This window comes from Halomonas sp. DP1Y21-3, assembly GCF_019801245.1.
Lineage (GTDB): Bacteria > Pseudomonadota > Gammaproteobacteria > Pseudomonadales > Halomonadaceae > Halomonas > Halomonas litopenaei.
Map to the genome: position 1 here is coordinate 115,343 of NZ_JAHVJM010000003.1, position 57,208 is coordinate 172,550.

General features: G+C 65.5%; 48 protein-coding genes (2 of these 48 cut by a window edge). 23 read left to right on the forward strand and 25 right to left on the reverse strand.

From position 1 onward, the window contains the following. On the forward strand, window positions 1-991 hold the 3' portion of the coding sequence (locus KUV74_RS09210; protein WP_213227384.1) for a metal ABC transporter permease. The gene continues 155 nt to the left of window position 1, outside the view; the window shows 991 of its 1,146 coding nt (coding positions 156-1,146); its start codon lies off the left edge, out of view; it ends in the stop codon at window positions 989-991. Window positions 992-1,150: 159 nt separating this feature from the next. On the opposite strand, the gene KUV74_RS09215 is transcribed toward KUV74_RS09210, so the two are convergent. Continuing rightward, complete coding sequence (locus KUV74_RS09215; protein WP_045993169.1) at window positions 1,151-1,939, reverse strand: transporter substrate-binding domain-containing protein; 789 nt, start codon at window positions 1,937-1,939, stop codon at window positions 1,151-1,153. 137 nt (window positions 1,940-2,076) lie between these two features. Here KUV74_RS09215 and KUV74_RS09220 point away from each other — a divergent pair, with 137 nt between their 5' ends. The 5 genes from KUV74_RS09220 to KUV74_RS09240 all read left to right on the forward strand — a co-directional run bounded on the left by KUV74_RS09220 (window position 2,077) and on the right by KUV74_RS09240 (window position 6,952). Then, window positions 2,077-3,015, forward strand: a complete 939-nt coding sequence (locus KUV74_RS09220; RefSeq protein WP_045993168.1) for a LysR family transcriptional regulator — start codon at window positions 2,077-2,079, stop codon at window positions 3,013-3,015. Window positions 3,016-3,132: 117 nt separating this feature from the next. Then, complete coding sequence (gene dctP / locus KUV74_RS09225; RefSeq protein WP_222516183.1) at window positions 3,133-4,155, forward strand: TRAP transporter substrate-binding protein DctP; 1,023 nt, start codon at window positions 3,133-3,135, stop codon at window positions 4,153-4,155. Between the two features lie 235 nt (window positions 4,156-4,390). Further along, window positions 4,391-4,894 carry a TRAP transporter small permease gene (locus KUV74_RS09230; protein WP_045993166.1) on the forward strand — a complete coding sequence of 168 codons (504 nt, stop codon included), beginning with the start codon at window positions 4,391-4,393 and terminating at the stop codon, window positions 4,892-4,894. Then, window positions 4,891-6,168, forward strand: a complete 1,278-nt coding sequence (locus KUV74_RS09235; RefSeq protein ID WP_222516184.1) for a TRAP transporter large permease — start codon at window positions 4,891-4,893, stop codon at window positions 6,166-6,168. Before KUV74_RS09230 ends, KUV74_RS09235 begins: the two co-directional genes overlap by 4 nt. A 7-nt stretch (window positions 6,169-6,175) precedes the next feature. Then, window positions 6,176-6,952: a M15 family metallopeptidase gene (locus tag KUV74_RS09240; protein ID WP_222516185.1), complete on the forward strand. Its 777-nt coding sequence runs from the start codon at window positions 6,176-6,178 to the stop codon at window positions 6,950-6,952. Window positions 6,953-6,961: 9 nt separating this feature from the next. Here the strand turns inward: KUV74_RS09240 and KUV74_RS09245 are convergent, their stop codons facing one another. Genes KUV74_RS09245 through KUV74_RS09260 form a run of 4 tightly spaced genes read right to left on the reverse strand, consistent with a single transcriptional unit; the run spans window position 6,962 to window position 13,425 of the window. Further along, window positions 6,962-7,849, reverse strand: coding sequence for a hypothetical protein (locus tag KUV74_RS09245; RefSeq protein WP_315900751.1), 888 nt, complete (start codon window positions 7,847-7,849; stop codon window positions 6,962-6,964). A gap of 13 nt (window positions 7,850-7,862) precedes the next feature. After that, window positions 7,863-9,116, reverse strand: coding sequence for a hypothetical protein (locus KUV74_RS09250; protein WP_222516186.1), 1,254 nt, complete (start codon window positions 9,114-9,116; stop codon window positions 7,863-7,865). Next, window positions 9,113-9,739 carry a condensin complex protein MksE gene (locus tag KUV74_RS09255; RefSeq protein ID WP_045993163.1) on the reverse strand — a complete coding sequence of 209 codons (627 nt, stop codon included), beginning with the start codon at window positions 9,737-9,739 and terminating at the stop codon, window positions 9,113-9,115. The genes KUV74_RS09250 and KUV74_RS09255 overlap by 4 nt, the downstream gene beginning before the upstream one ends. Beyond that, complete coding sequence (locus tag KUV74_RS09260) at window positions 9,736-13,425, reverse strand: ATP-binding protein (RefSeq protein WP_222516187.1); 3,690 nt, start codon at window positions 13,423-13,425, stop codon at window positions 9,736-9,738. The genes KUV74_RS09255 and KUV74_RS09260 overlap by 4 nt, the downstream gene beginning before the upstream one ends. A 209-nt stretch (window positions 13,426-13,634) precedes the next feature. Here KUV74_RS09260 and KUV74_RS09265 point away from each other — a divergent pair, with 209 nt between their 5' ends. After that, complete coding sequence (locus KUV74_RS09265) at window positions 13,635-14,264, forward strand: hypothetical protein (protein ID WP_222516188.1); 630 nt, start codon at window positions 13,635-13,637, stop codon at window positions 14,262-14,264. 36 nt (window positions 14,265-14,300) lie between these two features. Here the strand turns inward: KUV74_RS09265 and KUV74_RS09270 are convergent, their stop codons facing one another. The 10 genes from KUV74_RS09270 to KUV74_RS09315 all read right to left on the reverse strand — a co-directional run bounded on the left by KUV74_RS09270 (window position 14,301) and on the right by KUV74_RS09315 (window position 29,402). Then, a complete protein-coding gene (locus tag KUV74_RS09270) occupies window positions 14,301-16,130 on the reverse strand; it encodes a TRAP transporter permease (RefSeq protein WP_222516189.1) in 1,830 nt (609 codons plus the stop codon). Window positions 16,131-16,204: 74 nt separating this feature from the next. Continuing rightward, window positions 16,205-17,179, reverse strand: coding sequence for a TAXI family TRAP transporter solute-binding subunit (locus tag KUV74_RS09275; protein WP_222516190.1), 975 nt, complete (start codon window positions 17,177-17,179; stop codon window positions 16,205-16,207). A 239-nt stretch (window positions 17,180-17,418) separates the two neighbouring features. Continuing rightward, window positions 17,419-18,423 carry a Gfo/Idh/MocA family oxidoreductase gene (locus KUV74_RS09280; protein ID WP_045993160.1) on the reverse strand — a complete coding sequence of 335 codons (1,005 nt, stop codon included), beginning with the start codon at window positions 18,421-18,423 and terminating at the stop codon, window positions 17,419-17,421. A gap of 187 nt (window positions 18,424-18,610) precedes the next feature. Then, entirely contained in the window at window positions 18,611-20,341 is a 1,731-nt protein-coding gene (locus KUV74_RS09285) for a purine-cytosine permease family protein (protein WP_222516191.1), read from the reverse strand. A 495-nt stretch (window positions 20,342-20,836) separates the two neighbouring features. After that, window positions 20,837-22,339 carry a CoA-acylating methylmalonate-semialdehyde dehydrogenase gene (locus KUV74_RS09290; RefSeq protein WP_045993158.1) on the reverse strand — a complete coding sequence of 501 codons (1,503 nt, stop codon included), beginning with the start codon at window positions 22,337-22,339 and terminating at the stop codon, window positions 20,837-20,839. 64 nt (window positions 22,340-22,403) lie between these two features. Next, window positions 22,404-23,303: a myo-inosose-2 dehydratase gene (gene iolE / locus KUV74_RS09295; protein ID WP_222516192.1), complete on the reverse strand. Its 900-nt coding sequence runs from the start codon at window positions 23,301-23,303 to the stop codon at window positions 22,404-22,406. A gap of 77 nt (window positions 23,304-23,380) precedes the next feature. Then, on the reverse strand, window positions 23,381-25,243 hold the full coding sequence (gene iolD / locus KUV74_RS09300) for a 3D-(3,5/4)-trihydroxycyclohexane-1,2-dione acylhydrolase (decyclizing) (protein WP_222516193.1): 1,863 nt from the start codon (window positions 25,241-25,243) through the stop codon (window positions 23,381-23,383). Window positions 25,244-25,351: 108 nt separating this feature from the next. Next, complete coding sequence (iolC, locus tag KUV74_RS09305; protein WP_222516194.1) at window positions 25,352-27,268, reverse strand: bifunctional 5-dehydro-2-deoxygluconokinase/5-dehydro-2-deoxyphosphogluconate aldolase; 1,917 nt, start codon at window positions 27,266-27,268, stop codon at window positions 25,352-25,354. Between the two features lie 260 nt (window positions 27,269-27,528). Continuing rightward, entirely contained in the window at window positions 27,529-28,437 is a 909-nt protein-coding gene (locus tag KUV74_RS09310; RefSeq protein WP_045993154.1) for a sugar phosphate isomerase/epimerase family protein, read from the reverse strand. 131 nt (window positions 28,438-28,568) lie between these two features. Beyond that, window positions 28,569-29,402, reverse strand: coding sequence for a TIM barrel protein (locus KUV74_RS09315; RefSeq protein WP_222516195.1), 834 nt, complete (start codon window positions 29,400-29,402; stop codon window positions 28,569-28,571). Between the two features lie 403 nt (window positions 29,403-29,805). On the opposite strand from KUV74_RS09315, the gene KUV74_RS09320 reads away from it, so the two are divergent. Both KUV74_RS09320 and iolB read left to right on the forward strand, forming a co-directional pair. Further along, window positions 29,806-30,669, forward strand: a complete 864-nt coding sequence (locus tag KUV74_RS09320) for a MurR/RpiR family transcriptional regulator (RefSeq protein ID WP_045993152.1) — start codon at window positions 29,806-29,808, stop codon at window positions 30,667-30,669. A gap of 85 nt (window positions 30,670-30,754) precedes the next feature. Beyond that, a complete protein-coding gene (gene iolB, locus KUV74_RS09325) occupies window positions 30,755-31,561 on the forward strand; it encodes a 5-deoxy-glucuronate isomerase (protein WP_222516196.1) in 807 nt (268 codons plus the stop codon). A gap of 194 nt (window positions 31,562-31,755) precedes the next feature. On the opposite strand, the gene KUV74_RS09330 is transcribed toward iolB, so the two are convergent. After that, window positions 31,756-32,697 (reverse strand): sugar phosphate isomerase/epimerase family protein, encoded by a 942-nt coding sequence (locus KUV74_RS09330; protein ID WP_222516197.1) that lies wholly within the window; start codon window positions 32,695-32,697, stop codon window positions 31,756-31,758. Between the two features lie 205 nt (window positions 32,698-32,902). On the opposite strand from KUV74_RS09330, the gene KUV74_RS09335 reads away from it, so the two are divergent. Then, window positions 32,903-33,931 (forward strand): LacI family DNA-binding transcriptional regulator, encoded by a 1,029-nt coding sequence (locus KUV74_RS09335; protein WP_045993149.1) that lies wholly within the window; start codon window positions 32,903-32,905, stop codon window positions 33,929-33,931. 24 nt (window positions 33,932-33,955) lie between these two features. Here KUV74_RS09335 and iolG read toward each other — a convergent pair whose 3' ends face one another. Beyond that, entirely contained in the window at window positions 33,956-34,942 is a 987-nt protein-coding gene (gene iolG, locus KUV74_RS09340; protein ID WP_222516198.1) for an inositol 2-dehydrogenase, read from the reverse strand. A 309-nt stretch (window positions 34,943-35,251) separates the two neighbouring features. Between iolG and KUV74_RS09345 the strand changes: the two genes are divergently transcribed. From KUV74_RS09345 to KUV74_RS09380, 8 genes are all read left to right on the forward strand, one after another. Then, the gene (locus KUV74_RS09345; protein WP_045993147.1) at window positions 35,252-36,367 is read left to right on the forward strand and encodes an ABC transporter permease; all 1,116 of its coding nucleotides are present in this window, start codon (window positions 35,252-35,254) and stop codon (window positions 36,365-36,367) included. Next, window positions 36,367-37,179: an ATP-binding cassette domain-containing protein gene (locus tag KUV74_RS09350; protein ID WP_045993146.1), complete on the forward strand. Its 813-nt coding sequence runs from the start codon at window positions 36,367-36,369 to the stop codon at window positions 37,177-37,179. The genes KUV74_RS09345 and KUV74_RS09350 overlap by 1 nt, the downstream gene beginning before the upstream one ends. A gap of 15 nt (window positions 37,180-37,194) precedes the next feature. After that, window positions 37,195-38,025, forward strand: coding sequence for an SDR family oxidoreductase (locus KUV74_RS09355; RefSeq protein ID WP_045993145.1), 831 nt, complete (start codon window positions 37,195-37,197; stop codon window positions 38,023-38,025). Between the two features lie 12 nt (window positions 38,026-38,037). Next, a complete protein-coding gene (locus KUV74_RS09360) occupies window positions 38,038-39,189 on the forward strand; it encodes a phytanoyl-CoA dioxygenase family protein (protein ID WP_222516199.1) in 1,152 nt (383 codons plus the stop codon). Window positions 39,190-39,257: 68 nt separating this feature from the next. Continuing rightward, on the forward strand, window positions 39,258-40,262 hold the full coding sequence (locus tag KUV74_RS09365) for a sugar ABC transporter substrate-binding protein (protein ID WP_124805062.1): 1,005 nt from the start codon (window positions 39,258-39,260) through the stop codon (window positions 40,260-40,262). 130 nt (window positions 40,263-40,392) lie between these two features. After that, complete coding sequence (locus tag KUV74_RS09370) at window positions 40,393-41,361, forward strand: sugar phosphate isomerase/epimerase family protein (protein ID WP_124805061.1); 969 nt, start codon at window positions 40,393-40,395, stop codon at window positions 41,359-41,361. An 84-nt stretch (window positions 41,362-41,445) separates the two neighbouring features. Further along, window positions 41,446-42,657, forward strand: a complete 1,212-nt coding sequence (locus KUV74_RS09375; RefSeq protein ID WP_222516200.1) for a Gfo/Idh/MocA family protein — start codon at window positions 41,446-41,448, stop codon at window positions 42,655-42,657. 17 nt (window positions 42,658-42,674) lie between these two features. Beyond that, complete coding sequence (locus KUV74_RS09380; protein ID WP_222516201.1) at window positions 42,675-43,682, forward strand: Gfo/Idh/MocA family protein; 1,008 nt, start codon at window positions 42,675-42,677, stop codon at window positions 43,680-43,682. Window positions 43,683-43,811: 129 nt separating this feature from the next. On the opposite strand, the gene KUV74_RS09385 is transcribed toward KUV74_RS09380, so the two are convergent. The 6 genes from KUV74_RS09385 to KUV74_RS09410 all read right to left on the reverse strand — a co-directional run bounded on the left by KUV74_RS09385 (window position 43,812) and on the right by KUV74_RS09410 (window position 50,135). Continuing rightward, window positions 43,812-44,600 carry a hypothetical protein gene (locus KUV74_RS09385; protein WP_222516202.1) on the reverse strand — a complete coding sequence of 263 codons (789 nt, stop codon included), beginning with the start codon at window positions 44,598-44,600 and terminating at the stop codon, window positions 43,812-43,814. A gap of 21 nt (window positions 44,601-44,621) precedes the next feature. Continuing rightward, on the reverse strand, window positions 44,622-45,362 hold the full coding sequence (locus KUV74_RS09390; protein WP_222516203.1) for an SDR family NAD(P)-dependent oxidoreductase: 741 nt from the start codon (window positions 45,360-45,362) through the stop codon (window positions 44,622-44,624). Between the two features lie 100 nt (window positions 45,363-45,462). Next, on the reverse strand, window positions 45,463-46,251 hold the full coding sequence (locus tag KUV74_RS09395) for an SDR family NAD(P)-dependent oxidoreductase (RefSeq protein WP_222516204.1): 789 nt from the start codon (window positions 46,249-46,251) through the stop codon (window positions 45,463-45,465). Continuing rightward, window positions 46,248-47,606, reverse strand: a complete 1,359-nt coding sequence (locus KUV74_RS09400) for an MFS transporter (RefSeq protein ID WP_222516205.1) — start codon at window positions 47,604-47,606, stop codon at window positions 46,248-46,250. The genes KUV74_RS09395 and KUV74_RS09400 overlap by 4 nt, the downstream gene beginning before the upstream one ends. A 61-nt stretch (window positions 47,607-47,667) precedes the next feature. Beyond that, complete coding sequence (locus KUV74_RS09405) at window positions 47,668-48,549, reverse strand: polysaccharide deacetylase family protein (protein ID WP_045993136.1); 882 nt, start codon at window positions 48,547-48,549, stop codon at window positions 47,668-47,670. Between the two features lie 569 nt (window positions 48,550-49,118). Continuing rightward, window positions 49,119-50,135 (reverse strand): GntR family transcriptional regulator, encoded by a 1,017-nt coding sequence (locus tag KUV74_RS09410; RefSeq protein WP_213227434.1) that lies wholly within the window; start codon window positions 50,133-50,135, stop codon window positions 49,119-49,121. 381 nt (window positions 50,136-50,516) lie between these two features. Here KUV74_RS09410 and KUV74_RS09415 point away from each other — a divergent pair, with 381 nt between their 5' ends. The 5 genes from KUV74_RS09415 to KUV74_RS09435 are packed head-to-tail and all read left to right on the forward strand — an operon-like array spanning window position 50,517 to window position 56,099. Then, window positions 50,517-52,037, forward strand: a complete 1,521-nt coding sequence (locus KUV74_RS09415) for an NCS1 family transporter (protein WP_231498543.1) — start codon at window positions 50,517-50,519, stop codon at window positions 52,035-52,037. A gap of 55 nt (window positions 52,038-52,092) precedes the next feature. Next, on the forward strand, window positions 52,093-53,478 hold the full coding sequence (locus KUV74_RS09420) for an amidase family protein (RefSeq protein ID WP_222516206.1): 1,386 nt from the start codon (window positions 52,093-52,095) through the stop codon (window positions 53,476-53,478). A gap of 41 nt (window positions 53,479-53,519) precedes the next feature. Continuing rightward, window positions 53,520-53,822, forward strand: coding sequence for a hypothetical protein (locus KUV74_RS09425; protein WP_222516207.1), 303 nt, complete (start codon window positions 53,520-53,522; stop codon window positions 53,820-53,822). A 29-nt stretch (window positions 53,823-53,851) separates the two neighbouring features. Continuing rightward, entirely contained in the window at window positions 53,852-54,892 is a 1,041-nt protein-coding gene (locus KUV74_RS09430; protein ID WP_222516208.1) for a CobW family GTP-binding protein, read from the forward strand. Further along, window positions 54,885-56,099, forward strand: a complete 1,215-nt coding sequence (locus tag KUV74_RS09435; protein WP_045993131.1) for a PotD/PotF family extracellular solute-binding protein — start codon at window positions 54,885-54,887, stop codon at window positions 56,097-56,099. The genes KUV74_RS09430 and KUV74_RS09435 overlap by 8 nt, the downstream gene beginning before the upstream one ends. 161 nt (window positions 56,100-56,260) lie before the next feature. On the opposite strand, the gene KUV74_RS09440 is transcribed toward KUV74_RS09435, so the two are convergent. Together KUV74_RS09440 and gap are read right to left on the reverse strand one after the other, a co-directional pair. Beyond that, window positions 56,261-57,004, reverse strand: a complete 744-nt coding sequence (locus KUV74_RS09440; RefSeq protein WP_045993130.1) for a sulfite exporter TauE/SafE family protein — start codon at window positions 57,002-57,004, stop codon at window positions 56,261-56,263. A 134-nt stretch (window positions 57,005-57,138) separates the two neighbouring features. Next, window positions 57,139-57,208, reverse strand: the 3' end of a protein-coding gene (gene gap, locus KUV74_RS09445; protein WP_045993129.1) for a type I glyceraldehyde-3-phosphate dehydrogenase. Its footprint extends 932 nt past the window's final position; only the last 70 of its 1,002 coding nucleotides appear in the window; the start codon falls outside the window, past its right edge — the gene reads right to left on this strand; the stop codon is at window positions 57,139-57,141.

The following is a 57,208-nucleotide window of genomic DNA, read 5'->3' on the forward strand; positions in this document are numbered from 1 at the left end:
GGTGGTGTGGTTGCTGACCCACCAGGCCAGCGGCCCGCTGCAGATCATCGGTGCGGCGCTCACCGGCATCTTCACGGTGTTTCTTACCGAGCTGCTGGTGTCGACCCAGAAGGTCAAGAAGGACGCCGCCATCGGTCTGGTGTTCCCGGTGCTGTTTTCCCTCGGGGTCCTGCTGATCAACCTCTACGCCAGCGACGTGCACATCGATGCCCACACCGTGCTGCTCGGCGAGATCGGCTTCGTGTGGCTCGACACCCTGCCTATCGGCGGTGTCGAGGTGCCCCGGGCGCTGGTCTCCATGGGCGCCATGACGGCGCTGAACCTGGCTTTCGTAGCGGCCTTCTACAAGGAGCTGAAGCTCGCCACCTTCGACAGCGCCCTGGCCAAGGCGCTGGGCTTCGCGCCGACCGCGCTGTTCTATGTGCTGCTGCTGTTGACCAGCGGCACCGCGGTGGCCGCCTTCGACGCTGTGGGGGCGGTGCTGTTCGTGGCCTTTGTCATCGTGCCGCCCTCGGCGGCCTACTTGCTCACCGACCGGCTGTGGAAGATCTTCGTCTACGCCTCGCTGATCGCCGCCGCCTCCAGCGTCTCGGGCTACTATCTGGCGGTGGCCTGGGACGTCTCCATCGGCGGCATGATGGCGGTGATGACCGGCGTCTTCCTCGCCCTGGCCTTCCTCCTCGGCCCGCGCTACGGCGTCTTCGCTCAATGGCTCGAACGTCGCCGCCAGCGCGAGCTGAACGAGAGCCGTACCCTGATGGTGCACCTCTATCACCACGAGGACGGCCCGGAGAAGGCGGTAGAAAACGTCACCATGGCGCTGCGTGATCACTTGATGTGGGACCCCGCCCGTGCCGAGCGGGTGGTGGAGCGCTCGCGCCAGCGCCATCTGGTCGTCCAGGAGGGCGAGCGTCTGCACCTGACCCAGGCCGGACGCAACCTGGCCCGGGAGATACTCGAGCCCGGCGCCAAGGCCGAGACCGGGGCCTGAGCCTGAGCACCGCGCGGACCCGGATACGCCTCTGGCAGCGACATAAGCCCAGCTAGCGCAACAAAAAGGGCGGCCAATGGCCGCCCTTTTGGTGTTCCAACTACCGGTAGCAAAATCGCTTGCTGGGCCTGGCGAGGGACCGGCCAGGCCAGACCATCTTCAGATCTTGATGTCGTAGTCCACGTACTTGTGCATCAGCTCGTCGTAGGTGCCGTCTTCCTTGATCTCGGCCAGGGCCTGGTTGAACTGCTCGGCGAGCTCCTTGTCGCGGGGACGGAAGGCCACCGCCACACCATGGCCGAAGTACGACTTGGGCTCACGGATCAACTCGGAGCTGACCACCACCTCGCTGTCGGCCTCGTCCACCTGCAGATTGGCCAGCGCCAGCGGGTAGTACATGAAGGCGCTGTCCAGGCGTCCGGTCTTGACGTCCAGCGCCAGGTCCTCGGCGGTGGCGTAGCGACGAACCTCCATGATGTCGCCATAGGTGTCGGTGATGAAGCGGTCGCGGATGGTGCCGCGCTGCACGCCCACCGTCAGGCCTTCGAGGCTGTCGCGATCATCGGGGTCGATCTGCTGATCACGCAGGGTCACCCACACGCTGGGGTTGGAGTAGTAGGGTTCGGAGAACAGCACCTGCTGTCTGCGCTCCTCGGTGATCGCCATCGATGACATGATGGCGTCGTACTTGCGCGCCATCAGCCCCGGGATGATGCCGTCCCAGCTCTGTTCGACCCACTCGCACTGACGCTGGATACGCCGGCACACCTCTTCCCCGAGTTCCACCTCGAAACCGGCAAGGGTGCCATCGGGAAGACGATACTCGAAGGGTTCAAACGGGATATCCACCCCCAGCTTGAGTGGCTCATCCGCCTGAACGGTGGTGGAAGCAAGGGCGGAGAGCCCGATCAGGGCGCCAAGCAGCAGGGGACGGGAAAACGATCGCATCCGTGAGATTCCTTTTTTGCGTTATGGTTATTGATCTATGCCTTTTGGGCCTGATGAGTCTGCCACTCTCCGCCTGCGCCGCCAAGCCACTTGCAGGACAATGACAGACACCGCCCCACCACGACCAAGGAATTCCGATGCTCAACGGCCGTGCCCTGGCCTATCTGTGTGAAGTGCAGCGCCGTGGCTCGCTGCGCGCCGCCGCCGTCCACCTCAATGTGGACGTTTCGGCCATCAGCCGACTGATCCGGCGCCAGGAAGAAGAGCTGGCGACGCCCCTGCTGACCCGCCACCCCGACGGCGTCTCGCTGACCGAAGCCGGGCGCCTGCTGGTCGACCACCATCGCGCCCAGTGCGACGCCGAAAGCGCCACCCTGTCACGGCTCAACGCCCTGCAGAGCCTGAACAGCGGGGAGGTTCGTCTGGCGGTGGGCGAAGGCTTCATCGCCGATCTGATCAACGCCCCGCTGCAGACCTTCATGACCGCCCACCCGGGCATCGACATCGTGGTGGTGATGGCCGGCGTCAACGAGGCCATGGCCCTGATCCGCGATCGCGAGGTGGACCTGGCGCTGCTGTATGCCCCACCGGTGGACCCGACGCTGCACTGCCATGTCGAGCGCCGCCACCCGCTGGACCTGATCGTACCCGCCGACCACCCGCTGACGCGGCGCCAGACGCCGCTGACCCTCTACGAGATCAGCGACTGGCCGCTGGCGCTGATGGACAACCCCTTCGGGATGCGCCAGATGGTCGACCAGGTGGCCCACCAGGAGCGCCTGCATCTGACCTCACGGCTGCACACCAATTCGGTGGCGGTGCTGAAGAACTTCGTGCGCTCCGGGATCGGTGTCACCTTCATGCCGGAACTGACCGTTGCCGACGATATCGAGCAGGGGCTGATCCGGGTGTTGCCGTTGGCCCATCCGGTGCTCAATGGTGCCCGCGCCCAGATCGTCAGCCGCCAGGATCGACCGCTCTCGGTGGCCGCCGAGGCGTGCCTGTCCCATCTCAGACGAGGCATGCGCTTCTTTCAGGATGACGCCCCTCGCGTCAAGGCAGCTTGCCGCTACTGAGGCGTTGCCTGAAGATCAACGCCACAGGGTTTGATTAGTCAACGCGACAACGCCTAGTCTCGATATCGACTTGCAACGATGCCGTTTTACAACAACACGACAACACCGGAGAGTCCCATGAGCCTGTTTCGCCCCCTTCCCCTGGTCGCCGCCCTGTCCACCGCCGCGGCGCTGAGCCTGTCGGCCGCTTCGGCGCTGGCCGCCACCACCGTCAACCTGAGCTACAACGGCGCCCCCGATCCGGACAAGAACGCCGTCCACGTCTTCGCCACCAACCTCAAGGAACTGGTGGAAGAAAAGACCGACGGTGAGCTCGAGCTCAAACTCTACCCCAACAGCATGCTGGGTGAAGAGCAGGAGCGCATGGAGCAGACCATGGCCTCGCCGAGCCTGAACATCGCCTCCTTCGCCGGCATGTCGCCCATCGTTCCCGAGGTATTCGTCAGCGCCATCCCCTTCCTGTTCAAGGATTTCGATGACGCCCGCACCTTCTTCGACGAAGGCGCCTACTGGCAGGCGGTGAAGGACGATCTCGAGGGCCGCGCCGGGCTTGAGCTGCTGGCGGTGGTCGAGGAAGGCGGCTTCCTGGCCTTCACCAACGACAAGACACCGATAGCCGAGCCGGCCGACTTCGAGGGCCTGCGCTTCCGCGCCATGGACCCGAGTCAGGTGGCCCTGTACGAAGCCTTTGGCGCCTCCGGCACCCCGATCCCCTGGACCGAGGTCTACATGGCGCTGAAGACCGGCGTCGCCGACGGCCAGATGAACCCGCCGATGTACATCATCCTGGGCAGCCTGTACGAGGTGCAGGACTACCTGACGCTGGCCAACATCCAGTACTCCGACCAGTTCCTGGTGGGCAACGCCAGCATGATCAACGGCTGGGATGAAGAGACCCAGGCTGCCTTCCGCGAGGCGGTGGCCGAGGCCAACCAGCTGGCCCGTGAGCACAACCAGGCCAAGGTCGACGAGCGCATCGCCTACCTCGAGGAGCAGGGCATGGAGGTCATCCGTCCCAGCGCCGAGCAGCTCGAGGCCTTCCGCCAGCAGGGCCAGCCGGCCTATCTGGAGTGGCTCAAGGACCAGAACATCGAGCAGCGCTACATCGACATGGCCCTGGATGACGCCGGCGGCGAATAACCGCTAGACCGTGCTCAGGCCCTTGCGGGCCTGAGCCAGACAGCCCAAGCAAGCGCCTGGTGGCCATGCTTTCAACCAGGCGCTGCCCAGAGAGCGGCTGCCTTGAGCCCCTCTACACTGGGACTTTTCACTAAAGCCCAGTCGCTGGAAAGCCTCAATCTCCGGATAATCCTCGATTGGATGCTGCCCGAGGGCGCTCCGCCGATCTTCACCCCTGCCGTGGAAGCCTTTTCCCATGTCCTGGTCACTTGCCCACTCTCCGCCGCTGATGGCCCTGCGGCGACTATCGCTATGGGTCGCCAGCGCTCTGCTGGTGATCGACCTGCTCGCCATGCTCTACGGCGTGCTCGCGCGCTACCTGGCCGGCGGCGCGCCGATCTGGACCGATGAGCTGGCCCGCTACCTGATCATCGGCGCGGTGATGCTGGCGCTTGGCAGCGTCTGGATCGAGGGCGGCCATATGCGTGTCGCCCTGATCGAGCGGCTGATTCCGCGCCTGGCCAGCAGGCTGCTGTCCTGGTACCAGTGGCTGTTGACCCTGGTGCTGGCCATCGGCGGTGCCTGGTTCAGCTTCCAGTACGCCCAGTCGGTGGCCATCTTCCAGAGCCAGGGGCTTGGCATCAGCCGCGCGGTACCGGTGATGTCCGTGCCTATCGGGTTCGCCCTGCTGGCGCTGATGGCGCTGTGCCACGGGCCCCACCCGCTGCCCACCCTGGACACTGAGGAGCCGCACTCATGACCCTCGCCATGCTGGCGGTGTTTATCGTCCACGTGCTGCTCGGCCTGCCGCTGTTCATCTCGCTGCTGGCCACCGCGGTGGTCGGCTTCGCCTTCGTCGACCTGTCGATGATCCCGCGCATGATGCCCCAGCAGTTCTTCGGCGGCATCGACGCCTTCTCGCTGATGGCCATCCCGCTGTTCATCCTCGCCGGCAACCTGATGAACGCCTCGAAACTGACCGACCGACTGATGGCCCTGGCGCGTCTGCTGGTGGGCCACCTGCGTGGCGGCATGGGCCACGTCAATGTGGTCTCCAGCGTGTTCTTCGCCGGCGTCAACGGCTCGGCGGTCGCCGACACCTCGGCGCTGGGCTCGCTGCTGGTACCGGCCATGCGCAAGGAAGGCTACTCCACCGCCTTTGCCGCCGGCCTCACCGCCGGCAGCTCGCTGATCGGGCCGATCATCCCGCCCAGCATCTTCATGATTCTGTACGCCTCGCTGACCAATACCTCGGTGGGTGACCTGTTTCTGGCAGGCGTCATCCCCGGGCTGCTGCTGGGCGCCGCCTTCATGGGCATGAACGCCGTCTACGCCAGGCGCAAGGGCCTGCCCAAGGGCGACGGCTGGCCCGGGGCACGCCAGCTGGGTATCGCCGCCCTGGGGGCGCTGCCTGCGCTGATGGCGCCCTTCCTGATCGTCGCCGGCATCGTCATGGGCCTGGTCACGCCGACCGAGTCGGGCGCGCTGACCGTCGCCTATGTGGCGCTCTACGGCGTGCTTGCCGGCAACCTGAGCCTGGCCGGGCTGTGGCGGGCCTGCGTGGACACCACCCGCCTGACGGCGGCGATCTTCGTGATCATGGCCGCTTCCAGCACGGTGAGCTGGCTGTTGTCCTACGCCCAGGTGCCGAATCAGTTCGTCGAACTGCTGACCCCCTACGTCGACAACCCGGTGGTCATCCTGTTGCTGCTGAGCCTGATCACCTTCATCACCGGGATGTTCATGGAGGAGGTCTCGGCACTGATGCTGCTGACGCCGATCTTTGCCCCGGTGGCGATGATGGCGGGTATCGATCCAGTCCATCTGGGCATCATCATCACCCTCAATATCACCATCGCGCTGATCACGCCGCCCATGGGTGCCTGCGTCTTTGTCGCTGCCGCCGTCAGCCGGCTCGAGATCACCGCGCTGTTTCGCACCATCTGGCCCTTCGTGGTCATCGCCCTGCTGGTCCTGGTGGCACTGATCCTGGTGCCGTCACTGACCCTGTGGCTCCCGACCACCCTGGGATGAGGCAACCATGACCCAAGATCGCTCTTCTCGTGATGCCTGCCGCGATCCGCGCCACACACCGATCCCCCTCGCGTCGGAACCGGCCTGGTCGCAGCTACGCCAGATTGCCATCCAGGGGCTCGACGAGCCGCTGGTGCCGATGAGCCTGGCACCGGCGCCGGTAAAGGTATTTCCGGCCTACGCCCGCCTCGGCATTCCCGGGGCGATCAACGAGTGCTATGTGCGCGAAGGCGTCTACCGCCGGGTGCTCGCCGCGGCCCGCTCGCTGCCCCAGGGCGTCGGTTTGATCGTGCTCGACGGCTGGCGCCCCTGGCGGGTCCAGCAGTACCTGTTCGAGACCTTGATGGAGGCGATTCGCGGCAATCACCCCGGCATCGCCGAAGATGAACTGCTCGAGCGCACCCGGGAGTTCGTCGCCGAGCCGAGCACCAGCCCGACCGGCCCCAGTCCGCACTTGAGCGGTGGCGCGGTCGACGTGACCCTGTGCGATGAAGACGGCCTACCGCTGCCTATGGGTACGCTGTTCGACGAGGCGATACCTGCCTCCCACACGGTCTTCTACGAAGCCAAGGAGGCCCCCAGCGCGACCGAACGCGAGGTCCGCGACAATCGCCGCCTGCTCTACCACACCATGGCCGCCCAGGGCTTCACCAACCTGCCCAGCGAATGGTGGCACTTCGACTTCGGCGACCAGCTATGGGCGCACTACGGCGGCCATCCCCAGGCGCTGTACGGCCCGGCGGAACTGGACACCATCGAGAATCGCTGGCGGCGCCAGCTTTAGGGAACTGACTCAGCGCAGCGCCACGGCCTCGAGGGGGCCAGCGAACCACTGCTGGCGCAGGCCACGCTGCTGATCGAGGATCAGCGCGAGGTAGTCGCGCAAGGGGTGGGCGGCGGGCAGACGCGCGCAGTGGCGTTCGAGTGCTTTCTTGTACGGTAGCTGCTCCGCGCGTTGGTGCTGTGAGTCGGCCTCGTGCGCTAGCCAGGAAAGGCGTGGCAGCAACATCCCGTCAGCGGCGCTGGAAAGCGCTTCGCGAACACCGGCAGCGTCGAAGTCGCCCAGATACAGGTGCGGTCGCTGGTCGCGAAAGCGCCGCCCCCAGGCCACCACCAAGTCATCGAAGCCCTTGCGATAGATTTTATCACCGCGATAGACCACCAGCGGATTGGCGAAACCACCCAGCTCCGCCTGCGTCACTTTCAACTCATGGACGCTATCCAGATTCTCCACCTGTACCAGGGCGTCGAAGGCGGCAAGCTCAAGCGTTCGCCCATCTACCTCAAGGGTCTCTCTCACAACTGCCGGAAACCCGGGGCGATGCTGGGTGCTTGGTGCGCTCACCAGCACCCGATAGCGTCGGGGTGGCTCGCGCACGTTCTTGTCTTCCCGGATCCCGAGCTTCGCCTGTTCGACCGTGGACAAGCCACTCAGCGACTGCCCCAACCCCGGCTGCTTGAGGCTGTCGAGCATGGCATCAATGTCGGCCAACAGACGCCGGTCAAAGCGCAGCGTCTTCCCCCAGCGATAGCCATCCAGCCAAATATCGTGGGCGTCGCACCAGGCCTCGATATTGGCAATAGCTGCAGTCTCGCGCTTGCGCTCGGTGCGGGGGGAGATATCCAGTTCTCCCTGAATGTTCTTCAGGACATTGCGCGCACGGTTACTCAGTTCGATCACGTATCACCTCTGCCTAGACCACCAGCGCCAGGCTGACGTCGTGGATCAACTGGACGTCGTTGAAGGGCCCGGCCGGGCTCTCGTCGGGGATCAGCCGAAAGGCGCGCTGCTCCTCACGGGGCAGACCCTGGTACTCGGCGATGACCTGAAACAGCCAGATCTCCGGGTCCCACTCGAGTTCGCTCTCGCTCAGGTACGCCAGGGCGCTGGTGCCCGACGAGGCGCCAGCGGCGGGTGCCTGCTCGTCGACCACGTCCAGGTAGAAGCGCTCGACGTCCTGCTTGAGCGCCTGCTGGCGGGCCTCGACCATGCTCTGCGCCTCGACCATGGCAGGGCCTGCCACCTCAGCCTGCTCCGGCCGGTGGACCGCCACCGGCAACTGGTGCAGCAGCCCCGTGAGCACCTCGGCGTCGCGATGGTGATCCAGCGCCGGGGCGGCGGCGGCGTGCAGCGGGCTTGCGTGGTTGAACAGCTCCGGCACCTCGCTGCGGCGGGTGTAGTTGCCCGGCACAAAGCCCGGATGCTCACGCAGGAAGGCGGCCATGCCAGCCACCAGCCGGCTCTGCTTCTGCTGCTGACGAAAGCGCGCCATCAGCTCGATCAGTCTTCCCTGGACCTCGCGCAGGTTGGTGTAGTGCTGGCTCAACTGCTGCTGCAGCTGGCTGATCAGCAGCTTGCGCAGGGAGCCGTCGCTGCCGACCAGATCGATCAGCTCGTCGAAGTCGATCAGCGCCATGCCGTCGAGCAGGCGCACGATCTGCTTCTGGGCGCGGTCGTTCTCGCGGATCTTATCGTTGAGTCGGCTGACGAAGCCGAAGTCACTGTTGAGCCGCTGCCACAGGCTGTCGATGGCGTCGGCGAAGCGGCCGTTGAGGTCGTCCACCTCCTGGCGCAGACGCAGCATCAGCGGCCCCTGCTGCCAGTGCTCGCCCAGGCTGACCGCCTCGCGGTAGCTCTGCACCAGGTTGCGGATCTGCTCCAGGGTCTCGCCGACGTCGGCGTTGACGTGGCGGCGGGTCTCGTCGGCCAGCATCTCGGCGATCAGCTCGCGCACCTTGGGGGTCAGCTTGACCGCGCCGTGCTCGTCGGGCCGCCACACAATCCGCGCCGCCAACAGCTTGCGCAGAGCGCCTTCGGTGAGGGTCTCCAGCGGCACCTCGTCGCGGGTATAGCCCTGCATCAGCACGTCGGCGTAGCGCCCCAGCAGCGACAGCCGCTCGGTGCCGGTGGCAACCAGCCGGCTCTCGAGCGAGTGTTCCTCGCTCATAGCAGCGTCTCTTGGCGGGCCGGCGCCTCGTCATCCACCGGCAGGTTCTCTTCATCGCGGATAAAGCGCACCAGCTCCACCAGATAGTCGATCTTGGCGGTCACCAGAAAGACCTGGCGGTCGGCGTGGGGCTGCAGCAGGTAGCCGTGCTCCTTCAGACGCTTGAACACCTGCTTCATCTGGGCGTCGAGCTGCTCGCTCTGGGAGCCGAAGAAGGGATCGGTGGCCAGCCGCTCCAGGCGCTCGCGCAGGCTCTGGTTGTCCTCGCACTTGGCGCTGAACTCGGCGGGCTTGAGCACGTCGCCGGGGGCCGCCAGGGAGTCCTGGCCCAGCGCCTCCTGCACCAGCTGCAGCCATTCGAGCAGCGGCAGCAGGCTGTTGACGGTCTCGCCGAGCTGGCGCGACAGCTGCTCGCGGGCGTCTTCGTTGAGCTGACGCCAGGCCAGAAAGTGGACGCTGCGATCCTCGTTGGTGGCCAGGCGGCGGTTGAGCGGGCGCAGGTAGATGTCGATCTGCTCGCGCACCTCCTCGTCCTGGAGCTTGCGAAAGGCGCTCTCGTCGCTGACGGCGCAGATGAACTCGCCGGCCAGCAGCCGTTCGAGCAGGGGACCATGTTCGATCATTGGGTGACCTCCTCGGCGCTGCGCTGCTTGAGACGCTGAGCCAGCTTGCTCAACCGCGGTTCGATGCGCTTGAGCCGGCGCCGGCCCGGCTGGGCGGCGTCACGGTCGATCAGGTAGCGGTTGTGGAACAGCAGCAGCACGTCGGACTCCGGGTTGGGGAAGGCGCCGACGATGTGGATATGGTTGCTGTCGCAGGCCTCGAACAGCTTCTCGACGTTGTGATAGGCCAGGGTGCCGATCTCGTCGATGGGCCAGTGCACGCTGATCTCGGCCTGGCCGCGCAGCAATCGGGTAAAGGCCAGCAGGAACTTGCACAGGATCAGGTAGGCCATGCCATGGCTCGAGGATTCGAGCAGTTGGCGATCGTTCTTGATCACCAGGTCGGTGCCGCCCTCGTTAAGGTGCAATTCCAGGCGCAGCAGGCTCTCGAAGCTGTACTGCTGGTCGCTGCGCAGCAGGTCGACCACGTCGGCCAGGGCATTGAGGTAGTCGTCCCCCGGCAGTCCGCCGGTCTCCTGCCAGTCGCGATAGTCCTGGGCGAAGCGCTTGAGCGGCTCCCAGAAGCCCAGCTCGTCGATGGTCGACTGAATGCGCACTTCGGCCTTGGTGATGCCCTCCAGGCGCAGGTCGTCGGCGACCTCTTCGGACAGCCGCCGACTCTGGGCACTGATGCGCCGGTTGAGGTCACGAAAGACGGTAAAGAACTTGTCCAGATCGGCGCCGAGATTGCGCCCCTGCTGGACCAGCTGCTGCTGCTGGTCCTCGAGCAGCTTGAGCATCCCGCGCAGCAGCGGCAGCAGCCGGCGCGGGCTGGGCTCGGCACCGTCGGCGGCGTCATCCTCGCGCAGCTTGGCGCGCTCGGCGCTCATGGTATCGACAAAGCCGGTGCTGGCGCCCTTGATCAGCTCGCTTTCGACCTGCTCGCAGCCCTTGCGCAGGGCGTCCATCTCGCGCCCACGCTCCGACAGCGCCTGGCGGGTGCGCTCGATGCGCTCGTGGACGTCGCCGGGGGCATCGTGCCGGGGCGCTGGAGAGGGGTCCAGCGGCAGTTGCTCGACCTGCACCAGCAGTGGCTTCAAGGCGTCGATCACCTCGGCCTCGGCGCTGCGTTGGGCCTTCAGTTCGCCCAGCGCCTGCTGGTGGGCGGCGCGGTCGGACTGGAATTCGGCCTTGCGCTGCTCTCGTTCGCGCTCGGCACCCTCCTTGTCGCGTACCAGCCGGGTTTCCTTGTCGACCAGCTCGGGCTTGCGCTGGCCCCAGTCCAGGCGCATGAAGCGGCGATAGTCTTCCAGCTGCTCCTGGCGCGAAGCGGTCAGCCGGATACGCTCGTCCAGCGAGGCCAGTCGCGCCTTGGTGTCCTTCAGCGAGGCCAGGTCCACGCCCTGCTCCTGCAGTTCACGGTCGAAGGCCGCCTCTAGCTCCTGGCGCTGGCGCTGATGCTCGCTCTTCTGGTCGCTCTGGTACTGCTTCAACTGGCGGATCTGGTCATCGACGCCGTCGAGGCGGCTCTGGCCGTCGGCCTTCACCTCCAGCATCTGCGCCTGGTGGGTCTTGGCCAGGGTATCCAGGGCGGCGCGCTTCTCCTCCTTCAGCCCATCGTGGCTGGCGCGCTGGGCGGCCAGCGCCTCCTCCAGGCCCTGACGCCGCGCCTTCTGCTGGCGGGCGTGACGCTCCTGCAGCTGGCTGCGCGCGTCGCGGGCGTAGTCGACCTCGGACTCGGCGCGCTTGAGCTCCATGCGCGCACGGCGCACCGCTTCCTCGGCGGACTGCACCCGCTCGTTGGCCGCCTTCATCTGGCGCTCGGCGGCCTGCACCGCGCTCTCGGCACGCACCTGGGCGGCCTCGGCCTGCTCGATGGCGGCCAGCAGGCTGGCCTCCTCCTGGGCGTACTCGGGCACCTCGACCGCGGCCAGATCCAGGCCCACCCCGAACAGCTCATCGTGGTCCTGCTCGCCGACACGGGGCGACAGGTCGCGGCGCTCCAGCAGCTCCGGCGCGATCACCTTGCCCAGACGCTGCTCCCAGCCGGGACGATGGAAGCGCAGGAAATGACGCAGTGTGCCCTGGGCCGGATCACGTTGCTGGTGCAGGCCATAGGTGTGAGCTTCGGCCCTGGCGAGCTGATGACGGGCCTCGTCGAGTTCCTTTTCGGCCTGATCACGGGCGCGCTTGAGGGTGTCGAGCTCCTCGCGCAGCGCCCCCAGCGTCTCGCTCGCCGCCTCGCGGTCGGTCTGGGCCTGGTCGAGGCGAGCCTGGGCCAGCTCCGCCTCCTGGATTTCCTCGGCGCTGGCAGCGCTGGCGGCCAACTGGGCCTTAAGCTCGGCCAGCCGCTCGACGCCGCTTTCCAGGCGCTCACGGTAGCTCTCGTCGAGCTCCTGGCGCTGCTGCTGGTAGCGCTGTTCGAGCTCGCTTTCCTGACGCCACTGCTGGTCACGCAGCTCTTCGCGGGTCTCGCCCAGCTCGTCGATGCGCGCCTGGGTCTCCTCGGTCTGGCGGGCCAGCTCATCGCCCAGCTCACGCAGGCGTCCTTCAAGGCGTGACTGGCTTTCCTGGAAGGCGTTCTGCATCACCGCCAGGTGCTCGCGCAGCTGCTGGCTCTGGTCGCGCCACTGGGGCAGCGCCTGGACGTCACGCTCCAGCGCCGGCATGTCGGCCTCCTCGTAGGCCTCGAAGGTCGCCTGCAGGTCAGAAAGCTCGCGCTGGGTCTGCTCCAGCTCGCTGGTCATCTCGCTCAAGCGGTCGTTGAGGGCGTCGCGGGCCTGTTCGTAGGCGGCTTCACGCTCCTGGAACTCACGCTGGCGGTTGCCGATCTCGGCCTCGGCGTCGGCCAGGGTGCGCTCGGCGCGGTGGCGGTCGGCCTCGAGCTGGGGCTTCAACTGCCACAGGGTCGTCTCGCGCTCGGCGATCTCCTGATCGAGCTCATCGAGCTTGCCAAGCGATCGCTCCAGCGGCTCCAGTCGCTTGGACTGGCGCATCTGGGCGATCCACTCCCGTGCCTTGGTATTGCGGATGCGGGTCACCGGCAGTTCGACACCGTCCTCCTCGAAGATCGCCGCCAGCATGGTCTTGAGGGTATCCATCTTGCCCTCCTTGGCGTGCACCGCGCTGATCAGCTTCTCCATATGGCGGATGCGATGCTCCGGCTTGACCAGGCTGAACTGGGCAGCCATCTGGCGAAGACGCAGGCTTTCCTTGCGGTTGCCCTGCTGGTGGGTGAAGTCGTTCTGGATCACCGAACGAAACTCCGAGGTGGCACCCAGCTTGGGCGACACCGGAATTCCCTCACGACGCAGCTGGCTGGCCCAGTCGCTGTAGTCCAGCGCCGCCACCCCGGCCTCGCTCTCCACCAGATAGTGCCCGGGCTGGTAGGGCGCACCGACAAAGCGATACTCGACGCCACCGTCGCTCTTGCGGGTCAGCACCGCCTGGCAGACGTTGCCCGCCTCGCGGCGGTACTCATAGATCAGGTAGCTGTTGCGGTTGGGCAGGTAGAAGGCGTCGAACTTCTTGCGGGTCTTGGGCACCACCTTGTTGGGCAGCTCACCGTAGAACACCGGGACCAGACGCTGCAGCGTGGTCTTGCCCGAGGCGTTGGTGCCGCAGATGTTGGTATGGCCGTCGACGTCCAGCTCGACCACCCCCTCGAGGTGGCCGTGGATCATCACGATGCGCAACAGGTGAGCCATTGGGATTCCTTGATCGCTTGCCCGGTAGGAGGGCTATTCTGCCAGAGACGAAGCGCCCTGACAGTGCGACCAGAGTTGCCCGACAGCAAGCTTTCGCCTACAAGGTTCCTGCGACAGGGAGAGCCCGACGCGCCCCGTCACCCCGAACGACTCCTTGCTCCGCACCCATCCATCGCTATCCACGCACCACACCACAGGGGAAGACCGCCATGCACTTCGCCACCCTCGGCCCCGAGGACAGCAACCACGCCCTGGTGCTCGCCCGCTATCTCGACGATCGCAGGCTCAAGGAACCTGACCTCACCGACATCGAGCCCCGGATCAGCCTGGTGGATGACTTCATCGGCGCCTTCGAAAAGCTGGTCGCCGGAGGCTACGACTATGTGCTGCAGGTCAGCGCCCACCCCAGCCACGCCGACTGCGTCGGGCGCTTCATGCATCGCGCCTTTCCGGTGGACGCCTTCATCGCCCCCAGCCGCCCGCTGGCGCTGGTAGCCCGCGCTGACGTGGCCCAGCCGAAAAGCGTGCTGCGACAGCCCGCCACCCGCCACTACACCGACCTTTCGGCCTTCGCGGAACACGACGCCCCCACCATCGTCGCCGCCCTCGAGCAACTGCTGGACGGCCAAGCCGACGCCGCCATCGTCGCCGAGGACGCCATCGAGCGTCATCCCGGCCGGCTGCGGCTAATCCAGCCTCTGGGCCCCGCCCTGGATACCTGGATCCTTTACGCCAATCGGCCCCTGTTCCCGGACAGGGAGCAGGGGCCGATGCTGGGCGCCAACGACGCCATGGCAGAGCACTTCAGGGAAACGAGTCGTCGCGCGGATCGAGGCTAAACCTGACGGAGCGACGCGATACTTGCCACCACGCTTTTACACCGGCCAGGGTACGAAGATGACACCGAGCCCGAGTGCCACCAGGGCAGCCCTGAGCCACCAGGCGAAACGCCCGATCAGCCCGTAGGACACCAGGCCGAGGCCGATCAGCACGCCCAGGGTGGTGGCCAGGGCAGCGAAGACGCCGGAGCCAAGGTCGAGCAGCGCCGGGTGCGCGACCATCGCCAGCGGAATGACGTAGAGCCCGACCCCCAGCGCCATGGCCTTGCCCGCCACCTTCAGCCAGTTCTCGTCGGCCATGCCGGCGGCGATGAACACCGCACCACATACCGGTGGGGTGATGGTGGACAGCAGCGCGAACCAGAACACGAACAGGTGGGCGGTCAGCAGCGGCAGGCCCAGTTCGGTCAGCGCCGGCCCCGCCACCGAGACGCAGATGACGTAGGCGGCGGTAGTCGGCACCTCCATGCCCAGCACCAGGCAGGCCAGGGCGGTAAGCAGCAGCGCCGGCCACAGCTGCCCACCGGACAGCGACAGGATCGCCGAGGTGACCTTGACCCCGAGCCCGGTCAGCGACAGCACCCCGATGACCAGGGAGGCGCACAGGATGATCGCGCCGATGACCGCGATCTGGCGCCCGGCGGTCAGCGCTGCCTGGGCCAGGCGGGCGCGGAACTCCGTCCCCGACACCTTCAGCTCGGCGTTCATGGCCAACAGCGCAAGGCCTGCGAAGATCGCCACGCTGGCGGCGTACTGGGGGGTGTTGCCGGCGTGGAAGATGCGCTCGAGCAGGATCGCAAAGGGCACCGCGAAGAACAGTGCGGTGGTGATCACCTCACGCGCTGCCGGGCGGTCCTCGGCTGCCACCGGCTTGAGATCGAAACGGGTGGCGAAGGCGTTGATGCCGAGCCACACCGTGGCGAAGTAGAGGAAAGCCGGCAGCAGCGCCGCGGCCATGATCTCGGTGTAGGGGGTGCCGGTCAGCTCGACCATGACGAAGGCCCCGGCGCCCATCAGCGGCGGCATGATCTGGCCCCCGGACGAGGCCACCGCCTCCACCGCCGCCGCCAGCGAGCGCGGATAGCCAAGCCGCGCCATGGACGGGATGGTGATGGCTCCGGTGGAAGCTACGTTGGCCGACGCCGAGCCCGAGATCGAGCCCATCAGCGCACTGGAGATCACCGATACCTTGGCGCCACCACCGGTCAGGCGGCCCGCCGCGGCGCCGGCCAGGTTCATGAAGCCACGCCCCGCCTCGCCCGCGTTGAGCACCGCACCGAAGATCACGAAGATCGCCACCACCGAGACACTGACCCCGGTCAGCTTGCCCCACAGCCCGCCCTCGGCGATGGTCAGCGAACCGACCAGGCTGGCCATGGGCAGGCCAGGATGACCAAACTCGCCGGGCACGTACTGGCCCAGGGCCGCATAGCCCAGCGCGATCGCGGTCACCAGCGGCAGCGGCCAGCCGATGGCACGCCGGGCGGCCTCCAGCGCCACCATAATCAGCAGTAGACCCACCGCCATCTGCAGGGGGGTGTCGATAAAGCCGTACTGGCCGCTCAGGGCGTCCTCGTTCAAGGCGATATAACCGCAGGCGGCGATGCCGAGGGCGGTCAGCCCCAGGCCGCTGATGCGCTGCCAGTGCGTACGGGCGGAAAACACCAGCACCCAGGGCAACACCAGCGCCATGTGCAGTGGCCGACTGATCAGCGCCGGCGTCAGGCCGTGGAAGATCAACCCCAGGTGAAACACCACCGACAGGGCACCGAGCGCGATCCAAAACGGGCCACCCGGCCACGGCGAACGAACAGGGTCACGCGCGTCGGCCGCTGCGGCCGACGAAGAAGCGTCGCTTGAGTTCATGAAATCAGCACATCATCGATGAAACGGAGCGGGCCCACAGGGGCCCGCCGGGTCGAGTCCTGGGCAGGATCGTCTCAGCGCAGGGCCTCGGGCACCTGCACGTCGACCTCGTCGTAGTAGCGCAGGGCGCCGGGGTGCAGCGGACCCTCGAGGTTGGTCAGCATCTGCGGCGAGATCGCCTGCCACCAGGGCGAGGTCTCGGCCATGGCCTCGCGGCGCTCCCAGAAGGTCTTGGTCAGGGTGTAGGCGGTGTCCTCGTCCATCGCGCTGGTGGTGTAGGCCACCACCGGCAGCGAGGTGGTCAGCACGTCCTCGTCGATGCCCGCGTAGGTGCCGGCGGGGATGGTCTGGGGCGCGGCGCCGGTGGCCTCGACCTGCGCTTCGGTGAACGACACCAGGCCGACATCATGGCTCGCGGCGGTCTCGATCACGTTGGGTGCGGGAAAGGAGCTGGCGGTGGCGAAGGCGTCGATCTGGCCGTTCTTGAGCGCGTCGGGAGCGCTGCCCACGTCGGCGTCGTCGACCTCGACCTGATCGGCGAGTTCGAACAGCTCGAGATAGCGTGCGGCCTCGCGGGCGCCAAAGGAACCCTGGCCGATCAGCAGGTGCTTGCCGGCCAGTTCATCGATGCCGAGGGTGTCCTGCTCGCCCGCCACCACGAAGTGCATGGTCAGCGAGGGAATCGGGAAGAGTGCACGAATGTCCTTAAGGCGCGGATGGTTGCGACTCTCGAAGGGGCCGGTACCCTCGCGGGCGCGGGTCACCAGGCCGGGCGGCGAGGTGAAGACGTAGTTGCCGGGACGCGCCATCACCTCCATGACGTTCTGCACCGAGCCCTGGCTCTCTTCCAGGGTCAGGGTCATGTCACCCTCGGTGCCGGCCTTGATCGCCTCGGACAGCTCCACTCCCATCTGGTAGTAGGCGGTACCGGCGGAGGCGGACTTGTAGGTCAGGCGGGTCTGGGCGTGGGCGCTTGCGGCGGTCAGCACCATGCTACCGGCGAGCACAGCCGTCAGGGCCTTGAGGCCACGGCTTCGAAGATGACGCATTGAGGGGGTCTCCAGTCGACAGCGGGCGTGGCCAGTGCCTCGTTTTGCTTATGCTCCCGCCAGGCTTCAGGACCTGGCGGAAATGGCCGGCCAACAGCATATTCGACTGGCGTGATTCGTGCCACGGCGCCAAGACACTCGTGGCCCCGTGAAAAAGTCGCGGGCGCCGAGCATAGCGACGCCCGTGGCCAACGATGCCAGCCGCCTGCGCCATCAGGGCAAGCAGCGTGACACCAGTTTCAGCGGTAGAAGGCGGGACGCTCGGCCAGCGCGATCGGCTCGACCTGCTGCGAATGCCGCGCCTTGACGCAGGCGTCACTGGTCACCGCCGCCACATAGCCATCCCAGGCGGTAGGGCCATGACGCTCGCCCTTGGCGGTGGCATCAACCCACTCCTGAAACTCCACATCGAAGGCGTCGATAAAGCGGTCCTTCCAGTGGGTGATCACGCCCAGGGAGTCCCGTGCGCTGTGACGCAGCGGCACGCTCGCCGGTTGCGGCAGATCGGCAACGCCGCTCTCCCCCACCAGTTCGCAGCGAATGTCATAGCCGTACTGGCAGTTGAGGAAGCTCTCGATGGTGATGACCATGCCCTTGCGGGTGCGCAGGATGATCAGCGAGGGGTCCTGCAGATCACCCTCCACCAGGCTGGAAACCCGCGGCTGGATGACCTGGGCGCTGACGTAGTCGTCCTCCAGCAGCCAGCGCATCACGTCGAACTCGTGGACGCAGGAATCGATCAGGCCCGCATCGCCGGAGAAGTTGGCCTGGGCATTGCGATGCGCACACTTGGCGATCAGCGGCTGGCCGATGCCACCCTCGTCGAGCAGCGCCTTCAGCTGGCGGTATGCCCAGTCGAAACGGCGCATGAAGCCTACCTGGACCAGCGCACGACCCGAGGCAATCTCGGCCTCGACGATACGCAGGCAGCCCTCGGCGGTGGTGGCCAGGGGTTTTTCGCAGAATACCGGCTTGCCCGCCTCGATGGCGGCCAGCACGAATTCCTCGTGGGTCGGTCCCCAGGAGGTCACCACCACGGCGTCGACCTCGGCGGCGTTGATGACGTCGTGGCCGCTGGCATAGGCCCTGGCCTCGATGCCGACCTCATCGATGGCGGCCTGCGCCTGCTCAAGGCCGACATCACTGGCGGCCACCACCCTCGCACCCTTGAGGGTATGGTTCAGCCGGCGCATATGTTCCTTGCCGATGGCTCCGGTACCGATGATGCCGATAGATAGCGTCATGTCTGGCTCCTTTCTGTTATTGACCACTTGTTGAAATCGCACCTGCTGCCCTCCCATGGGTCGAAAACGTCATACGGGCAACGTCGAGGCTCGACCAGCGTCGTGGCGCTGGTGCCAGAGCCAGGTGGCATGGCCGCCCGATCGCTCGGGCGGCCATGGCACCTATCCTTGTTGAGGGTTGGGGTCATCACACATGGGGATCGTCTGCGGCAAGCGCCGCCGCCGGGCGACGACGATGAATCCAGATCGAAGCGCACACGAAGTACACCAGCGACAGCGGAATCACCAGCCACTTGAAGGTTTCCACGTAGTCGACGACAGCGGCGTTGTCACCGGTCCATGACCACAGTGCCGCCAGGATGATGATCACCAGGCAGGCAAACGAGATCAGGTACAGCGGATCACGACGATTGACCGCGGGCTGCGCCTGGGGCGACTCGCCGGGCAGTTCCGGCGGATCCACCGGGCCATAGGCCTCTTCGTAGTAGTCGATACCGGACTCGGTGTTCGCGCCCATCCGGCGGCACAGCAGCGGGTAGAGCAGAAAGCTCAGGGTCCACACCGGGAGAAACACGACAAACAGATGCACCTGGGGCAGGGCAATGAGCACGACGCCGAGCATCACCCCGATGGCCCAGGTCAGCATGGCCGGACGATTGTCCTCGAGCCCCTGATGTTCGCGCCACAGCGGGCGGATCGACAGGCGCGGCAGCAGGAAATGCTCGGCGGCGATGATCGCGCCGATGGGGGCCATCATCATCACGAAGTAGGACAGGACGTTGAGCAGCGAACCGAAGACGAACGGGAAGCAGGCGACGACCGTGGTGGCGGCGCCCACCACCAGGGCAACGTTGAACGGCTTGTGACGATGGAACACCGCCTGAAACGCCAGCCCGGAGCGATAGAGGCTGGGGATCGAAGTGGTCCAGCCGGCGATCACTACCGCCACCAGCCCCATGGCACCGAGCAGACGGAAGGCGATGGCGCCCGGATCAAGATCGACCATGGCTTCCTTGAGCAGCATCGCCGAGGTGGCGCCAAGGATGCCCGCACAGACCCAGGCCATGAAGTGGCCGATGTACATGCCAGAGGCTGAAAAGTAGCCGTAGGAGGACTTGCGCGCGAAGCGCAGAATGCTCATGTCACTCATGCCGAGGTGCATCGGCAGGTTGATGCCCCAGGCCCAGGCGGCGATGACCCACATGTTGATGCCAGGCTCGCCTTCGGGAGTAACGCCGGTCCACACCAGTGCGCCGAGCACGTTGCCCAGGCCGTCGATGCCTTGCTCGGCGCCCAGGTGGGTGACGATGGGGATCGACAGGATACCGCTGACCAGGAACATGATCGCCATCCAGGGCGCGCATACGGTGGAAAAGTTGGCGATGCGCTTGAAGCCCTTGAGTGTCAGCCAGACGGTAAAGGCGCCAACCAGCAGCGCCAGGATCACGAAGCTGGCACTGGTGGGATAGAGTCCCACCTGGGGCGGAATATCGGTCAGCACCCGGAAGGCCGAGGCCGAGACCGTGATCATGGCGCCGGCAATGACGGCGTAGAAGACACCATTGAGGATGTTGTAGACGGTGGAGATCTTCTTGCCGGCAAGCCGGGCCAGGAACCAGTACACCGTCATGCGGGTGCGGGTAGCCACCGGACTGCAAATCCAGGCCCAGGACAGCACCGCCATGAAATTACCGAGAATCAGTCCCCAGATCAGATCACCGGTGGAAACACCTAAGGTGACCAGCGCTGCGCCGATGACGAATTCGGTGCCAGCAACGTGCTCACCGGAGTAGGCCCCGAGAAAGTACTTGCCGCTCAACTGCCGGCTAGGGGGTATGCGTTGATATTCGAGCTCTTCGCCCTGGGCGTTGTCGTCCGCTGTCGCGGTCGCCTGCGCCCCTGCCGCTTCTGTGCTCATAACGTTGTCCACTTGTTATTGGAGGATCGATGGCCCTTGTGACCGGTTGCAAACGGTCAGGGCTCCAACCTCGGCGGTCCATGTTTTTCCACGGCCCGCACCAAATGAAACATACATTCCGAAAGAAAAAACAACAAACCAAACGTTCTATACTTTAGTCGACTCGAACGCCTGATCCGACAAAATTGTAAATAACGTAATCCATGACGACATCTTTAACTGAATTGGCGCACACAAACATCGTCTATCCGCCATAACCACTCGCTCCAGTCCCACGCTTCAACACCTGCCGCGATAGCCAAAAGGAAGGCGCCGGTTTCGGCGCCTTGGCAAGCGTGAAACGGCGCAATCCAGGTGGCGCCACTCCAGCACGCCGCAGCAGCGACGACGGGACAGGGCACCAACACCGAAGCGGGACGCTTGATGGACCGCCAAGGCGTCACAAGCACCGCTACGGCGTCATACGCAGTCAGAGGACCACAGCTACAGCTACAGCTACAGCGTCGGCATGGTGAAGTGACCGCCGCTATCACGGACCTCGCTGGGCCAGCGCTGGGTGATGGTCTTCATGCGGGTGTAGAAGCGCACGCCGTCAGGGCCATGCATATGCAGCGGGCCGAACAGCGAGCGCTTCCAGCCGCCAAAGCTGTGAAAGGCCATGGGCACCGGGATCGGCACGTTGACGCCGACCATGCCGACCTGAATGCGCTCGCAGTACTGGCGAGCGGCGGCGCCGTCACGGGTAAAGATGGCGGTACCATTGCCGTATTCGTGGTCGTTGACCATGGCCAGGGCGTCTTCGAAGCTGTCGACGCGGGCGATCGCCAGCACCGGGCCAAAGATTTCCTCGCGGTGGATGCGCATGCCCGGCGTGACGTGGTCGAACAGCGAACCCCCGACGAAGAAGCCATTGCCGGCGTTGTCGATAGTCGCCTCGCGTCCGTCCACCACCAGCTCGGCGCCCTCGTCGACGCCGGCCTGGATATAGCCGACCACCTTGTCCAGGTGAGCGCGGGTGACCAGCGGCCCCATGTCGTGGTCGGGCCCCTCCTTGATGCCGGGGCCGACGCTCAGCGTCTGCAGCCGTTCGACCAGCTTGGCGCGCAACCGCTCGGCGGTCTCCTCGCCCACCGGCACCGCCACCGAGATCGCCATGCAGCGCTCGCCGGCGCTGCCGTAGGCCGCGCCCATCAACGCATCCACCGCCTGGTCGAGGTCGGCATCGGGCATCACCACCATGTGGTTCTTGGCGCCGCCCAGCGCCTGAACCCGCTTGCCGTGGGCAGACGCCGTGGCGTAGATGTATTCGGCGATGGGCGTCGAGCCGACGAAGCTGACCGCCTGCACCCGCTCATCGGTGAGCAGCACGTCCACGCTCTCCTTGTCGCCATTGACCACGTTAAACACGCCGTCCGGCAGGCCGGCTTGCTTGAGCAGCTCGGCCAGACGCATCGGCGTGGACGGATCCTTCTCCGATGGCTTCATCACGAAGGTGTTGCCACAGGCCAGCGCCACCGGGAACATCCACATCGGTACCATGGCCGGGAAGTTGAACGGTGAGATGCCGGCGCACACGCCCAGCGGCTGCATCAGCGAGAAGCTGTCGACACCGGTGCCGACGTTGAGGGAATGTTCGCCCTTCTGCAGGTGCGGTATGCCGCAGGCGAATTCCACCACCTCGAGCCCGCGTGTCAGCTCGCCCTTGGCGTCGGAGAACACCTTGCCGTGCTCGGAGGAAATCAGCCGCGCGATCTCGTCGGCGTGCTCTTCCACCAGCGCCTTGAACTTGAACAGAATGCGTGAACGCTTGAGCGGTGACATCTTGGCCCAGCCGGGGAAGGCCTCGTCAGCGACGCGGATGGCGTCGCGGGTCTCGTCGGCGCTGGACAGTGCTACCTGACGTGTCACCTCGCCGCTGGCCGGGTCGAAGACCTCGGCAGTGCGGCCACTGTGGCTGGCCTGGGGCTGGCCAGCGATAAAGTTGCCCAGAATGGTCATGCGGTGCTCCTGATACAAAGAGTTATCGAACAGATGGCTGAAGACATCGGCACGGGGGGCGCCGTCACGAGGCCAGGGCCAGCCCGGCCTCGTCGCAGCAGCGTGCAAGATGGTCATAGCCCTTGCGGGCATAGGTCAGTGGATGGGCCACGGCGGGATCCTGCTCGGCCTCCACCACCACCCAGCCCTGGTAGTCGTGCGCGACCAGCCCCTGGAACAACCGGCCATAGTCGATGAAGCCATCACCGGGCACGGTGAACATGCCGTCCAGTACCCCTTCCAGGAAGCTCCGGTTGCGGTTGCGCACATCGGCCAGCACCTCGGCACGGATATCCTTGCAGTGCACATGGTTGACGCGTGCAGCGTGACGCTCGAGCACGCCGAACGGATCGCCACCGGCAGCCACCAGGTGGCCGGTGTCCAGCAGCAGGCCCAGCGCCGGTCCGGTGCTCGCCATCAGCCGGTCGATGTCGGCCTCGGATTCCACCAGCGTTCCCAGATGGTGGTGATAGGCAATCTGCACGCCCTCGCGCTGGCAGTGTTCGGCCACCTGGTCAAGGCGCTCGGTAAACAGCGTCCATTCCTCGTCGCTCATGGTAGGGCGATGGCTCAGCGGTACCCCCACCTGTCCATGCACGCAGCGCGAGACCTCGCAGAACACCATGACCCTGGCGCCGAGCGCCTTGAGCAGTTCCAGATGGGGCGTCAGCGCTGCGATTTCTTCCTCGGCGCTGCGGGTCAAAAGCTCGGCGCTGTACCAGCCTGACACCAGCGACAGTTGGTGACGCTCGAGGATCGGCCCCAGGGTGGCGGCGTCGCGGGGGAACTTGTGGCCCAGCTCGAAGCCGTCGAAACCGGCCTCTCGTCCCTCGGCGAGGCAGGTCTCCAGCGGGGTGTCTCCGCCCAGCGAGGGCAGGTCATCATTGGTCCAGGTCAGGGGGTTGATGCCCAGTCTTATGCTCATGGCGTCCTCCGGCGTTCGGTGCTCCAGGCGCCGGCGCGCCTGGAATATTTGGTTGTTGTGGCAGAGCGGACTCGGGCCTAGAGATTTCTGGCCTGACGCGCCTTGTGGGACTGATAGCGCTCGCGGGCGTCCACCACTTCCTGACGCGGCGAGACTTCAGGCACCGCCACGTCCCACCAGGCACCACCTTCCTTGGTGTCGTTGAGGCCATCGGTGTCGATGGCGATCACATAGCTGATGTCGGACGCCTTGGCGCGCTCGAGGGCCTGCTCAAGCTCAGCGATATTGGCGACCTTCTCGCTATTGGCGCCCAGGGCGGCGGCGTGGGCGGCGAAGTCGGTCTTGGGCGCGCCGGCCTCGACGCTCAGGCAGTCCTCCAGCCGGTTGTTGAAGCCGGGGCCGCCGCAGAATTGCTGAAGTCGATGGATGCAGCCATAGCCGCGATTGTCGAGCACCACCGCGATGATCTTGTGCCCCAGCATTACCGAGGTGGCGATCTCCGAGTTCATCATCAGGTAGGAGCCGTCACCGACCATCACGAACACCTCTGAATCGGGCAGCGCCATCTTGGTGCCGAGGCCTCCGGCCAGTTCATAGCCCATGCAGGAGTAGCCGTATTCCATGTGGTAGCCGCGATCGAAGCGAGTACGCCACAGTTTCTGCAGCTCGCCCGGCAGGCCACCCGCGGCACACACCACGATGTCGCGTTCGCCGGCAGCGCGGTTGACCGCCCCCACCACCTCGGCGTCACAGGGCAGCCCGGTGCCGCGATCCTGGGTCACCCGTTCCACGGTGGCATTCCAGTCGTCGCGCAGCGCGGCCGCCCGCTCGCTCCAGGACGAGGCCGGCCGCCACGGGTCGGTGCCCTGCTCGAGCCCGTCCTTCAGGCTGACAAGGCTCAAGCGGGCATCGCCCACCAGCGGCTGGGCGTAGTGCTTGACCGCATCGAAGGAGGCCACGTTGAGACACAATATCTTCGCCTCGGGGTTGATCAGCGCCCGGGAGCCAGAGGCGAAATCGCCAAGCCGGGTGCCCACGGCGATGATCAGATCCGCTTCCTGGGCCAAGCTGTTGGCGGCGGCTGAACCGGTCACACCCAGGGTGCCGACGTTGCTGGCATGGTCCCAGGGCAGCGCGCCCTTGCCCGCCTGGGTCTCGGTCACTGGCACCTGGTAGCGGCTGACGAAGGCGTCGAGCTCAGCCAGCGCCTCGGCGTAGTGGACGCCGCCACCGGCCACCAGCAGCGGTCGCTCGGCCGAGCGGATCAAGGCGATGGCATCGTCGAGCTCGCGCGGGTCGGCGGCCTGACGGCGCAGGTGGTGTACCTTCTCGGCAAAGAAGTGTTCGGGGTAATCGTAGGCCTCGGTCTGGATGTCCTGGGGCAGCGCCAGGGTCACCGGACCACACTCCACCGGGTCAGTCAGCACTCGCATCGCCTGGGGCAGCGACGTCAGCAGTTGCTCCGGCCGGGTGATGCGATCGAAGAAGCGACTCACCGGCTTGAAGCAGTCGTTGGAGGTCAGGGTGTGGTCGTGGAAGTTCTCGACCTGCTGCAGCACCGGATCAGGCTTGCGCGTGGCGAAGGTGTCGCCCGGCAGCAGCAGTAGCGGCAGTCGATTGACGTGGGCCACCGCCGCCGCGGTTACCATGTTCACCGAACCAGGACCGGCGGAGGCGGTACAGGCCATCACCTGGCGCCGATTGAGCGTCTTGGTGAAGGCAATGGCGGCGTGGCACATGGCCTGCTCGTTGTGGGCGCGGTAGGTCGGCAGCGTCTCACGGGCCTGATACAGCGCCTCGCCGAGGCCGGCCACGTTGCCGTGGCCGAAGATCGCCCAGACGCCGGGAAACAGCGGCTTGATCTGGCCGGCGACGTTCACCTTCTGGGCCTGCATGTAGCGGATCACCGCCTGGGACATGGTCAGTCGAATCGTGGACATGGCAATGCTCTCGGAGATGGCTGCCGGGTCCTGAGGGGACCCGGATTATCGTTATCTTGGTCATGGTCTGGGAGCGACACGACGCTCACCCATTTCGCTCATTCTCGTTCAGACGCTCTGGCGTTCTTTCCAGCAGTCCACCAGTTCGCGGTAATTGGCGACGACATCGTCGATCAGCGCCTGGTCGTCGGCCTCGCCGGCGAGCCAGCGACGGCTGGGCTCGGCAAAGATCGAGCGCCCCACCGCGAAGCCCTTGCACACGTCGAACCCGGCGCTGTCCATGAAGCCCTTCTTGAGCGTCTCGAGGGGCGCATCGAGCCCCAGCATCACCACGCCGCGACAGTGAGGGGCGCGTCGCGCCAGCAGCACGCTGATGCGCTCCCAGGCCGCGGGGGTCTGCGGCGGCAGCTTCCACCAGTCGGGATAGACGCCGAGGTTGTAAAAGCGCTGCATGGCGTTGAGAAAGGTATCGTCATCGCTTTGCTGATCCTTGGGCGGAATGATCTCGAGCAGCAGCTCGTGCCCGGTCCGGAGGCAGGCGTCATACAGCTCCACCACCTGGCGCTCCTGGGTGCGGCGCAGGTCGAGCTGGTCCTCCGGGTGGTAGAACACCAGGCACTTGACGATGTGCTCGCGAGGCCAGGCGGCCAGTCGGGCACCGATATTGCGCCCGCCTTCCAGCTCGATGGGACGCGAGCTCGGCAGCTCCACCGGGCGGCCAATCCACCAGCCGCGCCCGGTCACGTCATTGAGTGCATCCTGACCGTAGGTGTCGTCGATCAGCACGCCCATCTGGCTGTCACCGATATGTCCGGCGCCCTGCTCCGCCGCCTGCACCAGCAGCCGTTTCAACGTCTTGATCCTTCCGGGGTCGGCGCCAACCTCCCGGGCCATGTCGTAGAATTGCTTGCGATGGTCGAAGGCCAGCACGCACAGATCCGACCACTGCGTCGGGCTACGCTGGGTGGTGACCCGGTGCAGGTGGTTGAGCCGCGTGTCCAGGTCGGGACGCGGGATATCCTCGGCGCGACTCAGGTAGTCGTCGAGTTCCTCGCTGCTGGGAATCGCCGGGGCACAGCCGTGGCGGGAGACCACCAGGGCCCCGCAAGCGTTGGCGTAGGCACAGCTTTGCTCATGACTTTCGCCGTTGAGCCAGCCGCGCAGAAAACCGCTGAGGAAGGCGTCACCGGCACCCAGCACATTGAGCACCTCGACACGTACCCCGGTGAATACCTCGAACTCGGACTCGCTGTCGGGAATCTCACCGTCGAGCACGGTGCAGCCCTGCGCGCCCAGCTTGAGCACGATGGAGGCATCGCTCAGCTCGCGAATGCGCTTGAGCGCGGTGATGGTGTCGGTGCTGCCACCGGCGATGTGGACCTCTTCCTCGGTGCCGACAACCAGGTCCAGGTCCGGCAGAATGGTCTGCAGGTGGGCGCTGACACCATCATCGGAGATAAAGCGGGTCTCGCCGTCACCCAGCGAGGTCAGGCCCCACAGCACCGGACGATAGTCGATATCGAGAATCACCTTGGTGCCGGCCGCCTTGGCGTATTCGATGGCGGTCTTGCTGGCCTGATAGGTGCCGTCGGTGGAGAAATGGGTACCGGTGATCAACAGCGCCCGACTGGAGGCGATGAACTCGGGATCCATGTCATCGGCACTGATCGCCATGTCGGCACAATTGTCGCGATAGAAGATCAGCGGAAACGTGTCCTGATCCTTGATGCCCAGGATCACCAGACCGGTGAGTCGTTCCTGGTCGGTGATGACCTGACTGACGTCCACGCCCACCCGGGCCAGTTCCTCGCGTACGAAGCGCCCCATGTGCTCGTCGCCGACCCGCGTCAGCATGGCAGACTTCAGCCCCATGCGAGCGGTACCGTAGGCGATATTGGCCGACGAGCCGCCGAGGTACTTGTTGAAGGACGACATGTCCTCGAGCCGGCTGCCGATCTGTTCGCCGTAGAAATCCACGGCCGCTCGGCCCAGGCAGATTAGGTCCAGCGTCTTGTTGGTGGTCATGGCGTCACCCTGGTGTGGTCACGATAAGCCGTGCTCTGCCCGTGACGGGCGTCCCGACGACTTTGGATTGTTCGTTCTATTTGAATCCATGATAGAACTGATATTCCACTCGTTCAATCTCTGGAACAGCCGATTCAGTTCATCTTTGGTCGTAGCAGTGTCCGGGAAACACGGGAGCCTGCCGTCACGCTCCCGGGCGGCAAGTCGCCCCGCCCGGTGGCGCCGGACAGGGCGTGGAGGTAGCGCGGCCAGGACGAGCCTCAGCGTGGGTTGAAGTAGGTATCGACGTAGCGCTGGATTTCCTGGCGCATAAAGCGCGAGGAGTCTTCTGCGCGCTCTTCCCAGGCGAACACACAGGCGGTCATGATGCCGTCGAAGCCGACCTCGGCCAGCGTCTTGAAGAACAGATCCCAGTCGATCTCGCCCTGGCCGATATCCAGATGCTGGTGGATGCGGGCGGTGGAGCCCGGCGGATTGATGATGTAGCGCAGCCCCGACGATCCCTTGTGATTGAAGGTATCCGCCACGTGGACGTGGGCCAGCACCGGGGCGCTGTCACGGATCATCTGCGCCATGTCATCGCCAAAGTGGAAGGTATGGGGTGCGCAGTAGAGAAACTTCACGTTGTCCGAGTCGATGGTACGAATCATGTCCACCGCCGGGTGCAGCGTCTCGACAAAGTCATCCGGGTGTGGCTCGACGTTGAGTTGGATGCCTTCGCGCTCGAAGATCGGTACCAGCTCCTCCATCGAGCGCCACCAGGCGGCCTCGCTGGATTCGGTGGTGGCGCCGCCATGGCAGCAGGCTGAGCAACTGCCACGCTCGGGGTGCGGGCCACGACCGAACTCGGAGTTCATGGTGTCCACCCCCATTTCCACCGCCACCTCGATGGCCTTCTTCCAGTACTTCACCGCCGCCTGGCGCTCGTCTTCGTGGGGACTGGCCCAGCGGAACATCGGCAGCAGCGAGGCGATCTCGACCTCGCTGTCCTTGAGCGCCTGCTTGAAGGAGCGCAGGCGGGACGGGAACACCCGGGGGTGGACGAACCAGTCGAAGAAGTCATCCCGGGGCGACAGCTCGAGATAGTCGTATCCCAGGTCCTTGGCCAGGCGCGGCAGCTTTTCCAGGGGCACGTGGCGATGCATGAAGGGGTCGAGGGCGATTTTCATGGAAGTCTCCTTATCATTGTTCACGCTCAGGTTCAGGACGTTGTCACTGAACCAGGTGGGTGGCGTTCAGCACGACACGGGCGGATCGCAGCGTGGTCAACCGCGATGGATGTGGCGGTCACAGCGGCGATTCAGGCCACTCCATCGCGGATGACGTCAATGCTGCGCGCGAGGGCATCCGCCGGATCCTCAAGCGCGTGTACCGACTCGGCGAAGGGCTCGAAGGACAGGTAGCCGCGATAGCCATCGGCGAGCAGGCGACGCACCTGTTCGACGTTGTCGAGGCGATCGCCCTCACCCACCAGCACCCGGTCGCCGTCGAGCATGGCGTCGAAGGTCAGCGTCGGATCCTCGACGCCGGACAGGTGAACCAGGCCGGTGCGCGCGGCGAACAGTGACTCTTCACCGGCCCCTCGATGGTGAAAGGTGTCGTGCACCAGCGAAAAGCGCGCCGGCTCCGATGGCCCCAGGATGGCGACGGCCTCGTCGATGGCGGCCAAAGCGTCAGCCTTGAGTCGCAACGACGAGCGAGGAAAGCCCAGTGGCTCGACGAACCCCACGAGCCCATGACGAGCCAGGATTGGTCCCAGCTCCACCAGCGCCTTGGTCACATCGGTGGCTGTTGGTGCATCTTCGGACGCGGCGACCAATGGACACAGCACCAGACCCCGGGCGCCCGCCGCCGCTGCCCGTTCGGCAAGGTGCTCGGCCTGAACGGCACGCTCCTTGTCCCACACATTGAACGGATACAGCGCATTGACGCTGAGCACGCTCAGACCCAGCTCCCGGGCCAGCTCTCCGGCGGCAACGGCCTGCTCGAGGGTCGCCAGGCTGTTGTCGCCGACGTCGTTGCGCAGCTCCACCGCGTCGATGCCGAGCTCGGCGGCCAGGCGCATCAGCTGCTCGATGGAGTAGCGAGGACAGACCATATGGTTAAGGGCAAAGTGCAGTGATCGAGATGGCATGGGGCGCTCCCTGAGCCGAGAAGAAGGTGCCGGAAACGTCACATCAGAACTGTTTGCAACCGGTTAGGTCGCACTTTAGAACAAAAATTCCCAAGGTCAAATAGAGGGAATGTTTCCTCCTTAGATGCCTTGGCATTCAGCTGATTGTGGCTTTTTCCCGCTAATCAATCATCTGGGCTCGGCTTCGAGCCCACGAAGACCGGCGGCGTGGCCGCAACTTGTCGACCAAAGTACAAGGCGACCCTCCCCCTCCAGGGGAACAATGATAGCCTTGGCACTGAATGAAACGTTCCATTCGAACGTTCTATACTAAAGCATAAATGGAATTTTTATTCCCAATTGACTAGGGTGATCCCAGACGACGGCCAACGCTGGGCAACACCCTGCAACCGAGTGAACCGCCATGGCAGAGCTACCTCAGGATTTCAGCGCGCTGGAAGCGCAGATCACCGAGCAGTACCCCGACCTCAGCCGTCGCCTGCAGCAGACGGCGCGTTTTCTGCTCGATCACCCGCAGGAAGTAGCCTTTTCCACCGTGGCGAGGCTGGCCGAGCAGGCGGGCGTCACGCCGTCCACGCTGATTCGCTTTGCCAACAGCCTTGGGTTCAAGGGCTTCTCGGACATGCAGAAGCTGTTTCGCTCGCGCCTGGTGGATGAGTTGCCCAACTACTCAGAGCGCATCCACGCGGTGCGCTCCGCCACCGGTGAGACCCCCAGCGGCTCTCAACTGCTGTGGGAATTTGCCGACGCCAACCGGGAAATGCTCGAGCAACTCCCGGGGCGTACCGACCCGCGTCAGCTGGAGAGCGCGCTGGACCTTCTGGAAGGCGCCGAGGCGGTGCACCTGATGGGCATGCGCCGCACCTTCCCGGTGGCAAGCTACCTGCAGTACGCACTCAACCACGTCGACAAGCGCTGCTTCTTGATCAATGCCCTGGGCGGTATGCATCAGGAACAGGCACGGGCCATCGGTCCCCGCGATGCCCTGCTGGCGGTGAGCTTCTCGCCCTACGCCTCGGAAACCCGCGAAGTAGCCGAACAGACCCGTGATAAAGGCGTGCCGGTGGTTGCCATCACCGATTCCACCCTGAGCCCGCTGGCCCGCGTCGCCGACGTGACCCTGGTGGTACAGGAAGCGGAAGTGAAGAGCTTCCGCGGCCTCACCGCCACCCTGTGCCTGGCCCAGAGCATGGCCATCGCCCTGGGCGTGCGCCAGGACAGCGCCGCCGACAAGGGCTCGTCTCCCGAGGCCCCCGCCTCGGGCTAGCCGCCAGCTCGCCCCTCGACACCCTGGCCCGCCCACGCCCCGCGCCCTGCGCGACCGGGCAGGCCATCAACAGGAGATCCTGTCCATGACATCGCTTCTTGTACGCCCCCAGAGCCCCGACGCCGACGGCAAGGTGCTGGAAGTCACCCCGCAATCCGCTGGCTGGGACCACGTCGGCTTTCGTGTCCACCGGCTGCAAAAGGGCCAGCGTCTGAGCGGCGAGACCGGCTCACGCGAACACTGCCTGGTGCTGTTGAGCGGACGTGCCACCGTCGCCGGCGCCGGCGAACGCTGGGTGGACATCGGCGAGCGCATGGACATCTTCGACAAGGTGCCACCCTACTCGGTCTACCTGCCCGATGGAGCGGACTTCGAGGTCGAGGCACTGACCGATCTCGAGATCGCGGTGTGCAGCGCACCGGGCCACGGCAACCACAAGGCCAGACTGATCGCGCCACAGCAGGTCAAGTGCTCCACCCGCGGCGGCGGCACCAACACTCGGCATATCCACGACATCCTGCCGGAGACCGAACCCGCCGACGGCCTGCTGGTGGTCGAGGTCTACACACCGCCAGGCAACTGGTCGAGCTATCCGCCCCACAAGCACGACGTCGACAATCTACCCGAGGAGTCGATCCTCGAGGAAACCTACTACCACCGGCTGAATCCGAGCCAGGGCTTCGCCTTTCAGCGGGTCTACACCGATGACCGCTCGCTGGACGAGACCATGGCGGTAGACAATGGCTGCTGCGTGATGGTGCCTCGGGGCTACCATCCGGTGGGTGCACCTCACGGCTACGAGCTTTACTACCTCAACGTGATGGCCGGTCCCAAGCGCGAATGGAAGTTCAAGAACGACCCTGAACACGAGTGGATCGTGCAGCAACAGTAACCGTACAAACTCCGCCGATTCCGGCAGCCCAGGTAAGGGCTGGCGTCATCGGCGGACCAAGGAACGTCTCTCTCTTTGCCCCGCCACCGGCGGGGCTTTTTTATGGTGCATCGCTTCCCTTTTCCGCCAGCCGCAGGCATGTCAGCCGCGGACAGGCCATCTTGGCAGCACCCTTGACCAGCATATTCATATCGCTAACGACTGATGGTCTGCTTCAGCGCATCGATCGACGACTGGATACCGGCCTCGGTGGACATGGTGAAGTCCTCCATCTCGAGGCTGACCCAGTCGTTGTAGCCCTGCATCCGCACCACCGAGAAGAACTCCTTCCACCACTGAAGATCATGTCCCGCCCCCACCGCCACATAGTTCCAGGCGCGATTGGCGACGTCGGTGACCTCGGCGAGCTCGAGCAGACCGTTGACATCGGCCAGCCCCCGCTCGATGCGGGTATCCTTGCCGTGGCAGTGGTGGATGGCATCGCCCAGTGCCCTGGCCGCGGCGATCGGGCAGGCCCCCATCCAGAAAAGGTGCGAAGGGTCCAGGTTCATGCCGACCTTGGGCCCGATCTCGTTACGCAGGCGAAACAGGGTCTGGGGGTTCCACACCAGCATCGCCGAAAAATTTTCCAGCGCGAATCGCTCGACACCGACCTCATCGGCCAGCCTCACCAGGCCGTGCCAGTAGGGAAAGGCGCAGTCTTCCCACTGGTACCGATCGCGCTCGGGCATCTCATCGGGCCAGCTCTTGGTGTAGACGAGCCAATTGGGCACGCTGTCCCCCGGCGCCGCCGCCGGCAGGCCCGACATGGTGACGATGCGCTCGACCCCGATCTCACCGGCAAGCCGGATGGTCTTTTCGATCTCACCTCGGTGGCGCTCGCCGAGTTCCCCCGGGTCGAGCGGATTGCCGGAACAGTTCAAGGCGGCGATCTTCAGTCCCCGGGCGTCGATCTCCTTCAGGCGTGAGGCCAGCAGGCTTCTATCGGCGAGCAATTCGTCGGCACGAAAATGTGGCGCCGGCGACCAGCCACCACCGGTCATCTCGATACCTTCCACCCCGAGCGCCACGCACTTGTCGAGCATCTCGGTAAAGCTGAGATCCGCCATCACATCGGTACAGATGGAGAGCTTCATGGCATTGTCCTGTCATATGGCTGTGTGGTTTCGCCGTTGCTTGGGTGGACGCATCGGCGGCGGCGCGGGCACAAAGGGCTCTTCCGACGGCGACCTATGCCAACACCTCAAGAGGGTCAACACCGTCATCCGACCCGATGCAACCGGTTGCAAATAGGCCAGCACGAGCCTAGTATGGAATGAAAAATTCCGTCAAGGAGCATCGATGAATATTCGTTCCGATCGCGACCAAGGTCGCAAGGTGACCTCCGCCCAGGTGGCCGAACGGGCCGGTGTCTCCAAGTGGACGGTGTCGCGGGCCTTCACTCCCGGCGCCTCGATCTCAGAGAATGCCCGACAGCGCGTGATGGAGGCCGCCGAAGCCCTGGGCTATCGCCCCAACCTGCTGGCACGAAGCCTGACCACAAGACGCACTCAACTGATCGGCGTCGTCGTCGATCAATTCGCCAACCCGCATACCCAGGCGATGCTGAATGCCGCCACCCTGGCGCTGCAACAGCGGGGCCAGCTGTCGATACTCTTGAATATTTCACCACCGGTGCGCTCCGGTGAGCTGCTCGATATCGCCGAGCGCTTCCAGGTCGACGGGCTGTTGTTTCTCGGCACGGTGCTGAGCGAGGACATCGTGCGCTTTGCCACAGAGCGCCAGCACGTGCCACTGGTGCAGCTGTTTCGTACCACCGAGGTGGACGGGGTGCAGATCGTGGCAATTCAGGAGCATGCGGCTGGCGCCGAAATCGCCCGGCTGCTGCTCGGCGAAGGTCATCGACGGCTGGGCTATCTGGCCGGCCCCGACAGCGGCAGATCACGACTGCCCCGTCTCGACGGCTATCGCCAGACGCTTGAGGATCACGGCCTGACCCTGGCAGCCACGCTGGCTGCCACGGATTATCGCCACGCCCTGGGGTATCAGGCGATGCACGACTACCTGCAAAGGACACCGGCGGCACAGCGCCTGGATGCGCTGTTCTGCGAAAACGACATCCTTGCCATCGGCGCCCTCGATGCCCTGCACCAGGCCGGCCTCGACGGACAGCTGGCGATCGTCGGCTTCGACGATATCGAGCTGGCCGCCTCACCGCGCTACCGTCTGACAAGCTACCAGCCGAACCTCGATGCGGTGGTGGACAGCGCCATCACACACCTGCTAGATCGACGTATCCCAGGTGACCCAACGCTGCTCCCAGGCCGGCTGGTGGTGCGTGACTCTCATCGCTTTGCTGGAAAAGATTGAGTCACAAGCCCAGAGCCCCGGGGCTCACACCTCCTCGACGTAGACCGTGCGCCCCTCGCGACGTGAGATATCCGCCGCCTCGGCCAACCGCAACGCTTCGACACCGTCCGTGATGCCGGCGCGGGGCGCGCGGCCTTCCCGCCAGCTCTGGTAGAAGTCGTCGAGCTCTCGGCGATAGGCCTCGGCGTAGCGCTCGAGAAAGAACCAGCGCGGCGCTTCCTCCAGTTGGCCCTGCTTGCCGACGAACTTGAGTCGGGTGTCGCACTCGTTCTGGGCCTGCAACATGCCGTCACTGCCGAAGGCCTCGATGCGCTGGTCGTAGCCGTATACCGCACGCCGAGAATTGCTGATGGTGCACAAGCGCCCCGAGGCGGTCTTCATCACCACCACCGCGCTGTCCACATCCCCGGCCTCGCCGATGGCCGGGTCCACCAGACAACTGCCGCTGGCGTAGACGCTGACGATGGGCTCATCGAGCAGCCAGCGGGCCATGTCGAAGTCGTGGATCATCATGTCGCGGAACAGCCCACCGGAACCCTTGACGTACTCGAGGGGCGGCGGCTCGGGGTCGCGACTGGTGATCGCCAGCGTCTCCAGCTTGCCGATGCGGCCCTGCCCCAATTGATCCTTGAGCGCCGAGAACTGCGGGTCATGGCGACGATTGAAGGCCAAGGCGCAGAGGCTTTGCGCCACGCGCTCGGCGGTCGCCCGTGAAGCCGCCAGGTCCAGGGCGATGGGCTTCTCGCACAGCATTGCCTTGCCTGCCGATGCGGCGCGCTCCAGGTAGTCGATATGGGTCGCGGTGCTGGAAGCGATCAGCACGGCGTCGACCTCAGGGTCCTCGAACACGTCATCGATATCCCGAGCCCGGGAGCCGAAGTCCCGCGCCAGGGTCTCGGCGGCCTCGGGGTAGGCATCCACTACCGCCGCCAACGTGACCTCGGGATGGGCGGCGATGGACAGTGCGTGCACCCTGCCGATCCTTCCTGCTCCGATCAATGCCAGTTTCATCCTCTGCTCCTTGTATCCATGTGCATTGCCGCGAAGGGGTATGCCTTGGTGGCTTTCAGGCGCAAGCCATTACCACGATCAATCGTCGATCGACAGCGAGACCCCAAGCCTGTTGCCCAGCCTACGCAAAAAGGAACAAACATTCCGCATAGACCAAAGTATAGAATTTTTGAATTGTTAATTTTTCCCTTGGAATCTACATTTCATAACACGACGAATCGAAACATCTGTCCGCGAGTTCGAAACCCGTCCATCACCACCGCGGACATCTCCGCCCCTACAACAAGACGACCCTCACAAGGAGTCACCATGAGCACCACCGCCTCTCCCACCAGCCAAGATAAGGACGAGCGTCTTGCCCACGTCAGTCCGCTGAAGAAAGCCCTGCACCGACCGGAGTTCGGCTCCGTCGCCGGCGCCCTGCTGGTCATCGTGTTCTTCGCCCTGGTTGCCTCGGGCACCGGCATGTTCTCCGGCGCCGGGGTGATCAACTTCCTCGAAGTCTCTGCCCAGCTCGGCATCCTGGCCGTGGCGGCGGCGCTGTTGATGATCGGTGGCGAGTTCGACCTGTCGATCGGTTCGATGATCGGCTTCGCCGGCATGTTGATCGCCATCCCCGCGGTGCAGTACGGCTGGCCCATCTGGGCGGCGCTGTCCTTCGCCTTCGGCTGCGCCCTGGCGATCGGCGCCCTGAACGGCTGGCTGGTGGTCAAGACCGGACTGCCATCCTTTATCGTCACCCTGGGCTTTCTGTTCATCCTGCGCGGGGTGGCTATCGGCATTCCCCGCCTGATGGCGGATCGCACCCAGATCGGCGGGGTCCATGACGTCATCGGCAACGACTGGTTCGCGGCGCTGTTCAGCGGAGAGGTCGGCGAGGGCTTCTTCCTCTGGCTGTCCGAGATCGGCGTAATCGGTACCAACTTCGCCGGCAATCCCACCGTCAGCGGCATCCCGGTCTCCATCGTGTGGTGGCTCGGCCTGACCGCGCTGGCCACCTGGGTGTTGCTGTTCACCCGCTTCGGCAACTGGATCTTCGCCTGCGGCGGCGACAAGGAAGCGGCACGCAACGTCGGTGTCCCGGTCAATCTGGTCAAGATCGTGCTGTTCATGTTCACCGCCTTCGCCGCCTGCGTGTTCGCAGCCCTGCAGGTGATGGACACCGGCTCGGCCGACTCCATCCGCGGCATCCTCAAGGAGCTCGAGGCGATCATCGCGGTGGTCATCGGCGGCGCCCTGCTCACCGGTGGCTATGGCTCCGCCATCGGCGCCAGCTTCGGTGCGCTGATCTTCGGCATGGTGCAGATGGGTATCTTCTATACCGGCGTCAACACCGACTGGTTCCAGGTATTCCTCGGCGCGATGCTGCTGATCGCGGTGCTGTTCAACAACTACGTGCGTCGCAAGGCGCTGGAGGCCAAGTAATGAACGCTCCCGTCCCGATGATCGAAATGCGCGACGTAGCCAAGCACTTCGGCAGCGTGATCGCCCTGAGCGGCATCTCCATGAAGGTTCACTCCGGCGAGGTCATGTGCCTGCTCGGTGACAACGGCGCCGGCAAGTCGACCCTGATCAAGACCCTCTCGGGGGTCCACGTACCGACCCACGGCGAGTTCCTGGTCGACGGCAAGGAGGCCCACTTCAGCTCGCCCTCGGATGCCCTCGACGCCGGCATCGCCACGGTCTTCCAGGATCTGGCGATGATCCCGCTGATGTCGATCACCCGAAACTTCTTCATGGGCCGCGAGCCCACCAGGGGCTGGGGACCGACCCGTCGGGTCGACTGGACGTTCGCCGATCGCGTCGCCAAGGAAGAGATGGCCAAGATCGGTATCGATGTGCGCGATCCGGCTCAGCCGGTCGGCACCCTTTCCGGCGGCGAGCGCCAGTGCGTAGCCATCGCCCGGGCGGTGTACTTCGGCGCCAAGGTGCTGATCCTCGACGAGCCCACCTCGGCGCTCGGGGTCAAGCAGGCCTCGGTGGTGCTGCGCTACATCGCCAAGGCCCGCGCCGATGGCCTGGCGGTCATCTTCATCACCCACAACGTGCACCACGCCTATCCGGTGGGTGACGCCTTCACCATCCTCAAGCGCGGCTCCAGCTTCGGCACCTTCCGCAAGGACGAGGTCAGCCGTGAGGAAGTGCTCAACATGATGGCCGGTGGCGCCGAGCTCGAGAGCCTGGACGCCGAGCTTGCCGAATTTCAGCGCGCCGACGGCAACGGCCAGGCGGCCTGAACAGGGAGAGTTTCCATGCAAGATCGTTCATTCAAAGGTCAGGTGGCCATCGTCACCGGTTCCACCCAGGGACTGGGCGAGGCGGTGGCTCGCCACCTGCTGGGTCGTGGCCTGTCCGGCCTGGTCATCTGCGGGCGCCAGCGGGACAAGGGTGAAGCCCTGGCTCGCGAGCTCGAGGGTCTGGGTGAGGACGCCAAGGTGCTGTTCGTGCCCACCGACATGACCCGGGTCGACGACTGCCGCCGGCTGGTGGCCCAGGCCGACGAGGCCTTCGGGCGCATCGACATGCTGATCAACTGCGCCGGCAACACCGAGCGCGGCACCCTGCTCGACACCGACGAGGCCGCCTACGACCGACTGTTCGCGGTCAACACCAAGGCGCCCTTCTTCCTGATGCAGGAAGCTGCGCGGCGAATGATCCGCGACGGTATCGAAGGCCGCGTGGTCAACATCCTCAGCATGTCCGGCCACGGCGGCCAGCCCTTTATCTGCGCCTACAGCGGCAGCAAGGGGGCGCTGGCCACCCTGACCCGCAACGCCGCCTACTCGCTGCTGCGCAATCGCATCCGCGTCAACGGCCTCAACATCGGCTGGATGAACACCCCGGGCGAACACCGCATCCAGACGGATACCCACGGCGCCGAGGATAACTGGCTGGAAGCGGCCGCCCGCGCGCAGCCGATGGGGCGCCTGCTGGAGCCTGAGGAGGTCGCCAGCGCGGTGGCCTTCCTGGCCAGCGACGCCTCGGGAATGATGACCGGGACCATCGTCGACATGGACCAGAGCGTGCTGGGCTGTCACGACAGCGCGCCGCAGCCGCCCGCCGCCATGCGCTGGCCTGACTGAGGAGGACAGACGGTGGAGCATTTCATCGATCGAACCCAGCTGGATGTGGCCGCCTTCGAGGCCCTGGTCCAATCGACGACCAATGCCGAAGCGCTGCCCCAGGCCGAGCGCATCGTCTCCGGCATTCCGCTCTACCGCGCAAGCCATGCCCTTGACTGTCTCGCCGACCCGCAGCGGCGGCGCAGGCTGCTTGACGAGTGGCATCACTGCCTGCTGGACGGTCCCGGGGTGCTCGCGATCACCGGGATGATGGAGCGGACCACGGTGGACCGCGCCAGCGAGAGCTTTCTTGCGCTGATCGAAGCTGAACGGGGACACGGCCAGCAGGGCGACCATTTTGCTGCGCCGGGTGCCAATGATCGCCTGTGGAATGCCTTCCAGAAGCACGGCGAGGCCGATCCGGAAGGTTTCGTCGACTACTACGCCAATCCGGTGCTGGCACTGGTAGCCGAGGCCTGGCTTGGCCCGGGCTACCAGATCACCTCCCAGGTCAACGTGGTCAAACCGGGCGGTCGTGCTCAGTTGCCTCATCGCGACTATCACCTGGGTTTTCTGAGCGAAGCACAGGCGCTGGGCTACCCGCTGTCGCTGCAGGTCGCCTCACAACACCTGACGCTGCAGGGCGCCGTGGCCCACGACGACATGCCGCTGGAAAGCGGGCCAACCCAGTTGTTGCCTCACTCCCAGCGCTACCCGGAAGGCTATCTGGCCTACCGCGACCCGGCCTTCCAGCAGGTGTTCGCCCGCCATCGCGTTCAGCTACCGCTGACCAAGGGCGACGGCCTGTTCTTCAACCCGGCGCTGTTTCACGCCGCGGGCGACAACGACAGCCAGGACCTGCGGCGCATGGCCAACCTGCTGCAGATCTCCTCGGCCTTTGGCCGTGCCATGGAGAGCGTCGACAACACCCGCCTGGTGCGCGCCGGCTTTGCCGCGCTAAAGGCCCGCTTCCAGCGCGATGGCTGGACAGCGGCGATCCGCGCAGGTGTGACCGCCCTGGCCGAGGCCTACCCGTTCCCGGCCAATCTTGATCGCACCCCACCCCAGGGCGGGTTGGCCCCCCAGAGCCAATGCGAGTTGCTGACACAGGCCCTGGACGAAGACTGGGACGCCGACCGCCTGGACCGGGCACTCGACCGGATGGCGCAGGACCGACGCGCCTGAATCGCTGCATCAACGTGACACCCCTGAGCACGATCACCCGCAACACCAACAACAATCGGAGTACAGCCATGAGCAAGACCACCGACAAGACCAGCGCAACACACACCGGGATCAAGCGCCCCAATCCGTTCTCCAGAGCCATCACCGGCGCCCTGGTCGCTGGCGCCATGGCGCTGTCGGCGAGCCAGGCGGCCGTTGCCCAGGACGCCGACCCGCTGAAGTTCGTGGCGATCACCCATATCGTCGCGGCGGACCCCTTCGGCAACGTTCTCAAGCGCGGTTTCGAGGATGCCGCCGAGGAGATGGGAGTGGAGCTTCTCTATAACTCTCCGGCCCAGTACGACACCTCCCAGATGCTGAGGATGATCGAGCAGGCGATTGCCACCCAACCCGATGGCCTGGCGCTGACCATGCCCGATGCCAGCGCCTTCGCCGAGCCGGTGCGCGAGGCCATCGCCGCCGGCATTCCGGTGGTGGTGCTCAACACCGGCGAAGAGATCGCCGGTGAGATCGGCGCACTCAACTATGTCGGTCAGAGCGAGTACCGCGCGGGCAAGATGGCCGGTGAGCGCATGAAGGAAGCCGGCGTCGAGAGCCCCATCTGTATCAACTTCGCCCCCGGCCAGTCGCAGCTTGATGCCCGCTGCAAGGGCTTTACCGACGCCTTCGACGGCAGTGCCGAACAGATCTCCACCACCCAGGATCCCACCGCCATCACCAATGCCGTGCTTGCCCACCTCAACTCGAGCCCGGACACCGACGGCGTGCTGAGCCTGGGATCGCTGGCCACCGACCCGCTGATCAACGAATTCCGTAGTCAGGGCGCCATGGGCCAGATCGCCTTCGCCACCTTCGACCTGTCCGCAGAGACACTGGAAGCGGTTCGCGATGGCGAGATGCTGTTCGCCATGGATCAGCAGCAGTACCTTCAGGGCTACCTGCCGATCATCTCGCTGGCGCTGTACAACCGCTACGGCCTCAAGCCCACCAACAATATCCAGACCGGGCCAAACTTCATCACCCAGGAAAACGCTGAACAGGTCATCGAGCTGACTCAGCAGGGCTATCGCTAAGCGGCCACCTCATCCAATGGCCATCCGCCACCATGGCAAGGCCGGCGACTCACCGAGCAGGCCTTGTCGGTACTGACCATCCACACCTCGCCCGCCCTTCATGGGCGGGTTCGCTTGACAGGAGCATCATATGAAAATCGGCCTCGTCACCGACAGCCTGGCCAATATGTCACTGGACGACCTGCTCGCCTTCTGCGCCGAACAGGGCATCGAGTGCGTGGAATTTTCCATCGGCAACTGGTCGGACTCGCCCCACCTCGACGCCGCTGCACTGCTCGACAGCGACGCCGCGCGCAAGGACCTCAAGGCCAGGCTCGCCCACCATGGCGTCACGATTTCCGCCTTCAACGCCAACGGCAACTCGCTGCACCCCACCGACGGCGAGCGCCAGCACAGGGTGGTCGAGCAGGCCATCGCGCTGTCCCGTCACTTCGAGGTGCCCCGGGTCAATCTGATGTCGGGCCTGCCTGGCGGTGGCCCGGATGACCGTTTCCCCAACTGGGTGACCGCCGCCTGGCCACCGGAAACCGCCCAGATGCTCGACTACCAGTGGAACGAGGTCGCGCTGCCCTACTGGCGCAAGCTGGCCGACCACGCCCGCGGCGAAGGCATTCGTGAACTATGCCTGGAGATGCATGGCAACCAGCTGGTCTACAACCTGCCGGGCTTCCTGCGCCTGCATGGCGAGATCGGCGACATCGTCGGCCTCAACTTCGATCCCAGCCACCTTCTGTGGATGGGCGCCGATCCCATCGAGGTGGTCCAGCGCTACGCCCGCCACATCTACCATGTTCACGCCAAGGACACCGCGCTCAACCCGGCGGCGGTGGGCCTGACCTCCCGTCTGGATAACCAGCCCATGGGCGATTTCCGTGATCGCGGCTGGTCCTACGTGACCCTAGGCTACGGCCAGAAACTCGAGTGGTGGAAGGACTTCTGCTACTGGCTGCAGGCCGGGGGCTACCAGGACGGCGTGCTGAGCATCGAGCACGAGGATATCAACCTGTCGCGCCGGGAGGGCGTGGTGCGCTCGGTGGAACTGCTGCGCGCCTGCATGCCCAGCGAAAAGCCCGACTACGAGCTGCCCAACGCCAACTAGGCCACGCCGGTGATCGCCCGGCTCGACCAGCCTCACCATCCCCGGCCGACGTGACCGACGTGGCCCACCAGCGGAGACAAGCGAATGCCCAAGGCGCTCAACATTGGCCTGATCGGTAGCGGCTTCATGGGTCAGGCCCACGCCGATGCCTATCGCCGTGCCCGCACCCTTTACCATGATCTGCCGCTGCGTCCTCGCCTGGTCGCCATCGCCGACCAGGGCGATCAGGCCGCCAGGGCCGCCGCCGAACGGCTGGACGTCGAGCGCGCCTACGGCGACTGGCGGGAGCTGGTCGCCGACCCGCAGGTGGAGGTGGTGGACATCACCTCGCCCAACGCCCTGCACTTCGACATGGCGATGGCCGCCATCGACCATGGCAAGCACGTCTACTGCGAAAAGCCCCTGGCCATGAACGATGACCAGGCGGCGAAGATGGCCGAGGCGGCCCGCGCCCGCGGGGTCAAGACCATGGTCGCCTTCAACAACATCAAGACGCCGGCGGCCCTGCTCGCCAGGCGGCTGATCGACGAGGGTGCCATCGGCACACCGATACGCTTTCGCGGCACCTTCGACCAGGGCTTCTTCAACGATCCCGAGCTGCCCTGGTCCTGGCGCTGTTCGCGCCAGCAGGCCGGCACCGGGTCGCTGGGCGATCTGGGCGCCCACACCATCAGCGTCGCCCAGTTCCTGATGGGCGATATCGAGGAGGTCTGCGCCCAGAGCCAGATCCTGTTTGCGACCCGGCCCGTGGTGGATGGAGCCGGCGAGGGTGCCGGCTACGCCAGCAAGGCGACCGCAGGCGCCGAGCGTCGCGAGGTCGAGAACGACGACCAGACCCAGGCGCTGGTGCGTTTCGCCAGTGGTGCCGGCGGCGTGATCGAAAGCTCTCGGGTGGCCGCCGGCAAGGTCTTCGGCATCGGCTGGGAGGTCAGCGGCAGCGAGGGCACCCTGGTGATGGACGGCGAGCGCTTCAACGAGCTCAAGCTCTTCCGCTACGCCGACCGGCGTGAGGATCGCGGCTTCAAGACCCTGCTGGCGGGCTCCCAGGTGCCGCAGTTCCGCGCCTTCTTTCCGTTCGACTACGGCGGTGGCGGCATCGGCTACTTCGACGTCAAGGTGATCGAGGTCCACGACCTGGTCCAGGGCATCGCCTCATCTGCCGGCTGCTTCCCCGACTTCGCCTTCGGCCGCCACAACCAGAATATCCTCACCGCCATCGACGTCTCCTGCCAGGAGCGTCGCTGGGTATCGGTGCCCGCCCCCCAGCAGCGCTCATCCGCACAACTCACACCCTGACCGCAAGGAACCCGACCATGATCGACGCACCGGTACGCTGGGGCATCCTCTCCACCGCCAATATTGCGCGCATCAAGCTGATACCGGCGATGCGCGCGAGCGCCCACGCCGAGGTTCTGGCGGTGGGCTCACGCAACCAGGAATCGGCCCAGGCGTTTGCCGACGAGATGGATATTCCGCGCGCCTACGCAAGCTACGAAGCGGTGCTCGACGACCCGGAGGTGGAGGCGGTCTACATCCCGCTGCCCAACCATCTGCATATCGAGCTGGCCCAGAAGGCGCTGGACAAGGGCAAGCACGTGCTGTGCGAAAAGCCCCTCGCGCTTACCGCCGAACAGGCGGCGAGCCTCAGGGTGCCGCCGGGACTGTTGTTCTGCGAGGCCTTCATGGTGCGCCACCAGCCGCGCTGGCTGGCGGTCAAGGAGCGCATCAAGGCCGGCGACTATGGCGACATCCGCATGGTTCAGGCCATGCTCACCTTCGGTCTCGACGACCCCGGCAACTACCGCATGCGCCCGGAGTTCGGCGGTGGCGCGCTCTATGATGTCGGCTGCTACGCGGCCATGGCGACTCGCTTCGCCTTTGGCTGCGAACCCCGGCGGGTGATGGCCCACGCAAGCCGCGACCCGGAACATGGCGTGGACGTCGTCGCCAGCGTGCTGCTCGACTACGGCGAGGGGCGCCACGCCAGCCTGATGGTCTCCACCGCCACCAGTGCCGCCCAGCACCTGCACATCGTCGGCAGCCAAGGTGCCATCGATCTGCCAGAGCCTTTTATCGCTCCGGTCGAGCGCCCGACCCGGGTGGTTCACGACAACGTCTTCGACCTCTATCAGAGCGACCCCAGGACGGAAACCTTCCCGCCCATGGACCAGTACGAACAGGAGGTCAGTCGTTTCTGCCGCGCCCTGCGCGGTGAGGAGGTCGGGCTCTATGGGCTGGAGGATTCCATCGCCAATCTCAGGGTGATCGACGCCATCTTCGCCTCGGTCGACAGCGGCGGCTGGGCCGCAGTAGCGCAGTAGCGCAGTAGCGCAGTAGCGATATTCGTGAGGCATTTCCCCGCTACGGCGGGTTTTTTTTTGGTTCATCGCACCTTGCCTGGAGCAAGGCCCGACAAGAGCCCGGGCGGGGCGCGCGCCCCCCTTCCGGTCTCACGCGTGACGAGGGCTGTGCAGGCGCCTTTGCCACGCCCACAGGGCGCTACTGGTGGCCAGCGAGGCAGCCAGGGCGAGGCCAAAGGACAGCACGGGGGAAAGATGGGCGGCGGTTGCCGCAAGGACGGCGCTGAAGGCCACCAGGCTGAGCATGCCAAGCTGGGTGTCGGCCAGGGTGGCCCGGGCGACCTCGGCGCCGTAGCGCTGGTGCAGGGTCAGGGCGATGGTCAGCATGCCGATGGGGAAGCTCAGGGCGACGCCGGACAGCGCCGGGGCGATATCCGCCAGCACCACGGTCGCCAGACACACGATGCCCCCGGCCAGGGTGCCGCGTATCAGCAGGTCGGCCCAGACTAGCGGCGCCGACACCGCCGTCCGCGACAAGCCCAGCGCGCGCATCAGCCGCATCGCCAGGGCCAGGCAAGCGATGAACAGCACCAGCGCGAGACCCGTGCCGCCTGGCAAGACGGCAGCCAGCGCCGCCACCGGCAGCCATAGCACGGCGGCCAGGGCGACAGCCGCCAGCGCGCCCTGCCGCCCCGCCAGCAGCACATACGCCAGACAGAACGTCAGGGTCGCGAACATCGCGTGCAGCGAGCCCAGCGCCGCCTCGGCAACGAAGGCGCCGGGCTGCTCGCCCAGCATGAAGAAGTAGCCGGGGCCCAGCACGATCGGGGTGCCGGCCAGCACCCCGCCCAGGCGAGGCCCCAGGCGCACCACCGCCACCGACACGCCGATCACTACCAGGGCGGTGGACAGCCACTTGACCAGCAGCAGGGTGAGCATTCACGGACTCCTGTCTGGCCGCTACATCACGTCGCCGCTGTTGGGACCGAGGGTCTGGCCCAGGTACAGGTCGCCATCCGGAGACGCCGCCAGCATCAGCGCCGAAGGCGCCACTTCCTCGGCCCTGCCGAAGCGTCCGAGCGGCAATTCCGCCTCCTTGTCGGCGATCCATTCCGGGCTCAGTCCCTCGAGCATCGGGGTCAGGATGGGGCCAGGCGCGATGGCATTGGTCAGCACGTTGAAAGGTGCCAGCTCCCGCGCCATGGACTTGGTCAGCCCCAGCACGCCGGCCTTGGCGGCGCAGTAGTGGGACAGCCCCATGCCGCCCTTGAGCGCCAGCTGCGAGGCAACATTGATGATCCGCCCGGCCTTGCGCTCGACCATATGCGGGGCCACCGCGCGGCTGACCAGAAAGACCCCGCGCAGGTTGATGCCGATCATGCGGTCGAAGGTCTCGCTGGTCATCTCGAGAAACGGCGTCTCGTCGAGGATGCCGGCGCTGTTGACCAGCACGTCGATCACCTGGTGGGTGCTGATCACCTCATCGACCATGGCCTTCACCGAGGCTTCGTCGGAAACATCGACCCGATGGGTGCTGACCCGGGCGCGCAGCGCGTGGGCCACCTGATCACAGGCATCGGCGTTGAGGTCGGCCACCGCAACGGTGGCACCTTCGGCGTGGAACAGGTTGGCGATGGCACGGCCGATACCGCTGGCGCCGCCCACCACCAGGGCAACCTTGCCCTGAAGTTTCTGTGACATGGGGTTCTCTCCACTCGCTGGGGGCACGAGGCGAGGGCCGCCGCCCTCGCCTCGCGTCGCTGGCTTGGATGCGCCTTGGCCGGCGCCTTGACGGCTGGCCTCAGCTCGGCCAGCGCACGGTCAAGCCGCCGTCCACGATCAGTTGCTGGCCGGTCACGTAGGAGGCGTCGTCACTGGTCAGAAAACGTATCGTGCGAGCGACCTCGTCGGCGTGGCCGACCCGGCCGGCGGGGATCACCTTGCCTGCGGCGGCAAGGCCATCCGGGCCCAGGGAGTTGACCGGGTCCAGTGACTGCGGGGTCTCGATCAGCCCGGGGATCAAGGTGTTGACGCGGATGCCCCGGGGGGCTAGCTCCACCGCCAGCGACCGGACCAGGCCCATCAGCCCGCTCTTGGCGGTGGCGTAGTGGGCGTGCTCGTCCCAGCCATAGACGCCGCCGGCGATGGACGACACCGCGACCATGGCGCCAGGCCCCGTCATCACCCGCGCCGCGCTGCGAAATATCCGCATCACGCCGGTCAGGTCCACCGACAGCATGTCGTTCCAGGCGTCGTCGGTCAGATCCTTGAGCGCTGCCTGACGCAGGATGCCGGCGCCGGCCACCGCAATATCGAGCCTCCCGAAGCGCTCGATGGCGGCCTGGGCAAGGGCGTCACACTGGGCGCCGTCGCGCACGTCCAGCGCCACCGCCACACACTCGCCACCGGCATCGGCCACCGCCGAGACGGTCGTCTCGACGTCATGGGGGTCGCCGGGGTAGTAGCCGGCAACCACCTTGGCGCCGGCCCTGGCGTAGCTGACCGCCAGCGCCTGGCCGATGCCGCTTGCGGCACCGGAGATGATGGCGACCTTGCCGGCCAGGCCATCGTCGCGTGTCAGAGCACTCATGCCACCGCCTCCTCGAGGGTGTCGTGTTCACGATGGTCCACATGACGGGTGCCGAACATCAAAAGTCCACTGAGCACCAGCGGCAGCGAACCCGCCAGGATCGCCGACCAGGTCATGCTGACGCCCGCGCTCAACAGCACCGACACCAGCCCGGAGCCGACGATGGCCCCCACCGGCGCCATGACGTGGGCCACGTTGGCCCCGGTGCCACGTACATGGGGCGGGAAGGATTCACCCATGTAGAACAGGATGGCGGCGAACGGACCGAGCAGGAAGAACAGGGTGACGGCGTACATCAGGTAGACGAAACCGTCGCTGGCCGGACCCAGCAGCATCAGGATGCTGGCGACGCCACCGAGCAGAAAGCCCATCAGCACGGTGTTGCGCCGACCGATGCGGTCGCCCACCCAGCCGTGGCTGAGGTAACCGACAAAGCCCACGGCATTAGCCAGGATCAGCACGTACAGCGAGCTTTCGAAGCTGACGCCCTTGGCCTCTACCAGCACCGTGGTGCCCAGTACCGCGAACACCTGGATCGCCATCCAGCTGAACAGCCAGACCAGCGACAGCGAGATGGTGTGACGACGCAGTTCCGGCGCAAACACGCCCTTGAGGCCCAGGTTGCTGCCGGTATTGACCTCGACGTCGTGCTCGGCGGCAAGCTGGGCCGCACCCTCGGCGTCACCCGCCTTGCGCCGCCGCTCGACCTCCTTGATCGCGGCGAACACCGGCGACTCGGGCAGCTTGACCGCCATCACGATGACGATGATCGAGGCGCAGGCGGCGACGAAGAAGCTGCCGCGCCAGCCGACGATCGGCAGCAGCAGCGAGGTCATGCCGGCGGCCAGCAGGGCACCGACCGGCCAGCCACTCTGCACCAGGCTGTACATGAAACCGCGACCCTTGGCCTTCTTGTAGATCTCGTTGAGATAGACGGCGTTGACCACCTCTTCGGAGACCGCAAAGCCAGAAAAAGCGCGAATGATCACCATCGAGGCAGCGCCGATGGCGATACCGGACAGGCCGGAACTGACGGCACCGCCGATCACCAGCAGGATCAGCGTCTTCTTGCGGCCAAAGCGATCGAGCATGGTGCCGACCACCAGCGATACCAGGAACACCCCGATGGTGGCCCAGGTGTTGATGGCGGTGGCCTTGGCGGTCGTCCAGCCGAAGTCCTCGGCGATGACCGGTAGCAGGGTGCCGAACAAGGTGTAGTCGTAGACCGACGCCACCCAGGCGATAAAGCAGACCAGCGAGGCGTAGCCGATCTGTTTCTTGGTGATGACAGCGTTCCAGGGCTCATCCGCGTCGGGACGGGCCTCGGAGGGCGTGGTTTGGGTTGGCTCGGTCATTGACGTCACCCTCTTTCGTTATCGTTGTGGTGTGGTTGTCAGGGGAGGCGCGATGGCGCGTTCAGCCGCGTGGATGGCGGCTGGCGAAATCGTCGGCGATCTCGTCGAAGGTGCAGAAACGCACGCCTTCGTGGCTCTGCATATGCTCGATCAGTCGCTCGAGCATCATCAGCACCTGAGGACGGCCGGAGACGTCGGGGTGGATGGTCATGGTGAACACCGCGTAGTCGTTCTCGCGGTAGACCCAGTCGAACTGGTCCTGCCACATCTCGCCCAGCTGGCGCGGGCTGACGAAGCCATGACTGTTGGGGGACTTCTTGATGAACATCATCGGCGGCAGGTCGTCGAGGTACCAGTTGGCCGGGATCTCGATCAGGTCGGTCTCTTCGCCACGCACCAGCGGCTTCATCCACTCCTTGGCCGGCTTGGAGTAGTCGATCTTGGTCCAGGAGTCACCGACGCGCACATAGTAGGGGTGGAAGTCGTTGTGCATCAGGCTGTGGTCGTACTTGATGCCACGCTCGAGCAGCAGCTCGTTGGTCACCGGGCTGAATTCCCACCAGGGCGCCACATAGCCGGTCGGCCGCTTGCCCGACAGCTGGGTCACCAGCTCGATGTTGTAGTCGAGCACGTCGCGTTCCTGCTCGCGGGTCATGGCGATGGGGTTCTCGTGGCTGTAGCCGTGGACCCCGACCTCGTGACCGGCGTCGACCACCGCCTTCATCTGCTCGGGAAAGGTCTCGATGCTGTGGCCAGGAATGAACCAGGTGGTCTTCAGGTTGTAGCGCTCGAACAGCTTGAGCAGGCGCGGTGCACCGACCTCGCCGGCGAACAGGCCGCGGGAGATATCGTCGGGGGAGTCCTCGCCACCGTAGGAACCGAGCCAGCCGGCCACGGCGTCCACGTCGACACCAAATGCACAGAGAATCTCTTTCTTCGCCATCTTGAACACCTCGTCTTGTTGCTTGGTCTTGTTGGGGCTTGCGGTGGCGCCACTGGCCCTGGTGTCGGTCGTGCGCTTGCTGGACTACCGACGTGCCATCGGTCCTGCGGCGTCAGCGGTTGTGTCGACCGCCATCAATTGAAGACTGGATACAAAGGTCATTTTTGTCAAGACGGAGATTTCAGGCACAGAGCAGCGCGCCGCGACGCTCGCCAATGACCAAAACCTGCGAATCAGGCCCGGTTACAGGCAAGGCTGGCGATACAAGGCCGACCATTCAGGCTTTCAGCAACAGCCAAAAGTGCAAACCTTCTTCGACCAATGGGTGAGAACAGACGAGTCCTAAAAATGCCGATCGAATAAAACGTCATTTTTTATGGGCGCGGTATCCAACTGACATTTTTTACTTCTAGACCAGGGGGGGGGGACAGGACAGCACACCGGCCTGTGGCAGGCCGACCGCTAGACTTGAGGAAAGGACGCGAAAGGCAAGAGACCGGAAACAAAGGAACATACCGAGGACGGAGGGCAAGGCGGCGCTGACGCTCGCCTTGCGCCCTGCGCTTGCGTCAGACGATACGCTGAAGGTAGGGGGGAAGGTCGGGTTCGGGGAACACCGACAGCACCTTGAGCCGACGGCGGGTGCGCTCGGCAGCCGCCTGGAGGTGGGACTGCAGACTCGAGGCGGCGGCGTCGAAGGCGCCAAACAGCAGGTGATCGATCACCAGCTTGTGCTCCATCAACAGGGGCTCGTCCCGAGGAACCCCCAGCGTCTGGAAGAACATGCGATTGACGATGACCGGCAACTGGCTCTGGGCAATCATCTCGCCGGCCTTGCGATTGCGGTAGTGGCGCAGGCAACCCTGGTGCAGGTCACGTTCGAGTCGAGCGATGGTCGCGGCAGACTGCTGCTCGGGGTGGTCGATCAGTCGCTGCACCCGGTCGCGCATCAGCTCGAGCTCCTCGCGCTCGATCAGCGGGCCGGAGGCCTTGAGCGCCGCCGGCTCCAGCAGCACTCGAATCTCGTAGTCCTCGGCCACCGCCTGGGCGGTCAGCGGCCCCGCCAGCCAATGGGAGTGGCGATCCTTCTCGATCAGCCGTTGGCTGCGCAGCCGTCCCAGCACCTCTCGCGCCACGGTGCGGCTGACACCGTAGTAATCGCTGAGGCTGGTCTCGACGATGCGGAAGTGACCAAACGCCAGACAGGTGGCCACCGCCTCCTCGACCTCGGCGTGGATGCGCTCGGCCGCCGGACGGGTATCCACCACCGGTGACTCATCGATGCCGAGACCAAGACGCTCAGGGGTCAGCGCCTCCCGCGCCGGCTCCACCGCCTCGGGATCGGGTGTCGCCAGAAAGCCGCGCCCTTCAAAGCGGCTGATCAGGCCCTGCTGGTGCAAAAGCTCCAGCGCCTTGCGCACCGGCCCACGACTGGTGCCGAACAGCCGTGCGATAGGCCCTTCCAGCAACACCTGATTGGGCGGCACCCGTCCCGACTCGATGGCTTCTCGCAGTGAATCCTGGATCAGCGCGTAGCGGGGGGCGCGACTGCCCTCCTGCCTCGACCTAGCTGGCGTACTCAGCACCCGTTCCTCCCTGACGTCCAATCACCTGACCTCTCGCTTACACGCCACCGATGTCCGGCAGCCACGATCCAAGGCCCGGCAGCCGGGCAACAAGCGCCCATCTTGACACCTCTTCAGGACCCTTTCGAGCCACTCGGAAATGACGTTTGTTGCCAACTTCACAAGATCCATGCCCGTCTGCACGAACACAAAAAAGCCTTTTTACCGGAAAACAGCCTATTACAGATTGCCCTCGGCCCCTATGCGGCTTAAGGCGCAGGACGGTCCTTGCCAAAAAATGATTTTTGTATCCATACTGCATTTATGCGAAACGGAGATATCTCTTCGTCCGACGTCGCTATCGCCTCCAACAACAACCAACGACATTCAAGGAGCGCTCCCGTGGCCACACCACAAGACGCCCCCACCCCCGCCACTTCGGCGGCAGCCCGCGACAGCGGCGACCACCTGCTGGAAGCGGCGATCCTGCCGGTCTGGCTGAATCAACGCACCATCGGCTTTTTCGGTTTCATCTGGCTATGGATCGGCATGGCGGTGATCATCGCCACCTTCCAACTGGGTGCCGGCGGGGTCGCCGGACTCCCGCTGATTCAGGTCGTCGCCATCATCTTTCTGGCCAATCTGGTACTCGGTGTGGTGATGAGCCTGACCGCCGACATCGGTACCGAACATGGACTGTCGTTCGCGGTCTACCTGCGCGCGCCCTTCGGCCTCAAGGGCACCCACCTGCCGGCGGTATCCCGCGGGGTGGTGGCCGCCATCTGGTTCGGCGTGCAGACCTACCTGGGGGCGCTGGCCCTGAACGGCATCGTCGAGTACCTGTGGGGCCTGGACAACTGGATCCTGTGGTATGTGCTGTTTGCCGTGGTCCAGATAGTCAACACCGCCCTGGGCATCCGCGCGGTGGAACTGCTGGCGTCGATCGCCGCCCCCTGCATCGTGGCCATCTCGGTGTGGATGTACTTCACCCTCGACGTGCTCGCCGAGACCCAGGGCATCAATATCTGGACCTTCGTCGGCGACCAGAATGTGGCCGCGCTCGGCCTGTTCTTCGCCAACATGGCGTTCTGGTCGGCGCTGGCGGTGGATATCCCCAACCTGACCCGCTTCCTCAAGACAAAAGGTGGCGAGCGTAGCTTCTTTCAGCGCAACAAGAACGTCTTCGTCGCCCAGTTTCTGGCGCTGCCGGCCACCCAGGCCTGGATCGCGCTGATCGGCGGCGTGTCCTTCATCGCCGCCGGTGACTGGAATCCGGTCACCGTCATCCAGGGCCAAGGTGGCGGTCTTACCCTGATCGCACTGCTGGCGATGGTGATCCTGGCCCAGTGGTCGACCAACAACGCGGCCAACCTGATCCCGGCGGCGCTGACCTTCGTCAACGCCGGCGCGCCAAGGGTCAGCTACCCGGTCGCCCTGGTCATCGCCGGCATCATCGGCACCGCCTCGATGCCCTGGCTGATCCTCAACAACCTGTTCACCTTCCTCAGCTACTACGGCGCCGTGCTGTCGGCGGTGGGCGGCATCATGGTGGCCGACTACTACCTGCTGCGTCGGCGTCGCCTCAACGTTCCGGCGCTGTACGATCCCAACGGCCAGTTCCGCTTCAGCGGCGGCTTCAACCCCGCCGGCCTCATCGCCTGGATCATCGGCGGCGGCTTGGCGCTGATCTTCCTCGAGTACGCCTACGCGGTAGGCTTCGGCTCGGCCCTGGTGGTCTATATCGTACTGATGAAAGCCTGGGTGCTGCGGCGCTATCCTCAGGAGGAGATCACCTCCGGCTACGACGACCGATTCCTCGCCACCTCGGTGGGCCGCAACTGGGTCTACACCGAAAAGGGACGCTTCGAACGCCTGGAAACCGGTGACATCCCCGACTCCGCGCTCAAGCGCGAGGATCGCTGAGTCGTCGTCTGGCGCCGCCCGCGGCGGCGCCCACCACCCGCTACAGGAGACGTGCATGCCTGCACAACCCTTCACCGCCCTGGCCATCGGCGAGGCCATCCGACGCGGCGAACTCGATCCGGTCGCGTTGACCCGCCAATGCCTGACCCGGGCCACCGACAGTGACGCCGTCTTTATCTCGCTGACCGAACAACGCGCCCTGGTAGAGGCCGAAGCCTGTGCCGAGCGTCAGCGCTCGGGCACCCTGCGCGGGCCGCTGGACGGCGTGCCGCTGGCCTGGAAGGATCTGTTCGACATCGCCGGTACCGCCACCACCGCCGGCGGCAAGGTGCTGGGCAAGACGCCGGCCGAGCGCGACGCCGAGGCGGTACGCCACACAGCCGGCGCGGGCATGGTCTGCATCGGCAAGACCAACCTCACCGAGATCGCCTACTCGGGGCTTGGCCTCAACCCCCACTACGGTACGCCGCACCATACCCCTCCCCCCACCTCGAGCGAGCACGAGCACGAAAGCAGAAACGAGAACGAGCCCAGGGCCCCCGGCGGGTCCAGCTCCGGCTCCGCGGTGGCGGTCGCCCAAGGCATCGTGCCGGCCGCCATCGGCACCGACACCGCCGGCTCGCTGCGCGTCCCCGCGGCCTTCAATGGGCTGGTGTCCTATCGCCCCTCCCAGGCCCGCCACTCGCGCCAGGGAGTGACACCGCTGGCCGACAGCCTGGACACCATCGGCGTCATCGCCAGCACCCTCGAGGACTGCCTGGCCATCGACGACACGATGCGCGGCAGCGCGCCGCTGGTTCGTGCCGCCGCCGTGCCCGAACAGTCGGTGATCGTGCTCGATGCAGGCTGCCTCGACGACCCGAGGGTATCCCGCGCCGTGGGCGACAATCTGGAGGCCTGCGCCAGCCGCCTTAAGGACGCCGGCTTCCACATCGTCCGTCGCCGTGTGGCGAGCGTCGCTGACACCCTGGAGGCCATCACCCGCCACGGCTGGCTGGGCGCGGCGGAGGCCTACACCGAGTACCGCGCCCTGCTGGAAGGCCCCGATGCCGAGGCCATGGACCCCAGGGTACGCAAGCGCCTGGAGGCCGCCCGCCAGATGGCCCCGGACAGCGTGGTCAGCCTGTACCGCCTGCGCCAGGCGCTCAAGACGCGGCTGCGCGAGGAGCTCGCGGGCGCGACCCTGCTGACGCCCACGGTAGCGCATGTGGCGCCCTTGCTCGCGCCGCTGGAAGCCGATCCCAAGCACTTCGCCGAGGTCAATCTGGCGACGCTGCGCCTGAGTATGGTGGCAAGCCTGCTCGACTCGCCGGCGGTAGCCCTGCCCAGTGGGCGCGACGACGACCGTCAGCACACCAGCCTGCAGCTGAGCAGCCCCTGCGGCGAGGACGAAGCGCTGCTGCGGGTGGCCCTTGGCGCCAGCTCGGCGCTGACGGCATAAATCACATTCATTCGGCGCCGACGGCGCCATCGGAGGTTGGCATGTGCGGACTGTGCGGTGCACTCGGCGGCGAAAGCCACTGGAGCACCAACATCGAGGACCCCGAGCAGGCCCACTTCGCGCGCTGGCGCGCCCGCGCCTACCGGGTCACCCTGATCAATCGCGTGCTGAGCCCCCGCCGGATCACCATCGAGGACTTCCAGGCAGCGAGCTTCGTGCTCGCCACCGCCACCGGCAAGCGCGAGATCGTGCAGGATCTGGGCGGCGTATGGCTGCAGGCAGAACGCATGGGCGGTCATGAACTCGACCCGCTCGATCCCGCCTTCCTGGCCTCGCTGCAATGACCCCAGACCGCCACGACGAGGACACCACCATGAACGAGACGACACCCCTGGTGCCGGTGCACGTGATCTCGGGCTTTCTGGGCGCCGGCAAGACCACCCTGCTCAAGTCGGTGCTGGCCAGCGAAGCCTTCGGCGACAGTGCGGTACTGATCAACGAGTTCGGCGACGTCGGTCTCGACGACCGCCTGCTCGGCGAGATTGCCGAGGATGCGGTGCTGCTGTCCAGCGGCTGCGTCTGCTGCACCATCCGCGGCGAACTGTCAGAGGCGCTCAGACGCCTGCTGTCCCGACGCCAGGACGGTGAGATCCCGGCGTTCAAGCGCATCGTGCTGGAGACCACCGGGCTCGCCGATCCGGGCCCGATCGCCTCGACCATCACCGCCGACCCGGTACTGCGCCACCACCTGCGCCCCGGCACCAACCTGACCCTGGTCGACGCACTCAACGCCGTCGACAGTCGCGCCCAGCACCCGGTCTGGGAGGCCCAGGTGGCGGTGGCCGACAAGCTGGTGATCAGCAAGGCCGACCTGGTCGAGGAAGACACCCTGGCAGGGCTCGAGGCCATGCTGGACACGATCAACCCGGCGGCCCAGCGGCTGGGCGCCGAGGCGCTACGCCAGCCCAGTGATGAACTGTTCGCCAGCGGACCGCACCTGCAGCGTTTCACCCCCGGCCAGGTGAAGTCCTGGCTCGGCCCCTGGCGCAAGCCGCCTCAGCATGATCCGGACCATCTCGGCGACATTCGCTCCTTCCGCCTCGGCCTCGAGGGCGAGGTCGACTGGACCTGCCTCGGCATCTGGCTGTCGATGCTGCTCAACCGCCATGGCAGCAATATCCTCAGGGTCAAGGGCGTGCTCCACGTCCAGGGCGACGATCGACCGGTGGTACTCCACGGTGTCCAGCACACCATCCACCCGCCGGAGCACGTGGAGGCCTGGCCTTCGGACGACCGCCGCTCGGAGCTGATCTTCATCACTCGGGACATCGACGCCGAGCGCGTGACACAATCGCTTGCGACCTTCATGGACAAGGTCAGCGACCATCCCAGCCCAAGGATCCTGCATGCCTGACACCGCCAAGCCCAGCGCCCCCTTTGTCCAGCGCAGTCCGGTCACCCTGCGGGTGCTGGGCACCTCGGTGACACTGCTGGAGAGCATTCGCCAGCGCGCTCGCGAGGACCTGGGCCTGCGCCTGGAATTCACCGTCATGGACGGGGTGGCGGCACAGCGTGCGGGAGTGCTGGCGCCGGACAGCTTCGACATCTACGACCAGTGGTTTCACAACGTCGATTTCGTGTGGCCGGCCGGGGCCATCCAGCCCATCGAGCTTTCGCGCATCCACCACTGGGATGCGATCAACGACCTGCCGAAGACCGGCCGACTGACGCCCCACGCGCCGCTCGGTGCCGGCGGTAATCCGGTCGACCGGCTCTATATCCAGGCCGACGGCAGCTGTGGCGCCCGTCCCAGCGAGCGCATCACCATGCTGCCGGTCAGCCACAACGTGGACAGCTTCGGATACCGCCTGGACATGCTGCCCCACGGCCTCGACAGCGAGCAGGAAAGCTGGGGCTGGCTTTTGGACCCGCGCTGGCGCGGCATGGTCAGCCTGCAGAACGACAGCGCCATCGGCGCCATCGACGCAGCGCTTGCCGCCAAGGCCGCGGGCCTGGTGCAGTTCGAGGACCTGGGCAACCTGAGCGTCGCTGAGATCGACTGCCTGATCGACTGCCTGATCGAGCTCAAGCGGGCTCAGCACTTCCGCACCTTCTGGAGCAACCAGGACCAGGCCTCTTCGGACATGCTGCGCGGTCGCGTCGGCATCGAGAGCCTGTGGTCACCGGCGATGACCGACCTCAAGCAGCGCCAGCTCAAGGTGCGCATGGCCGCACCGAGGGAAGGCTATCGCGCCTGGTACGGCGGCATGTCGCTGTCACGCAGCATCGAAGGCCGCAGCCTGGACGCCGCCTATGAGTATCTCAACTGGTGGATCTCGGGCTGGCCCGGCGCCGTCATGGCGCGACAGGGCTACTACATCTCGACCCCTGAATTGACCCGCCCTCACCTGTCTGCGGCGGAATGGGACTACTGGTACGCCGGCAAGCCCGCGGCGGAGGAACTCGCCGGACCGTCAGGCCCCTGTGGCATGATCCACAAGGGTGAGGTACGCGACGGTGGCGACTACATGACGCGCATGAGCCGCATCGCGGTGTGGAACACGGTGATGGACGAGCACAACTATCTGGTGCGGCGCTGGAACGACTTCATGTCGGCGTGAGCCCGCTACAGCCCGTCGCTCGGCTCTGCCCGAAAAGTCGACGAGCGAAGGTTAGACAAGGCAAAAATCGGTGAGAAAGCGCAGTTTACAGGGTGTAAATGAGCATTTTGATCCGATTTTTAACGCCGTATTACCGAGCGCAGGCACTTTTCAGGCGAGCCCTATGCGAGCGCCTTGATGATCAACTGCACCCCGACCACCGCCATGGCCAGTATCACCAGCCGGTAGAACAACCGCTCGTTGACCCGGTGCTGCAGCCACAGGCCGGACCTGATGCCGAACCAGGCCACCGGCACCAGCGCCAGCGACGCCCAGATACTGGTCAGGTTGATCTCGCCAAGCCACAGGTAAGGCGGCAGCTTCATGGTATTGACCGCGGCGAACACCAATGTGGTGGTGGCGATGAAGGTGGTCTTGGGCAGGCGCCTGGGCACCAGGTAGAGGTTCATCGGTGGGGCGCCGGCGTGGGCGATAAAGCTGGTGATACCGGTGGCGATACCCGCGGGCCACGCCCAGAAAGAGGCGATCGGCCTGGAGGCCGCCGGCTTCACGATCATGTAGGCGACAAACAACAGCGAGATCACCCCCAGCAGCAGCCTGACGTGGTCCTCGTCGAGGCTGCCCGCCACCAGGGTAGCCACCACCACGCCGATCGCCATGCCGGGGATCAATCGCTTCACCTCAGCCATATCCTGGTGCCCCCACCAGGCCTTGACCGCCAGAACGTCCATCACCAGCAGCAAGGGCAATAACAGGCCAGCGGCGGCGATAGGATCTATCGCAAGCGCCATCAGCGGCACCGACAGGGTACCGAAGCCCCCGGCGAAGCCGCCCTTGGAGATGCCGGTCAGGTAGGTGGAGAGGATGATCAGGCCCCAGGCGAGCCAGGAGTATTCGGGCAGCATGGCATTCCTTGCGCGCAAAGACGCCGAAGCAGTGACTGCTTCGGCGTCTGTACCAATGATGGGGGCGGCGAATCGCCCCGACCATCAGAGTGCCACACCAGGCCCGCCGATGGCAGCGGGCGGGGGCTATTGGCTTACTTGGCGGCCTGCATGGCCAGGGCGGTGTCCAGCATACGGTTGGAGAAGCCCCACTCGTTGTCGTAC

What these genes read in the sequence shown, in the direction of transcription:
- KUV74_RS09240 (WP_222516185.1), top strand. Translation starts at nt 6,176, where the DNA reads ATGACCCAAGATCGCTCTTCTCGTGATGCCTGCCGCGATCCGCGCCAC.
- KUV74_RS09265 (WP_222516188.1), top strand. Translation starts at nt 13,635, where the DNA reads ATGCACTTCGCCACCCTCGGCCCCGAGGACAGCAACCACGCCCTGGTG.
- iolG (WP_222516198.1), bottom strand. Translation starts at nt 34,942, where the DNA reads ATGAAACTGGCATTGATCGGAGCAGGAAGGATCGGCAGGGTGCACGCA.
- KUV74_RS09350 (WP_045993146.1), top strand. Translation starts at nt 36,367, where the DNA reads ATGAACGCTCCCGTCCCGATGATCGAAATGCGCGACGTAGCCAAGCAC.
- iolC (WP_222516194.1), bottom strand. Translation starts at nt 27,268, where the DNA reads ATGACCACCAACAAGACGCTGGACCTAATCTGCCTGGGCCGAGCGGCC.
- KUV74_RS09280 (WP_045993160.1), bottom strand. Translation starts at nt 18,423, where the DNA reads ATGACGCTATCTATCGGCATCATCGGTACCGGAGCCATCGGCAAGGAA.
- KUV74_RS09335 (WP_045993149.1), top strand. Translation starts at nt 32,903, where the DNA reads ATGAATATTCGTTCCGATCGCGACCAAGGTCGCAAGGTGACCTCCGCC.
- KUV74_RS09380 (WP_222516201.1), top strand. Translation starts at nt 42,675, where the DNA reads ATGATCGACGCACCGGTACGCTGGGGCATCCTCTCCACCGCCAATATT.
- iolD (WP_222516193.1), bottom strand. Translation starts at nt 25,243, where the DNA reads ATGTCCACGATTCGACTGACCATGTCCCAGGCGGTGATCCGCTACATG.
- KUV74_RS09365 (WP_124805062.1), top strand. Translation starts at nt 39,258, where the DNA reads ATGAGCAAGACCACCGACAAGACCAGCGCAACACACACCGGGATCAAG.
- KUV74_RS09275 (WP_222516190.1), bottom strand. Translation starts at nt 17,179, where the DNA reads ATGCGTCATCTTCGAAGCCGTGGCCTCAAGGCCCTGACGGCTGTGCTC.
- KUV74_RS09310 (WP_045993154.1), bottom strand. Translation starts at nt 28,437, where the DNA reads ATGAAAATCGCCCTCGACCCCTTCATGCATCGCCACGTGCCCCTGGAA.
- KUV74_RS09215 (WP_045993169.1), bottom strand. Translation starts at nt 1,939, where the DNA reads ATGCGATCGTTTTCCCGTCCCCTGCTGCTTGGCGCCCTGATCGGGCTC.
- KUV74_RS09400 (WP_222516205.1), bottom strand. Translation starts at nt 47,606, where the DNA reads ATGACCGAGCCAACCCAAACCACGCCCTCCGAGGCCCGTCCCGACGCG.
- KUV74_RS09345 (WP_045993147.1), top strand. Translation starts at nt 35,252, where the DNA reads ATGAGCACCACCGCCTCTCCCACCAGCCAAGATAAGGACGAGCGTCTT.
- KUV74_RS09220 (WP_045993168.1), top strand. Translation starts at nt 2,077, where the DNA reads ATGCTCAACGGCCGTGCCCTGGCCTATCTGTGTGAAGTGCAGCGCCGT.
- KUV74_RS09440 (WP_045993130.1), bottom strand. Translation starts at nt 57,004, where the DNA reads ATGCTGCCCGAATACTCCTGGCTCGCCTGGGGCCTGATCATCCTCTCC.
- KUV74_RS09320 (WP_045993152.1), top strand. Translation starts at nt 29,806, where the DNA reads ATGGCAGAGCTACCTCAGGATTTCAGCGCGCTGGAAGCGCAGATCACC.
- KUV74_RS09390 (WP_222516203.1), bottom strand. Translation starts at nt 45,362, where the DNA reads ATGTCACAGAAACTTCAGGGCAAGGTTGCCCTGGTGGTGGGCGGCGCC.
- KUV74_RS09395 (WP_222516204.1), bottom strand. Translation starts at nt 46,251, where the DNA reads ATGAGTGCTCTGACACGCGACGATGGCCTGGCCGGCAAGGTCGCCATC.
- KUV74_RS09330 (WP_222516197.1), bottom strand. Translation starts at nt 32,697, where the DNA reads ATGAAGCTCTCCATCTGTACCGATGTGATGGCGGATCTCAGCTTTACC.
- KUV74_RS09235 (WP_222516184.1), top strand. Translation starts at nt 4,891, where the DNA reads ATGACCCTCGCCATGCTGGCGGTGTTTATCGTCCACGTGCTGCTCGGC.
- KUV74_RS09255 (WP_045993163.1), bottom strand. Translation starts at nt 9,739, where the DNA reads ATGATCGAACATGGTCCCCTGCTCGAACGGCTGCTGGCCGGCGAGTTC.
- iolE (WP_222516192.1), bottom strand. Translation starts at nt 23,303, where the DNA reads ATGAGCATAAGACTGGGCATCAACCCCCTGACCTGGACCAATGATGAC.
- KUV74_RS09230 (WP_045993166.1), top strand. Translation starts at nt 4,391, where the DNA reads ATGTCCTGGTCACTTGCCCACTCTCCGCCGCTGATGGCCCTGCGGCGA.
- KUV74_RS09420 (WP_222516206.1), top strand. Translation starts at nt 52,093, where the DNA reads ATGCCTGCACAACCCTTCACCGCCCTGGCCATCGGCGAGGCCATCCGA.
- KUV74_RS09375 (WP_222516200.1), top strand. Translation starts at nt 41,446, where the DNA reads ATGCCCAAGGCGCTCAACATTGGCCTGATCGGTAGCGGCTTCATGGGT.
- KUV74_RS09290 (WP_045993158.1), bottom strand. Translation starts at nt 22,339, where the DNA reads ATGACCATTCTGGGCAACTTTATCGCTGGCCAGCCCCAGGCCAGCCAC.
- KUV74_RS09370 (WP_124805061.1), top strand. Translation starts at nt 40,393, where the DNA reads ATGAAAATCGGCCTCGTCACCGACAGCCTGGCCAATATGTCACTGGAC.
- KUV74_RS09250 (WP_222516186.1), bottom strand. Translation starts at nt 9,116, where the DNA reads ATGAGCGAGGAACACTCGCTCGAGAGCCGGCTGGTTGCCACCGGCACC.
- KUV74_RS09385 (WP_222516202.1), bottom strand. Translation starts at nt 44,600, where the DNA reads ATGCTCACCCTGCTGCTGGTCAAGTGGCTGTCCACCGCCCTGGTAGTG.
- KUV74_RS09405 (WP_045993136.1), bottom strand. Translation starts at nt 48,549, where the DNA reads ATGGCGAAGAAAGAGATTCTCTGTGCATTTGGTGTCGACGTGGACGCC.
- iolB (WP_222516196.1), top strand. Translation starts at nt 30,755, where the DNA reads ATGACATCGCTTCTTGTACGCCCCCAGAGCCCCGACGCCGACGGCAAG.
- KUV74_RS09435 (WP_045993131.1), top strand. Translation starts at nt 54,885, where the DNA reads ATGCCTGACACCGCCAAGCCCAGCGCCCCCTTTGTCCAGCGCAGTCCG.
- KUV74_RS09355 (WP_045993145.1), top strand. Translation starts at nt 37,195, where the DNA reads ATGCAAGATCGTTCATTCAAAGGTCAGGTGGCCATCGTCACCGGTTCC.
- KUV74_RS09285 (WP_222516191.1), bottom strand. Translation starts at nt 20,341, where the DNA reads ATGAGCACAGAAGCGGCAGGGGCGCAGGCGACCGCGACAGCGGACGAC.
- KUV74_RS09315 (WP_222516195.1), bottom strand. Translation starts at nt 29,402, where the DNA reads ATGCCATCTCGATCACTGCACTTTGCCCTTAACCATATGGTCTGTCCT.
- KUV74_RS09260 (WP_222516187.1), bottom strand. Translation starts at nt 13,425, where the DNA reads ATGGCTCACCTGTTGCGCATCGTGATGATCCACGGCCACCTCGAGGGG.
- dctP (WP_222516183.1), top strand. Translation starts at nt 3,133, where the DNA reads ATGAGCCTGTTTCGCCCCCTTCCCCTGGTCGCCGCCCTGTCCACCGCC.
- KUV74_RS09270 (WP_222516189.1), bottom strand. Translation starts at nt 16,130, where the DNA reads ATGAACTCAAGCGACGCTTCTTCGTCGGCCGCAGCGGCCGACGCGCGT.
- KUV74_RS09430 (WP_222516208.1), top strand. Translation starts at nt 53,852, where the DNA reads ATGAACGAGACGACACCCCTGGTGCCGGTGCACGTGATCTCGGGCTTT.
- KUV74_RS09425 (WP_222516207.1), top strand. Translation starts at nt 53,520, where the DNA reads ATGTGCGGACTGTGCGGTGCACTCGGCGGCGAAAGCCACTGGAGCACC.